This window comes from Spirulina sp. CCNP1310 (assembly GCF_034932185.1).
Lineage (GTDB): Bacteria > Cyanobacteriota > Cyanobacteriia > Cyanobacteriales > Spirulinaceae > Spirulina.
Map to the genome: position 1 here is coordinate 57320 of NZ_JAYGHW010000004.1, position 56061 is coordinate 113380.

Consider the following 56061-nt stretch of genomic DNA (forward strand, 5'->3'; position numbering starts at 1 on the left):
CTAAACAGGGCAATGGCGAGGAGCAGAAGGATGGCGAGGCGGAGGTCGGCGAGGAGGCGGAGACTTTGGCGGAGCATGGTGTGAGGTGGGGAGGATCCCCCCTGCCCCCCTTAAAAAGGGGGGTGATAGGGTTGGGAGTTAAAAAGGGGGGGTGATGTTGAGGGGGTTAGGGGGTTTGGTGGGCTTTGATTTGGGCGATCGCCTCCGACACACTTTCCGGCGTGATCACCACTAACCCTTCATCTTCAACCGCTTTGAGTGCAAATTCAATGGCCTCAACCTCATTGAGGATAATTTGATAATCGCGATCGGGGCAGGCTTGGGTAATGCCTTTGACAATCAGATCCGCCACTACGCCACTATCACGGCCCCGACGGTCTTCATCTTCCTTAACAATTACCCGATCAAACATCCCGGCGGCCAAGGCCCCCAATTCAATCAGATCTTGATCGCGGCGATCGCCCGGCGCACCCACCACACCAATACGCTGCCCCTGCCAATTCTTGACAAAGCCCCCCAAGGCCTCATAGCCAGCCGGGTTGTGGGCATAGTCAATCAGGGCATGGTGGCGATCGAGTTTAAACAAATTCATCCGGCCCGGAGTCTGCTCCACCGAGAGTTCAAACGTCCGCACCCCTTGGCGAATTTGTTCAATCCCCACCCCTTGGGCAAAGGCCGCCAAACAGGCCGCCAACGCATTGGCAATCATAAACGGAGCCATCCCCGCAAGGGTGACAGGGATATGTTTCGCCTCTTCAATACGCAGGGTTAACGTCCCTTCTTTAATGGCCAGATAGCCATCTTCATAAACCGCCGCCAACCGGCCCCGCCGCAGGTGATCCTGCAAGATCGGGTTCTCCGGGTTCATGGAGAAATAGGCAATTTTCGCCTTCGCCCGTTCCGCCATGGCGGACACCAAGGGATCATCAGCATTTAACACCGCGTAACCACTGGCAGCGGCCACCTCGGCCACCACACTTTTCACATGGGCCATCTGCTCAATGGTGTTAATATCCCCCAACCCTAAATGGTCAGCGGCCACATTCAACACCACCCCGACATCGCACTGATCAAAGGCTAAACCGGAGCGCAAAATGCCCCCCCGGGCCGTTTCCAGCACCGCCACCTCAACGGTGGGGTCTTTGAGGATCACCTGAGCACTTTGGGGGCCTGTGGTATCGCCTTTTTCAACCATGTATTCCCCGACATAGATGCCGTCGGTGGTGGTGTAGCCCACGGTTTGGCCGGTTTGGCGGAAAATGTGGGCGGTGAGGCGGGTGGTGGTGGTTTTGCCGTTGGTGCCAGTGATGGCGATGATCGGGATGCGGGGGGAACTGTGTTCGGGGAAGAGCATATCGAGGACAGCCGCGCCGACATTGCGGGGTAAACCTTCACTGGGGGCGGCGTGCATCCGGAACCCAGGGGCGGCGTTAACTTCCACGATCACACCGTTGGTTTCCCGTAGGGGTTTGCTAATGTCTGAGGTGACGACATCAATCCCGGCAATATCGAGGCCGATGGTTTTCACCACCCGTTGGGCAATCCAGATATTTTCGGGGTGGATGACATCGGTGCGATCGATGGCAATGCCGCCGGTACTGAGGTTTGCCGTGGCCCGGAGATAGACCCGCTCGCCTTCGGGGGGGATGCTGTCGAGGTTGTAGCCTTGGCGGGCGAGGACATCGGTGGCGGTTTTATCTAGTTTGATTTTGGTTAAAACGTTGTCGTGGCCTTCACCTCGGCGGGGGTCTTCGTTGGTGCGATCGATCAGTGCGTTGATCGTGTTGTGGCCATTACCGATCACATGGGCGGGGACGCGCTCGGCAACCGCAATTACTTTGCCATTCACCACTAAGATGCGGTGATCGCTGCCTTGGTAGTAGCGCTCAACAATGACGGAGTTGGTTTTGGAGGCTTCGTTGGCCAGGTCGTAGGCTCCTTCTGCCTGTTCCCAGCTATTAATGTCGATGGTGATCCCCCGGCCGTGATTGCCATCAAGGGGTTTTAAGACGATGGGATAGCCGCCCACATCGTCGATCGCATCTTCCAATTCATCCAAATAGCGAATCACCGTGCCACTGGGGACGGGAATTCCGGCATCCCGGAGGATGGTTTTTGTGCCTTCTTTATCGCAGGCTAGTTCAACACCGAGGATACTGGAATAGTCGGAGAGGGTGGCTTGAATCCGTTTGGCTTTGGCCCCGTAGCCCAGTTGGATCATGGAGCGGGCGCTGAGATTCATCCAGGGAATTTTGCGGGCATCGGCTTCAGCGATGATCGTTTCGGTGCTGGGGCCGAGGGAGGCATTGGCCATCAGTTCCCGCAGATCGGCTAAATCCTGCTCAAATTCACTTTCGGGATAAGTGCCGGTTTCCACCAAGCTTTGACAGAGGCGCACCGCTGCCCGGCCGGCGTAGCGGCCTGCCTGCTCATCGACGTATTCAAAGACGACGTTATACACGCCGCGATCAGCGGTTTCGCGGGTGCGGCCAAAGCCGACGCGCATCCCTACGAGTTCCTGAAGTTCGAGGGCAATGTGTTCGATGATGTGGCCCATTAATGTGCCATTTTGCACCCGCTCCAGGAAGCCGCCTCGATAGCCCGGCGAACAGTAATGCTCTACCAAACTGGGGAGGAGGCGACACAATCCATCGTAAAACCCATCAATTTGGTTGGAATAGACCTCATCGAGGTCTTCCAGGTCAAGGCGCATGACGATCAACTTGGGATAGCGGATGCTCCAGTAGTTGGGGCCACGCAGAGTCAGGGTTTTGAGAATTTTCATAGGTGCTTATCTATATTTAGTGAAGACGCACGGGATTCGCCATGGCTTAGTGTCTCTTGTGGAAAAGTTCTGAAACTGTCCATTGGGAACAGTTCTCCCTCACGGTTTAACCTTGAAGGAGTTAGGCGGATTTTTCGTCGCTCATGGGGGTAAGGGGACGGCGTTGGTGGATGTGGTAGCGATCGCCATGGCAAAGGATATGGACCCGCAGGCTATGGAGGCTCAGGGGGTCGGTGACGCTGACATCCAGTTGATTCGTATGGGAGAGGGTTTGGGGGTCAACGACGGTGACGTTACCCTTGCCGATCACCTCCATCCAACCATCATGCTCAAACATGGCACAGGTGTCTTCATCAATGCCAATGCCAAGGCGATCAGGGTGGATGGCGATCGCCGTCATTAGGCGGGCCATGCGGTTGCGGTTGTTAAAGTGTTGATCAACAATCACCTCTGGGATCATCCCCAAGCCCATGGTCATATCCACAAGGGCGCGGTTGGGGGATTCGCCACTACCGCCGCCGCCGATCATGTGGTGGCCCATCACCGCCGCCCCGGCACTGGTTCCCGCCAGGCTCAATTCCTGCTTTTGCACCCGTTCCCGGATGCGTTCCATAAAGGGGGTTTCCGCCAACAGGCCACAGAGGCGCAATTGATCGCCGCCGGTCAAAAAAATGCCGGTGCAGGTTTCGAGATATTCCAAATATTGGGGGTCTTCCCCCTGGGCGCGATCGCGGATATCAATCAGTTGTGCCTGTTTCGCCCCCATATCGGTGAAGATCTGGTGGTAGCGTTCCCCCACCAGCAGGGGTTCCCGTGAAGCCGACGGCACAATGCCAATCACCGCGTTACTCCCGCCGGAGCGGTGAAAAAAGGTATGTAAAATTTCGCGTCCATGTACCTTGTCTTCCGCACCTCCAATCACGAGGATCGCGGTTTTAGTTGGTTTTGGCATTTGAGCTTCTGGCGAGTACGATTCAATTTGTAGCATTCTGTATAGTATCGAATTTAAAGCGGAACGCATAACTATACAGTCTATCGAAGGCCTGCCGGTTAATAAATACCCCTAAGCTCTGATGCGTTTTGATCTCATCACATTATTTCCAGATTTTTTTGCCTCTCCCCTCGGATCGGGTTTGTTGGGGAAGGCGATCGCCCAAGGCATTGCCGAAGTTCACTACACCAATCCCCGCGACTTCACCACGGATAAGCACCACCGGGTTGATGACGAACCCTACGGCGGTGGCGTGGGGATGCTCCTCAAACCCGACCCGATTTTTGCCGCTGTGGAATCCCTGCCCGTCTTACCCCGCCGGGAAATTATCCTCATGTCCCCCCAAGGGCAACCCCTCAATCATGATCTGCTGGTGGAACTGAGTACGACAGCGGATCAACTGGTGTTGATCTGTGGCCACTACGAAGGGGTAGATGAGCGGGTGTGTCATTTACTGACGCGGGAAATTTCCTTAGGGGATTTTGTCCTGACCTGTGGTGAAATCCCTGCTTTAACGATTATCAATGGGGTGACGCGGCTGCTCCCCGGCACCGTCGGTAAAACCGAATCCCTGAAGGCGGAAAGCTTTGCCAACGGACTGCTAGACTATCCCCAATACACTCGCCCCGCCTCCTTTCGGGGCTGGGATGTGCCGGAGGTGTTACGGTCGGGAAACCATGGGGCGATCGCCCAATGGCGATTTGAGCAGCAATGCCAACGCACCCGCGATCGTCGTCCCGACCTTTGGGAAGCCTGGCAACAGCGAACCCAAACCCCTTAACGGCCGTCATCCCCCTTGCCTTTGCTCACAGAAATCGAGGTACTCCCATGCTCAACCTAAAACGCTGGCTCACCACGTTCACCGCCCTCGGCCTTTGTCTCGGCAGTTCAGCCTTAACTGCCCTCCCCAGTGCTGGCCAAACCGTCCAATTTGGCAGCCAACAGTTGGATGAACGCCGCTTTGTGATCCTCGCCGCTCCCTTTGGCATTGAACGGCGCAGTTACCAACTGCTGATCCTCGAACAACTCACCAACCAACGCCCCTGTTGGCAGGAATACAGCGGCACGCCCACCCGTGTTGATCCCCTCCTGCTCAACTTCGACTTCACCAACATCTGTAACCGCATGACCGACAGCAACGGTTACTCCCTGCGCATTGGCGAGGAAGATTTAGGCTGGCGGTTTATTTTCAACATCGTTCCCCAAGGGGATGAACTGGTACTGATGGCCACCTCTCCCCGTGAGCGCAATGTGCAAATCCCCATCGGCCGCACCCGTGGCTTTGCAGAAGGCCACTTAAAAATCCATCTCGATGAGGGCTGGGAACTGACCCGCCGCACCTACCAAAACCGTCCCCTCACCCATGTTTATCTCCGGGGCAATCCCCAAATGGTTGCGGTTCCCGAAGGCGGCCCCATGGGGATTAATCAACCCACCGCCCTCCCGGCTCCGGATCGCGAAATCATCATCACGCCCCTGCCGCCCCGCAGTGAACCCCTACCTCCCGCTCCCCGCACCAATCCCCTGCCGCCGCCCCCCCGCACGAATCCACTCCCCCCACCCGTTCCCCAACCCGCCCCCCCCAACAATCGCCCCCTCCCTCCCCCAGAGCGGCGCATCCCCACGTTTTAAGGTGGTGGTCTGATGAGTAATACACCTTGCCCCACCTGTGGGGAAATCCCCGATTCCCTATCTGGCCATCTCCCCAACTCCGCAGAGCAGCTTAAAATTTGCAAAACCAAGCTCACCCTATTACCGGGAGACGGGCATTACTACCGGGGTGAATCGGGGCAATTGACAGAGTTTAAGTTGATGCAATGCCCCACCTGTAGCACCTATTTTGAGGATGCCCATCACTACTACTCCGACCCTCAAAGTACGATGGGCCTAAGGCGGGATGAGGATGATTGGTTAGCGCTAGAGCGGCTCTCTGAGGAGATGGCCCAAACCCGACTGCGACAATTGGGCTAGTCGCCCCCCAATTATTCCCCGTTCCCTGTTCCCCATTCCCCGTTCCCCCTAAGGGTAGAATAGGGAAGCAATTTTGTTGAGCAATTTCTTTCCTCCATGGTGACTACGGATAATCCCCAAGCTCTGAGCCAAGACTTTGACCTCAAGGCCTATCTACAAAACCAACAGGCGATCGTTGAGGCGGCCCTGGATCAGGCTATTTTGGTCACTGAACCGCCAAAGATTTATGAGGCGATGCGTTATTCGCTGTTAGCAGGGGGGAAGCGGTTGCGGCCGATTCTGTGTTTGGCCACCTGTGAATTGTTGGGGGGAACGGGGGCCATGGCCCTCCCTACCGCCTGCGCGTTGGAGATGATTCACACCATGTCGTTAATCCATGATGATCTCCCGGCCATGGATAACGACGATTATCGGCGGGGCAAACTCACCAACCATAAGGTTTATGGGGAGGATATTGCGATTTTGGCGGGGGATGCGCTGTTAGCCTATGCCTTTGAATTTATTGCCGATCGCACCGAAAACGTACCCCCTGCCCAAGTGCTCCAGGTGATCGCTCGTTTGGGGCGGGCCGTGGGGGCGGCGGGCCTGGTGGGGGGCCAGGTGGTGGATTTGGAATCAGAAGGGAAGACGGATATTACTGTGGAGGAATTGAGTTTTATCCACACCCATAAGACCGGGGCGCTGTTGGAAGTCTGCGTCACCTCTGGGGCGATTTTAGCGGGGGCAGCGGCAGCGGATTTAGACCGTTTGACGCGGTACGCCCAAAATATTGGCTTGGCGTTTCAAATTATTGATGACATCTTAGATATTACGGCCACTCAAGAGGAGTTAGGGAAGACGGCAGGAAAGGATCTCCAAGCGGAAAAGGCGACTTATCCGAAGTTGTTAGGTTTGGAGGGGTCGCGGCAACGGGCGGATCAGTTAGTAGGTGAAGCCATTGCTCAATTAGAACCCTATGGTTCTGCCGCTATGCCTTTGGTGGCGATCGCCCAGTTCATTACCGCACGGAAAAATTAAACGATGCAAGACATGGACAGTATCTTGGGAAATCAAATTTTACTGGTGGCGATTATTGCTTGCCTACTCGCCCAGGGGATTAAGTTGATCACCAGTCTGTTTCAAAAGCGGCGGATTGATGTGCGCCATCTCTTTAGTACGGGGGGAATGCCCAGCGCCCATTCGGCATTAGTGGCGGCCTTGGCAACGGGGGTGGGGCAGGTGAAGGGTTGGAATAGTGCGGAGTTTGCGATCGCCGCTCTCTTTGCGGTGATTGTGATGTACGATGCGGCGGGGGTGCGTCAGGCAGCGGGTAAGCAGGCGCGGATTCTCAATCAAATCATTGATGAGTTGTTTGAGGAGGGGAAGGAGTTCAATGAGGAGCGGCTAAAAGAGTTATTAGGTCACACGCCGTTTCAGGTGTTGATGGGGTTAATTTTGGGAATTGGGGTTTCCTTAGTAGCAGGGATGATTGTCATTTAGTTGGGTTTTCCGGGGGGGATGGCTATGGGCTTTCTTCCAGTTCGCCACTTTCTCGCAGAATTTGAGCTAGTAATGGGGGAGCAATCCGAAAGTTTGCCTCTTGCTGCAAGCGTTTAGTAACCGCTTTGAGCGAAGAAACGCTTCCTTCATGCCAACCTTTCAACACAATTCCTAAAATGCCTGTGATGCTTAACCCTAAAGCTCTAGCTATCTGTCGGGCTTCTTTCTCGTCCAGTAGAATTTTGTTGGCAGAGCATTCAACCGCCAAGGCAATGGCTTCAGCTTCGCCTTGATGTAGATCGCGCTGAAGGAGATTCACCAATGCTGTGTTTTTAACAGTTTGGGGAATTAACCACTCCTCATTGATGGCAGTTTTCAAGGCGTGGGAGCCGGGGAGATCTTCATTAACTTTTAACTCTGTGGCAACTGCTGAAGGAATGTAGATTTGTCCGAACTGTTGAGGCAGTAAAAAAAGATGGTCAATAATTGCCAAGTTAAGAAGGGGTGAGGTGTTACTGATGACGGGCATAATCGAGATCTTCTTGGAGTTCAGTTTGGGTATAGTGCCGAGGGATATCTCGCTCCCCTAGAAGTTGGCTAAATTGATGGTAGTTAAGGTTGGCAAGTTCGCGAGCTTTACCCAAGGAAAGGAGTTCTTGCGTGTAGAGAGAGAGGGCAAGTTCTTTGAGTAATTCGGCTTCGATGCGGTTTTCAGGAAGTCGGATAGATTGAATGATCGATTGAGGAATGGATAATTGCATGTCAAGTTCTCCAGAAAGTTTTTTGCGTTTGGCTTGCTGCCCCAGATAGAAATAAAGCCTATTCTAGCATTTTTGGTTAGGAAGGCTGAGGGGAGCGAGGATGCCAACTGGCCATGACCCAAAAGTTTCTGGATGGGTGGAATAGTGCGAAGTTTGCGATCGCCGCCCTCTTTGCCGTGATTGTCATGTACGATGCGGCGGGGGTGCGTCAGGCAGCGGGTAAGCAGGCGCGGATTCTCAATCAAATCATTGATGAGTTGTTTGAGGAGGGGAAGGAGTTCAATGAGGAGCGGTTAAAGGAGTTGTTGGGACACACGCCCTTTCAGGTGTTGATGGGGTTAATTTTGGGGATTGGGGTTTCATTGGTGGCGGGGATGATTGTGATTTAGGAACAAATTTCCCTCGTTACTTAGCTCTGCCCAGTCATTTTCTCCTGGAGGCTCCACCTCCACAAAGCAGCAGAGCTGAAATTGGCTATAATAACAGCAATCTTCCATTCATTGCGTGGGGAATCTTCCATGACTCTGACTCGAAATTCTCCGGTCACGATCAAACTTTTAAATTCAGACGAGGAAATTTTAAATCTGTGGCCAACAGATTCGGGGTATCGGATTGTGATCAAGAATAGTCAGGGAGCAGTCTATATTGTTGCCGTACACCTTGATGAAAATAAAATCCCTCGCTTCGATGGTGAACTAGAAATTTTCGTGACCTATAAAGATAGCAATCGCAACCCTTCAGAAATTAGCACCGAAATCAAAAGCCCCCAAGGAAAAATCAAGGTAACAGCCTTCTAAGCAATCAATCCATAATGATTAATGAGTCTGAAAAAAAAGGATCGAGCCATTAATGTTCGGATTGATAAACTCACCCCCTCCGAGCAAGATCGGCTGAGTGTAAAATTAAATACTTTTTTATAACTTTGCTTGTTTTACTACTTCATTTATTGCTTCCATATACTTGATAAATATATCAATGTATTGGGCGACATCACTAAACGAGATGTCATTGGCTGAATCATTGTGATGAATCACATTATTTCTTTTGTTAACTACCGTTGCTATCACATCTTTATTATCAACAAAAACCTGACTTTGAAACAAATCAATACCTAAAAGCTTAAAAAGCTTTATTGTTTTATAAGGATTAGCTGAAATTTCTTCGGAAATATCTTTTCTGCTCAAATTGATCTCGGCAAAAGCAAACTTAAGATCTTTGTCTTTTACTTCTTTTGATATTCTCCAATATAAGAAATTATGAGGAGTTTTCGATGAATTTATTCTTCCACAAATCTCTTGAGAAAAATCAAAAGCTATATCCTGTAAGTATGCTTCTAAGTAAGTACAAGCACTTACTAAATAGGCTTTCACAAAAAAATTTATGTTTTCAGAAAACAAAGGATCAATATTATTTTGAAGTACTCGATTATTAGAAGACAGTATGATAATTTTCAGATTATCTAAAAGCATTTTGTACTTTAAATAAAAATCATCATCCTGCATTTGTAACAGCCTCAAGCAACTCATTCCATTTCATTCGACGCTGTAAAACTCTCGACTTATCCTGAAGACCACCACCAAGAGTTCTTTTAAACTCATCACTTTCACATAGATCTCTATAAGCTTTTTTCAATTCTTCTCCATACTTTTGAATAACTTCTTGGGGAAGTTCTCCCACGGTAGTCATAACCAAGTCATAGTGAACTAAACCTTTTTTCTTTTTTTGGGCAACAGGATTAACAAAAGCTTCGTCACCAAATACCTTTTTGCAGTTTTCTAGTGCTCTTTTAAATCGTGAGCGAAAATCATTAACTTTGGCTTCATCGATATTAGCATTATTTTCCATAAAGTTATCGAGAAATTCTTTTAAAGACCCAGTTAAGCCAGTCAATCTCTGGTCTTCTGATATGGCAAAGTACCTCAGGACTTGCTCCTCTGGCTCTAATGAGTCTTTTATTTTTTTAGAGTTTTCTGACAAACCAAAGCGAGCTATTTCTGGATCTTCCGCCAACTCTTTTAAAAGCGAGTCAAGTGTCCCCGGATAAATAGCATGTCGTATTTCCTGATCGGACAGTTTAACCGCCCCTTGATTTAGACGAGAAAAGATTTCTCTAATTAATTTTTTTGGATTATCTTTCCTTAAAACAATGCACCTGATAGTGGTGGTTTCTAGTTCTGATTGTAAGTTTCCTAACTCTGAAAACTTTTTTCCATTTAGTTCCCGGTACGTGGTCATTCCTTCAAGGCAGAACTCATCATTTAGAAACTTATTTATTGTTGTTAAACGCTGAACACCATCAATTACTAGATGCGAGCCATCTTCAGTTTCAGCAAAATAGCAGGATGGGAGAGGAATTCTCATTAAGCACGATTCAATAAACTTTGAAGATCGACCCCATCCGTCCTTATCCCATTTGTACTTTCTTTGAAAGTTCGGGTCTAATTTTAACTTTGTAGGAATCGCATTGATTCTACTAACTAGAGTTTCAAATGGATAGTCTATAGGATACAAATTAAGAATTCTATCTTCAGTTTGATTGCTCATAATTATTTCCCTAACAAAAAACTGGGTAGACTTGATGAGTTCTAACATAGATTACTGGTGTGAAATTGTACCAGCTAAAAGCTACAAATTTTAACAAAATATGACGATTTGTTGAATAATTAACTTCCTTTGATTACTCAGTTTTCTAGATATCTTAATCCCTTTGGCTACCGCTATATTTATTAGACTGTGATAACATGGTAACTCCTTTTGGTGGTGTTTTGTCAAATACTGGCAGTATGAATCTGAGCATTATAGCCAACATTCCGCAGGTTGACAAATAATTAAAGAAGGGTCTTCACGGTTTAGGGTTATAAGAAAAGCTAATGCCACGAGTTTTCGGAGCTTTCGGGAGCCAGGCAACCTAAAAATGTAGCGAATTATACAATTTTAGTCATGAACCCAGAAGAGCCTTAAAAGGGGCATAGTAATAACTCACTTTCCGCAGGTTGACATTTTGTTTTTACTATGCATTGCTAAATGCAATCGCTGTAAGCCCTGTGGGAAGAGACTTCTGGGATTTGCCAATTTTGAAAACTCAATGAGTAGCTTAATGTTCCGTAATAATTTGAGCGGCAACATCCAAAGTCCAAACCTGCCATTTTTCAAGGCTTTCAGCAAGCAAAAAATGAATGCATACTTTAATTTATTTGTCAACTTGCGGAATATCGGTAATAACGCTCAACCGGTGGTCCCAACAGGTGAATGATCAATCGTCGCTCCTCACTGAGATTACTAATCTGCCATTTCTCTCCCAACTTCACCCAGTGTATCCCCTGGAACTTCTGCATAATCCACCGAAACGTCGACTACAGGTGTTATTTCGCAACTATCGGATAAAATGACGCTTTACAGGTTGACAAATAAACTTAAGTGTGGGTTCATTTTTTGATTCCTGAAAGCCTTATTGACCCACCCCCTTACCCACCACGATCGCCTCATAATCTTTTAAATCTAAAAACTGCGCGGTTCGCAACCGACCAATTTCCTTGAACCCTTGGGCAAGATGGAACCGGAGCGATCTGTGATTTTGAATCGGTTGCCAGACAATAAATGCTGACAAAAATACCCCCGGAAATTGGGAATAAATTGATTCATACAACAATCGCGCTACCCCCTGACCCATACAACCCCGATCCACTGCCAAAATTTGAATATAACGGTGATTTTCTTGTTGGACGAGCTGGGCAAATTGGGGGTCAACCCAATTGATATGGGCTAATAATCCCCCATAGATCCGGGGCTGAGTAATCCGTACAAACCCCGCCAGCTTTTCCGCCCCATCCACCGCCACAAAAAATTGTGTATCTTTGGCGATCGCCCCCTCCAGATCCTCAGTCGTTGTCGGCTTCAGCAAAAAACCCCGCTCAAAACTTGCACAAGCCACCCGCGCATTTTGGTTATGAATCGCCAAAATGCCAGGGAGATCATCAGCATTTGCAAAACGAACTTGATAGGACTGCATCACCTTTTCCCAAAACCATCAGCGTTATTCTAACCAAGCCTCAACCCATCCCCAACGGTTAAAATGGAGCCACGCCACACCCAGCCCCACCATGACCCCCATCGATGACTTTGATGCCACCCTTCTCGATATCGCCGCCATCCAAGGGGAACTCCACTACAAACAAGCCCAAGATGCCCTCCGTAACCTGGTTCAACACCTCGACCTCACCCCCCAAGAACAACAGGGTTTAGAAACCGAACTCACCCACCTTAGCCAAACCCTCGATAAACTCGACCATTCCGTCGTGCAGATCGCTGCTTTTGGCATGGTGGGCCGGGGGAAATCCTCCGTCCTCAATGCCCTCCTGGGAGAAAATGCCTTTGAGGTTGGCCCCCTCCATGGCGTGACCCGCACCATCGGTAATGCCAATTGGCAAGTCCAAACCGATGATCTGCAAGTCCAACGCCTTGCCCTGCCTGCGGCCCAAAATGCCCAAATTCAACTGATCGACACCCCCGGCATTGATGAAATCGACGGCAAAACCCGCGAACAACTGGCCCAACAGGTGGCCAAACAAGCGGATCTGATCCTCTTCGTCGTCTCCGGCGATATGACCCAGGTGGAATACAACGCCCTTGCCCAACTGCGGGACGTGGGTAAGCCGATGCTGTTGGTGTTTAACAAAATTGACCAATACCCCGAAGCCGATCGCCTCGCCATTTATCACACCATTTGTAACCAGCGGGTGCGGGAATTGATTTCCCCCGATGAAGTGGTGATGGTGGCGGCGGCTCCTTTGGTGGCGGTGCAGGTGGAGCGGGGGGGGAAAGTCACGCTAGAGCGGCAACGGGGCGCGGCCCAGATCATCCCCCTGAAGCTGAAAATTCTCGATCTCCTCCATCGGGAAGGAAAATCTCTCCTGGCCTTGAATACAATGCTCTACGCCACGGAAATTAATGAGCAGGTGGTACAGCGGAAGCTGGCAATTCGTCGCGAAGGGGCGGAAACTTTGACGCAGCGGGCGGTGATGGCCAAAGCCCTGGCCATTGCCCTTAACCCCGTTACGGTTCTCGACCTGCTCACCGGAGCCACCATTGATGTGGCCCTGATCCTCTCCTTGGGCAAACTTTACGGTTTAACGATGACCCAGGGGGCGGCGATCGCCCTCCTGCGGCAAATTGCTTGGGGGATGGGGGGGATTACCTTAACGGATCTGCTGACGACGTTGGGCTTAAGTGGCGTGAAAACCCTCCTAGGCGTGACGGCTCCCCTGACGGGGGGGGCGAGTTTGTTGCCCTATGTATCCGTGGCGGTGACGCAGGGGGCGGTGGCGGGAGTGATGACAACGGCGATCGCCCGCATCACCCAAACCTATTTGGCTAACGGTGCAACTTGGGGGCCAGAGGGGCCAAAAACCGTGATTCAAAATATTTTAACTTCCTTAGATGAGCAATCAATTTTGCACCGCATTAAAGACGAATTGACGGCGAAACTGACGGCCCAGCCAACAACGACGCACCGCCAGCGGGATCAAAATCAATGCGAAACTCGGTAAATTCCCCCGGCACAGATTCGACAATAATATTGCCCTGATGGACAGAAACAAGGGTTTGATGGGCTAAAGATAAGCCTAAACCCGTCCCTTCTCCCGTCGGTTTTGTTGTGAAAAAAGGATCAAAAATCTTCGGCTGATGTTCCGGTAAAATCCCATCGCCATTATCCCGCACCGTGATCCCAATCCGTCCCTCTCCTTGCCAAGTACTCACTAATAATTGCGGTTGATAATCGGGATCTAGCGCTGCTTTACGCCGCCGCTCCATCGCTTCTAAAGCATTGGTGAAAAGATTAATCATCGCTTTGGTGAAGTCCTTAGCGACTAAGGGCAATGTGGGAGTATTAGCATCGAAACTAATTATTTTATTTAACTTTAAATCCGGCATTTTTACCTGTAAATTATGCTCCACCAACTCCAACGCATTGACAATTAATTGATTTAAATCCGTCATTTCTGCCTGGCCTCCCCCTTCACGGGTATGCTCTAGCATACTATCGACAATTTGCTCAATGCGTTGGCCATTGTCGCGAATGGTTTTGAGATTATCGGTGAATTCATCCACAAGCTCACAAATCACCTCTTGACTTTCCCCCTCTAAGGGTAGATCGCCCAACTCATCCCAAAGTTCCGTCGTTAATTCTTGAGAAATGCGCGTAAAGTTAATCACAAAATTGAGGGGATTGCGGATTTCATGGGCTACGCCAGCGGTGAGGGAACCGAGGGAGGCTAACCGTTCTTGGGCGATGATTTGGGCTTGGGCGGTTTGGAGTTTTTCGAGGGTAGTTTCTAACTGGTGATTTTTTTCATCCAGGGATTGATTAGCTTCACTTAATTCCTCCGTTCGGGCGGCTACTTTTAACTCCAACGTGCGGGCATAGTCTTCAATTTGGCGATAGGATTTCAACAGATAAATCAGCATCGTAATCGCAAACTTGAGGGCCGCCCCATTTACCAAGGCTAACAACACCGGCAACAACGGCAACCACCAACTGAGCAAAAACGCCCCATAACTGCCGAAAATGAGGAGGGCGATCGCCCCGCTAAATTGCACCACCGTTCGGGCGATCGCGGGCCGCGTCAGGCCGTCCACCGTCCGCCAATGGGTAATCGCCACCGTCCCCACCCCCGCCCCTAGGAGGATTAGTAACCATTCCAAAGGATCGGGAATGGTGCGGATCGGTTGCCTTTTTCCCAAAACCGCATCCATTAAAAAACTAATAGCATTGGCATGGGCCACCACCCCCGACATTCGTTGGGGATTTTGGTAGGGGGTGGGGACAAAATCCTGCAAACTGGGGGCAACGGAACCGATTAAGACAATGCGATCGCGGAACAAATCCGGAGCAATTTCACCCTTAACCACCGCCTGCCAAGAAACCCGTTGAAATTCGTATGCTTCCGCAGGTCTTCCCCCTTGATCGGGGCCGCGATAGTTTAAAAAGATACTATAACCTTGGGTATCGGCATTATAATAACCGCCATCAAAAGATTCCACGGGTGCAAAGAGCGTTTCTCCCCATTGAATGCTGTCATTGGGGCCATTTTGAGGCTCTAGACCGGCGGTATTTTTGAGATATTGCCAAGCAATGAGAAAGCTAAAGGAAAGCAAACTTTCATCGGTTTCTTCTAAATAAACCGTTAATAACAACCGCCGCACTAAACCATCAATATCATCGGGAAAATCATTAAAGCCCACCTGTTCCGAGGGTAGATCGGGCGGCGGATCGATGGTGCGCCCTGAACCGAAATCTTCCAGGGTGGCGAGTTTAGGGACAGCTTTACGAATGCCGATTAAATGGGGGGTGGATTTAAAAATAGCCTTGAGTTGATCATAGCCTTCTTTAACCGGCACATCTCGATAGATATCCAAACCAATCACCTGAGGGTTTTGATTTTTAATCACCGTCAGCAATTGGGCCACTTCAGCATCGGAAAAGGGCCAATTGAGGGCGCGGATTTCCGCTTCATCAAAGGTGACGATGACAATGCGATCATCAGGAGGGAGGGGGGGGCGCGATCGCATCAGCCAATCATAGGTGACTAATTCCCCCAATTGCAGCAAGCCCACGCCCCGCAACAACAAAATGATTCCCGCCACACCGCCGGTAATCATCAGGTTTTGCCCCCAAGGGCGGGTGAGGCTACGGCGGAATTTGCGCCCAAGGGTAGCAAGGCTAAAAGGGGAGGACATGGTGAGAACGCTGGGAGGGTTAAATGGATACGTTAGGTGTCACTGGATTGAAAATTTGACCAGGTTTTTCCTTGGAGTACTTGGGCTAAGTCTTGTGCCGTTTGAACACCGAGATGAGCCACATTAAAATATTGCTTGCTGCCCTGCATACCGTTACGACTGTCCTTGATGAACTCAGTTTCAAAAAACTCACCCAGGAGAAAGACTCTTGCCGGATTATCACTTGTCCACCGTCGCCGCACATTTTCAATAGCTGTATTTTTTAGAGTTTGGTCTTTATGATTCTGATCGTTCTTCCATTTCATTATTACTGATGATTCGGATTCTACATCTACGACCGCTAGAATATCTGCAATTCTATCTACACGTTTGTTTCGATACATACCAAAAAAACCACAACGAGCATGGGAATAAGCTCCACCTCTTGCGGGGCATAGATAGACATGAGTAGCCAGGATTTCTTCATAACTTTTTTTACAGTTGACGACATCCAGTAACTCACGCCATGAGGGTAACAGTCCTTCTTCATCGAGGTATGCCCGCAGTTCTGACACCGTATCGACGAGGGTTTTGGGGAGATGTGGGAGTTGCAAAGCTCCGATGAAGTCCTCAAATGTGAGGGCAGCGAAACGAATTTCTCCATGATATTTTTCTTTACACAATGCTTCAACTTGGGCAAATCGTGAGTTATCACCATCTTCAAATGACCCAAGAGCGATCAGCATCTTTAATCCAGGGGAGCTTTGCTCAAGCCCGGCTAAGTGTCTTTCCAATTGTTCATCGTAAAACCAGTCCAAATTCTTGGTTTCTAGAAAAATTGTCAGTGATTTTTGGACAATTAGCCCATCAGGAACGCTTGAATTTTTCTTCTCCTGTTGCCTAAATGTAACACCAACATGATCACCAATATCCTCACCCAAAAGCGTGCTAAATACTTCTGCTAAGTAGCGAGGGTTTTCTTCGTAGAGTAATTTGAGAACAAGCAAGCAATAGTTAGTTGTTCTGTTCTCTCGTTGAGAATATCCGGAAAAGAGACTGATTGGTTTACCCATCACATTACCCGTTATACAGATTTTTACCTGTTATACAGCTTGTAAAAATAAAATGCATTAGAACTAATATATTGAGAGGGCGGACTAAAGTCCGTACTACCAACAATCATCGTTGGGGGAATGTTGCGGTGGATTGCGGGGGGGCGTTGGCTTGGCCGGGGGATGATAGAATTACAGTCTGAATCTTTGTTGATGCTTACTTATCGAGAAACACCGTGGTTCCAGTCCTAGAATCCAGCCTCACCCCCCTCACCAGTACAATCCTAGAAGCCCATCTCGCTCAGTTGACGGAGCGGATTATTGCTGGGGAACAATTAAGCCGCTCCGAGGCGATCGCCCTCACCACCATCACTGGAGAGGCGGATATTCTCACCCTAGCGGCGGCGGCGGATCGGGTGCGCCAAGCCTGTTGTGGGGATACGGTGGATCTCTGTAGCATCGTTAATGTTAAATCCGGGGGCTGTTCGGAAAATTGCGGCTTTTGCGCCCAATCCGCCCACCATCCCGGTGAAGATTCCCCCATTTATGGACTGAAATCCCAGGCGGAAATTATCGCCCAGGCCCAGGCGGCGGCAGCGGCGGGGGCGAAACGGTTTTGTTTAGTGAGCCAAGGGCGCGGCCCCAAATATAGTAAATCTAACGATTTTGCCGAAATCCTCGCCACGGTACAGGAAATCATCAAAACCACGGCGATTAAACCCTGTTGCGCTTTGGGGGAAGTCACGCCGGAACAGGCCCAACAACTGCGAGCAGCAGGCGTAACTCGCTATAACCATAACCTCGAAGCCTCCGAGGCCTTTTTCCCGGAAATTGTCACAACCCATAGTTGGCGCGATCGCGTTGAAACGATCCAAAACCTCAAAGCCGCCGGGATTCAAGCCTGTTCTGGGGGGATTTTGGGCTTGGGGGAAAGTTGGGAGGATCGGGTGGATCTTGCCTTGGCTTTACGGGATTTGGAGGTGGAATCTGTGCCGTTGAATCTGCTCAACCCTCGCAGCGGCACACCTCTGGAAACCCAGAACCCCCTTAATCCCTACGAAGCGGTGAAGGCGATCGCCATCATCCGCCTGATCCTGCCCCAACAGATCCTCCGCTATGCGGGCGGCCGGGAAACCGTGATGGGGGAATTGCAAGCCCTAGGGTTAAAGGCCGGCATTAACGCCATGCTGATCGGCCATTACCTCACCACCCTCGGCCAACCCCCTGAACAAGACCATGCGATGTTAACTGCCCTCGGCCGCAATGGCGGCGAAGCTCCGATTCCCGGTGAGTACCCAACCCCCTCCCAAGCGTAAACGCCCGCCAAGCCCCCCCAAGGGTAAGGTCAAACGGAAAAGGCGGCGCTCCCCCTCGATTTCTCCCCTTCAGCGGTTGTTGTGGGGGTTAATTGGCTTGGGGCTGATGGTGGGGGGGACATTGGTGAAGGCCCACACCCTTTGGCCGGAGGGTTGGCAGGATTGGACGGTGCGATCGCTTCAGGTCAATTGGCAGGTGGGGGCGGTGTTGCTGATTGGGTGTTTAGGGGGAGCGCAGGCCTCGCTGCTCTCGCAAATTAGCTACGTCCTCCTCGGGTTATCGGGATTGGCGATTTTCACCGATGGGGGCGGCCTCTATTACCTCCAAGAACCGGCCTTTGGCTATATCTTGGGGTTTATTCCCGGCGGTTGGCTCTGTGGGCGGCTAGCGTTTCGGTGGCGGCCCGTACAGCTTGAAAGTTTGGCCCTCAGTGCCTTGGCGGGTTTGGGCGTGATCCATCTCTGTGGCATTGTTTATCAAATCGGCTTACAGATGATCCAACTCTTGAGCCAACAAGTCCAACTCCTAGAAATGGGCGCAGCGCTCCTGCAAGGCATTTTCCGTTACTCCGTGATCCTGCTCCTGCCTCAGGGGGCATTGATTTGTGCCGTGAGTGTTTTGGCCTTTCTTTTGCGTCGCATTATGTTCTACTAAACAGTTAAGATAGCCATACCTCGCGTTTTTAATCTTTTTCCTTTACCAATGGCGATCGCATGTGGGATTTGCAAACACCTGCCGTTAAACAAAATCCACCTTCCCTGTCCCAATGGCTGTATCATGCCATTCAAGCCCCCGACTTCCGGCTTCGTATTCGCCTACGGGGCAATAATCTCCATGTGCTCCTCGAAGGCAATACTGCCCCCAGTTTGGATGCCGTTCTGCCCCCTTTACTTCAGGCCTTAGAAACAGAAACCGAGAGCTTTTATCACTTTTTTCGGAATACAGAAGATCCCCTCTATAAGCTGATTCTCTACGGGCGAAAAATGGGCCAAGACCGCCCCGCTTGGATTGAATCGATTATCTTGGCAGATTTGCAGTCTAACCTCCCCTCCACCTCAGGGGGAGCAACGGCCCCAGGGGTAGCGCTGGTTTCCAATGAAAGTTTGGCCCGCAGTGGTGCGCCGGATGCGATCGCCCGCTACCTCAGTGAATCCCTCTCCCATTTAGGCGTGAGCGTGAAAGTGTTGGTGCAAAAATTGCCCCAACTGGAGGAAGAAACAGAGGAAGAAGAATCCCCCCAACGGCGACTCTGGGTGATCTGTAGTTGCGACTATAGCCCCGATGCTTCCCTGATTGCCGAACCCATTGCCCAACAACTGCGGGAACTAGAACTTGAAGGCTTCCGCGAAGCCGTGATCCGCTCCCAAGTGAGCGGCGAAGCTGCCCCGGATTGGGTGCTACAAGTGGATCTCACCCATCCGAAAGAACTCCTGGAGCAATGGTCAAAATGGGGGGATGAACTGGCGATCAATCGCCTGCTCAATCAAGCCGTGGCCCGGGATGGCTTGCAGGTGCGGGCGATCGTCCAAGAAACCACACTGCATATTTTCTGCATCCTCCACCCCAACGATCACCTTTCCACCGACGCACCGCCGGCCAATATTGCCATTAAAGGCATTAGCCAATGCCTGAGCACAATGCGCCCCCAAGGCCTGAAAGCCGCAGCTATCTACGGCATTCAACAGCATAAACTGACGCTCCTCCACAGTGATCTCACGCCGGATCTGACGGATCTCCAAGCGGATCCCGCTTGGGTGAATTGGCTGCCCCTCCCGGCCTCCCATCAGCCGGATCTCGCCCTCTCCCCCCACACCTTAGCCCAACACAAACACCCCACCGCCTTAACGTTTCTCTTGCAACGCCTCCTCAACCCCGATATGGATGGCTTTCTGGCCACTGGGGGGATTCGGGTGAAACTTTGTTTTCGTAACCATGTACTCCATGTGATGACGGAAGCGCTGGTTTGTCCCCGTCAAACCTTGGTGGTGGGGAAGGTGGAGCCTTTTCTCGCTGCATTGCAAATTCAGGATGTTACCAGTGTGCGCATTTATGGGCGACGGGCAGGGCAATCTTCCCCCCTCTGGACGGTGGCGGTTAATTTTGAAGCCCCTGGATTGGGCGAATTGGCTTCGGAACCGGAGCCGGTGGTGACGGTGCTCAATGCCTTAGAACCTTTACCGACGGCTCCTTTGGCGGTGTGTTCTCCCCGTTGGGATCTGTGGCGATGGGTACGCTGTAGTGAGTCGCGCCTCCAACAGGCTTTTTGCCAAACGGGGATTTTCGGGACGCGCCCCGATGCGGCCTGGCAACCGACGACCCCCTCCCGATGGCAGGGGCAGCAGGGTTGGCGGGGGGCGATCGCCTGGACGTTGGTGGGGTTTGTGTTGATGATGCAGATCGACGCTTGGCTAGGGCAACAGTTACAAACCTGGGAAGTTTTAGATGAGGAGGAGGAGGCAGAGGTCTCCCTCTCTTTGGAAACGGATCTCAGCCGGGGTACGGGTAAAAGTGCGGTGAGTGCGGCCATTCTCGCCGCCGCCCGGGCCAAAAACCCCGACTTTAACAATCGCCTCCTCAATGAAAAACTCGCCCTCTATCAGGAGCGGGTGAAGCGTTCGGGGCCGCCGGATATTTTAATTGTGGGCAGTTCGCGGGCAATGCGGGGCATTGATCCCAGTGTTTTAAGTGAATTGCTAGGGAGCCGCTACGGGGCAGAGCGATCGCCCGATATTTTCAACTTTGGCATTAATGGGGCAACAGTGCAGGTGGTGGATGTGCTATTGCGGCAGATCCTCACACCGGAGCAGTTGCCGAAGATTATCCTTTGGGCCGATGGGGCGCGGGCCTTTAATAGCGGTCGCCCGGATAGTACCTTTGAGGCGATCGCCGCCTCCGAAGGCTATCAACAAATTGAGCAGGGGCAATTCCCCCCCCAAGCCCAACAAAGCAATTCAGAACCGGCGGAAATTCGCCCGAATCTTTCCTGGGCTAACCTCCAAAAATCCCTAGGGGCTGGTTATCAGGGTTTAAATCAAGACCTGCAAGATCTGGTGGGATCACGGCTTGTGCTCCATGGAGAGCGCGATCGCCTCCAAGCTTGGCTCCGCGCCCAATTCACCGAACCCGTCAGCCTCATGGAGGGCATCGATCCCGATGATCCCGACAGTCTCCTGATCAACAGCCAAGAACCCATTGATGCCGATGGCTTCCTCGCCCTCGATCTCCGCTTCGACCCCGATACCTATTACCGTCGTCATCCCAGGGTGAGCGGTGCGTATGACAACGACTACTTTAATTTCGACCTCACCGGCCAACAGGACGAAGCCCTTCAGCAATTATTGCGCTATCTCAACCGCCAACGGGTGGATCTGGTGTTTATCAATCTCCCCCTCACCCAAGACTATTTAGACCCGATTCGCGGCGAACATGAAGCGGAATTCGTCAGCTATATGCGGGACATGGCCCGTCGCTCCCGGTTCACGTTCCGCAATTTATCCCAACGGTGGCAAACGGAATATGATTTCTTCTCCGACCCCAGCCATCTCAACCGCTACGGAGCGCAACAGGTTTCCGTCCATCTCGCAGAAAAAGCGCAAATTCGTTGGGATTTAAAACTGGAATAATCAGCAATCCCCGTAGGGGCGAAAAATTTTTCGCCCTCCCCGGTTTTCTTGGATTTTGGATTAATTGGAGTGCGATATGGTTTCATCAGAATTGATCTCAACCTTGAGAGAGTTGAGTCGTTCAGACAAGTTTTAGTTCATGCAACTTCCGCTCTCTGAAATTGCTCAACAGGAAACCGACCTCATTAAACCAGAACAGGCTTATCCCGTGTGGTCGCCCTATGGTGCAAACGAAGCAGCAGATACGATGTTAAAAGTTTTACAATCTACCCCTACTCAAGATCATGCAGAATTCTGAGTAGGGGCGAAAAATTTTTCGCCCCCACGCCTATCCATTCCCGGATTCCATATTAAACTTGAGCAGCGGGGAGGGAGGGCTTCACCACTGGCTGCACCGTTTCCGGTAAATCCTCCAACAACAACTGACGAATTAACCGCGCCGCCACTCGCTCCACCAAACCATTGGCAATGCGGTAGCCCATTTCCTGCATCTCCTGTTTCGCCAGTAAATCCGGCAATAGGGGCAGCACCGCCATCGGGTCAAACCCTTGGGTTTCCTGGAGAATTTCCCAAATATTTTTTAAATGGTCGAAATTATTCGTGCTTTTGCCATTTAGCTCCGGCGGCATTGCCATCGGCTCTAAACCGATTTGTTGCCGTAGCAATGCTGAAAAATTAAACAGCGTCCGTCGCCCGTAAAGATCCACAGATTGAATAATTTCCTCCGCTAGCCGCTCGCGAATAAAGGCCCCCCGTTCAGAAAAGAGAAAATCTAAGGTTTGGGTTAACACCTTTTCAAAATCATAATCCGCAGAACTGCGGGCATTGCGCAGCAAATTTTCTAAGCGATTCCAGCGAAAACTCCCATCTTTAAACAGTAAATCCTTGAGGGAAGCCCGCAGTTGGGGAGCAGGATCCGTGAGTAATCGCTTGGCAATATAGGGATAGGCTTTACTGAGTACCTTAAACTCTGGCTCAATACTAATCGCTAACCCTTCCAATGTTACCAAGGAGCGAATAATTAAAGCATAGTAGGCCGGCACACGAAAGGGAAACTCATACATCATTTCCGACATTTGATCGGTGATGCTTTTAAAATTTAACTCCGCCACACTGGCCCCTAAAGCATTGCCAAACACATTGGCTAAAGCCGGAATAATCGGGGTAACATCGGTATCCGGTGTGAGGAAATCCAGATGAATATAATCTTGGGCGAGGGCTTCAAAATCCCGATTCACCAAATGCACCACTGCTTCAATGAGGCCGTAGCGTTGATAGGGTTGAATCCGGCTCATCATGCCAAAATCCAGATAGGCGAGCTTGCCGTCGGGGGTGGCCAGGAGGTTGCCGGGGTGGGGATCGGCGTGGAAAAAGCCATGTTCGAGGAGTTGCCGCAGGGAGCAGGCTACGCCTACTTCCACTAAATGGGTGGCATTAATCCCCTGAGCTTGGACGGCGGGAAGGTTCGTGAGTTTTGTGCCTTCGATCCATTCCATGGTGAGGACGCGGCGGCCGGTGTAGTCCCAATAGATGCAGGGAATATAAATTTCCGGGAGATAACTATAGAGTTGGGCGAATTCTTCAGCGTTGCGCCCCTCTTGGCTATAGTCCATTTCTTCAAAAATGCGCCCGGCAAATTCATCGGTAATCGCGATTAAATCACTGCGAATCCGCTTAATATTGGCCTGCGCCCACAGGGAAAGACTCCGCATGATGTAGACATCGAGGGTAATGCGGCGAATCAGGTCGGGGCGTTGGACTTTGACGGCGACGGTTTCCCCGGTTTTGAGTTTGCCTTTGTAGACTTGGCCGAGGGAGGCGGCGGCGACGGGGTTGGCGGAGAGTTCCGCATAGATGGCTTCGGGGCGATCGCCTAATTCCTCTTCAATAAACCGAAAGGCGATCGCATTATCAAAGGGGGGCAGTTGATCCTGAAGTTTCGCCAACTCCTCCATATAGTAGGCGGGAACCAGATCAGGGCGGGTGGATAAAGCCTGCCCCACCTTGATATAGGTGGGCCCCAGTTGAGTAATAATTTCCCGGAGATGCACCGCCCGCCGTTGCCGGTTCCGCACCGCCGATCCAGTCAATTTATCCCACCAGAGCCGCCAACCAAACCAGAGAAAGGGAATAATGATGTCCAGCAAACGGCCCAAAACCTGGAAGGGACGACGACGATAAAAGCTCATGATCCCATCGGGATCATAATGGCCAATTTCCCGCTGCATCGGGTCAGCGTCGCTGGGAACGGTGAATTGTTTCTGGAAAGGAGAGAGAGAAGCCTCGGCCATGGGATCTGGGGTGCGGATTAGGAACTTGCAATATATTGTAACAATTCCCTCCCCCTCCCCTCAGGCGAGATCCCCGATCCCCACCCGCTGGTTTTGCAAATAGGCATACCAATCCACCATCCCGACCCCAGTTTTCGCCGATACGGGGAAAATCGTCGCTGTCGGGTTAATGGCTTGCACATTGGCGAGAGCCATAGCCTGATCAAACCCCACAGCTTCGGCAATATCTAACTTCGTGAGCAACACCACATCCGCCGATTTAAACAGCGTCGGATATTTCAAGGGCTTATCCTCCCCTTCCGTTGTCGAGAGCAACACCACCCGCAGCGTTTCCCCCAGATCATAGGCGGCGGGACAGACGAGATTGCCGACGTTTTCAATGATCAGCAGTTGTAGCCCATCGAGATCTAAATGTTGGGCGGCGGTTAACACCATATCGGCCTCTAAATGGCAGAGGGTTCCCGTCGTGATTTGAATACTGGGAATCCCCCCAGCGCGGAACCGTTGGGCATCGTTATCGGTTTCGAGATCCCCAACGACTACGCCACAGGCTAGCCCCACATTTTGGGCAGTGGCCTGTAGCAATGTGGTTTTGCCTGAACCGGGGGAGGAAATCACATTCAACACCAACAGGTTTTTGGCGAGAAAATAGCCGCGATTGCGTTCAGCAAGGCGATCGTTTTTGGCAAGGACGGATTGGGTGAGATTGAGGGTACGGGGTTGGGAATGCTCAGGGTTGTGATCATGGCGGTGACGATGGCCATGGGAATGCTTCGGGTTTTGGCCGTGATCCTGATGATCATGGTGATGGGTGTGATCCGGCGTGAGGATCGTAACACCGTTTTCGCTAACGCAGCCGCAGGTTCCACACATGATTTAAGAGACCTCCAAAGATTTGAGTTGAATTTCGCGCCCGGTGAGGGTTTGACTGACGAGGGTTTGACAGGTGGGGCATTCATAGATCCAATCTGGGGGGGAAAATTGGGTCTGGCATTGAGGGCATTGGCAGGTGACGGGGATCGTTTCGATCGCCAACTCCGCATTTGCGGCGATCGTCCCCTGGATGGCCACATCAAAGGCAAAATGCAAAGCATCGGGGACAACCCCAGAAGCGGCCCCGATCGCCATCGTTAAGCGGTGAATCTGCCGGGCATTTTGAGCCTCAGCATTGCGGAGGGCAATGGCCAGGGTTTCCGCCATTAAGCTGAGTTCGTGCATGGGGTTGCCTGGGGGGTGAGGGTGGTTTCAAGCCAGGCGATCGCCTCCTCCATAGCCTGCTGTGTCATCGCCGAAAAATGCTCCCCAAAGCTAAAATCACCAGCCGGGATCAACAACCAGGAGGCTTCCGGTATCCGGCCATAGAGTTGTTTCGTCAAGCTTAACAACAGCGGCGGCGTAAGGTGATGGCCGAGGGGGGTGAGGTGGTCATCGGCTTGAATCGGTTGAATGATCACGGGATGGTGGAGGGCAGGTTCCGGCACAGCATAGGCATCAATGAACCATACCCGTTCAACGAGGGCCAACGTCAGGGCCAGTTCCGGCGTGAGTTGATGACAGGCTTCAACCTGTAGGTGGGGGATCTGCCAATCCGCCACGGTTTGGGCGATGGCCTGACCCACCCCATCATCACAACGGAGCGTATTTCCATAACCAATCAGCAATCGGGTCATGTGGTGCAACAAACTAAGCTAGTTCTAGCCTAAAAGGGAATTGCATCCTTATCCCAATTCCTTAGAATCTCTTTAACCTTGGGATGGATGGCAACCGCACATTTATGGAATTGCGCCTCAGCAACTTGTGGGAAGAGTATCTTTACTGTTCACGATGGGAATTTTGACAATGACCGTTGCAACCTGGATCTGGCTACTGGTGGGCTTAACCCTCTGCGCCCTAGAATTCATTCTGCCGACGAAACCACAATTGCGTTTTGCGGCTCTCTTTCCCGGTCTGCTGGCCTTGATTATTTTCTTCTTTGTCTGGCGCTATAGCTTTTTTATCGATCAGCCCCAGTTACAAATTTTGTATTGGATGACCCTCTCCATGGTGTCGGTGATTTGGATCCGCCCGATGTTGTTTCCCAGAACAGGCTATCGGGAAATTGTCACCACTGAGGCGGTCAGCTTAACGGCCTTTCAGCCCGGTGAACTGGGGCGGGTGCTCTATGAGGGGGTATCTTGGCCAGCACGTTGTGAGCCAGGGAGTGGGGCCATTGCTCCCCAACAGACCCTCTACGTTCTCGCTCAGGAGGGGAACACGCTGATTGTCACCCCCAAGCTCGATCCCTAAGGAGGGGCGACAATGTTTCGCCCCCAGGTTGGCGGTGAGGACGTTCGGCCGAGCCATCGGAGGAGGAACTTAGGCGGCTAAGGGTGCTTCGCCTTGGAAAAAAGCCACTGGCCCACCATAGGCCCGCTTGAGGATGTTTTCCTCAAAAACCATCGGGCGCGGCCCCGCCGCAATGAGTTCCCGATTGAGGACGATTAAATCTTGAAAATGGGTGATGGATTCCCCTAAATCGTGGTTAACCACTAATACGGTTTTACCGGCGTTGGCCAATTCTTGGAAAATTGTGAAAATAATCGCCTCAGTTTTTTGATCCACGCCGACAAAGGGTTCATCAAAACAGAAAATTGCTGCCTCTTGGGCGAGGGAGCGGGCTAAAAACACCCGTTGCTGTTGACCGCCGGAGAGTTGCCCAAGGGGGCGATCGCCATAGTCCCCCATCCCCACCCGTTCTAGGGCGGCTCGGGCCGCTTGGCGACTCCTGGGGGAAAAGCGTCGCCCCCAACCCGTTTGCCGCACCCGTCCCATTAACACCACATCCCACACGGTGACGGGATAAGTCCAATCGATTTGGCTGCGTTGGGGGACGTAGGCGACTTGCGCCAATTGTTGCTGGAGGGGGCGGCCGTTGTAGTCAATCTGGCCGGTGGTGTGGGGGATGAGGCCGAGCATGGCTTTAATCAGGCTACTTTTACCGGCTCCATTGGGGCCAATAATGCCGGTGACGCGGCTGGGAAAAATCTCTAAGCTAATATCCCGCAGCGCTTCAACGGTGCGGTAACGAACGGCGAGGTGTTGGATGGAGAGGGTGCGATCGCTCATGGCTTGGCGGGTGGGATTCCAACCCTAGCCTAACAAAAAATGAAAACAATATGATAAAGCTTGGTGCGATCGCACCGAGGACATTGATCCAGAATTGAGGCGGAGAACAGAGCAGCGTGGGGGCGTTGGCGTAAACCTGCCGGAGGCACAAAAATTTTTCGCCCCTACATCAAGGAATGGTCAAGGCTCACAAACTCAATAAACAAAATTGAAGGGGTGATCTTGATCTCCCTATACCCTCAGGCCGTGGGTTTGGTTGGAAGCACGATAAAATAAGGGGAATCCCAAGGCTTCTGAAATGTGATCAAAACGATTCCTAAACAGCCTGAAGGCCGCTCCCGCCATCGGTGGTGGTCGAGACACATTCATTATTACTACTATCGACTGTTGCGCCTCCAGGATAGCCCAGAGGCGATCGCCCGTGGGGCCACAGTGGGTGTATTTTGGGGGTTCTTCCCCTTTTTCGGGTTACAAATGGTGCTAGCAGTGATGACAGCCACTCTAGTACGGGGCAATCGCTTGGTAGCGATGGCCACAACTTGGGTGAGTAATCCCTTCACCTATGTACCCATCTATGCCTTTAACTTCCACGTCGGCCAAATCCTGCTCCGCTTCCAAGATATCGACCTTACTGATGTGGATTGGACATCTTCAGACCTGTTTTATTTAGGGGGCAAGTTTGCCCTAACGTTGGGGCTGGGCTGTTTTGTGGTGGGGAGTATTGTAGCGATGCTCACCTACAGCTTGACGGTTCCGGCACTGTATCGGTTGCGCCGGCTCCGTCATCATCGTCGTTGTCGTTCCCGCCGTTAAGCGGGGGTCAGTTGCAGGATCAAGCTGCGGCGGTCAAAGGTTTGGACGGTGGCGGCTTTGCCTAAATCCGCCACGACCCGTTCTAGGAGTTGCGCGGCGCGATCGCGGTGTTGGTGTTCCCGACCCCGGAGGCGGACTTGAAACTTAACGGGATTGCCCTGCTCTAACCATTTAATCGCCCGGTCAATGCGCACGGTATAGTCAGAATCCCCCACATTGGGGCGCAGTTTCACCTCTTTGAGGGTGGGCTTTGAGGATTGGCGCTGGCGTTTTTTCTGTTGGTATTGATGTTTGCCATAGTCCAAAAGCTTGGCGACGGGAGCTTCTTTACTATCGGAAACGACGACGAGATCAAGACCCACTTGCTTGGCGAGGAGAAGGGCCTCACTGGTTTCCGTTAGGCCCCGGTTATTGTTTTCATGGTCGATCAGCAGCACATGGGTGGATCTGATCTGATGGTTCATGGGTTGTTTTATAGCGATAGTCCTAAGTCTCCAAATGAAAAAATAAGGGGAATTTATCCCTAGCGTAACGCAGTCTTTCCCCATCGATCTCTATCCAGCGTCAGATCATGCCTAAATATTCATATTTTTTTAAAGTTTAGGGCGATCGCCCTCCCCTTAGCAGTGGGGAGCCTTGGGAAGTTCTGTAACAATTGCTACCTTTTTTGTAACAAATGGGTTTTTGAGATGGGGCGAAGTGATATCTTGAGAACATGGCTGAAGAGATAAAACCATTCCCAAAGCATCGAAGGAGTTTATTATGTTAAACCAATCCCGCAAAGAAATCCTCCAAAACACCGCCGCCAACCACCGCGACAATCTCCGCAAGAGCTTACAGCGTCGCCTCGAAGCTGCCCGTTCTTCCGGGAATGACGATTTGGTGCGCAAACTAGAAGCGGAAGCCGAGTATTTAGGGATGAACTAGAAGAGATCCCCCCCTGCCCCCCCTTGAAAAAGGGGGGGTTTTGCATTTAACCCCCTTATTAAGGGGGTCGGCGTAGCCGGGGGGATCGTGAGCCTCAGTGCGAAGAGAGATCCCCCCTGCCCCCCTTGAAAAAGGGGGGGTTTGGTTTTCAGTGATCCGCAAGGAGCCAGAAGCCGGTGAAGGTGATGGCGGAATCGTCGGGTTGGATTAATAGGAAATGGAGGCCGTGGCTGGTTTGGCGTTGCTGCTCGTAGTGGGCGGCTCCTTGGGCCATTTCCCCATCGGCAAAGGTGACGAAGACAAAGCGATCGCTCAATCCTGCCTCTAAAATCAATCCCCCTGATTCCCCGACTTCCGTGGGGATGTAGTGGAGGGCGAAGGGTTGGACTTGATCGAGCCATTGGGCGAGGGAGCGCGATCGCCTCCCCCCATAAACCACAACTCCAGGGATGGGGGTGGTGATGCTCAATCCTTGGGCGAGGGGATCGCGGGCAATGTGTCGGTAGGGAATGGGGCGATCGCGCCACAGTTCCCAATCTCCGGCGGGGAAGGAGGCAAACCGCCATTGTTCGCCCCAGAGTTGTTCGGGGATGGCTTGGGGGGGTGGGGAGGGGATTTGGAGGAGGCTGGGGCCAAAGCGTTGGGCGAGGTGGGCTTTGATGGCGGGGGTGTGGCGGGTGGGGATGACGTTCAGGTTGAGGGGTTGGGCCGCGGTGGTGAGGAGGCCGAGGGCTTCGGGGCGAAAGAGGGCGAGGGTTCCGGTGATGTCTGCCTGTTGGAGTTGGGCGGTGAGCCAAGGGGCATTTAAGGCGCTCTGTTCAATGGTTGCGTCAATTGCGATCGTGCCGGTGGCGTTACAGAGGCAAAAATACCAACGGTTTTGTTCTGTGGGGTGGCGGTAGAGGTCTCCTTGCCAATTATCAAGCATTGTTCAATCCTCAAGGGGCAGTTTTGAGCATAACTGAAAACTGCTAGAAACTGGGTTGCCGCTATTCCCTCGTTTCCCCTGACAACAACTAGAAACCGGGTTGCGCTCTTCCCTCGTTTCTGCCTGGACTCGCACAAAAACCCGGTTTCTTATCTTGTAGAGAAGAAAGGTTCTGTCCCTTGGCTATCATAAAAGGATGGCTGGTTGGGGATAAAAGCGATGTCGTTACAGCGGTTGGCGGTGTTTGGTGGGTTGACGGTGGCGGGTTTGTTGTGCGGCGGTGCGCCGGGGATTGTGCCGATTTTGGCGGCGGCGGGGAGTAGCGTCACGGGCGGGGTTGCCGCAAATGAGTTGGGGGGTTTGCTTGATCGCCTCCGTCGGAGTGGGGATGATCTGAGCAATCACGATTTAACGAAGGCGGTGGGGAGGGCGATTGGTCGTAGCATTTTGGGGTTTGCTCAAGATCACCTTGAGGAGATTGAGAACAAGGCACTCCAAAAATTAGGGAAGGATTTACCGGAAATTTGGCCGTCATTTGTCAAGCCGCTTGTTACAGAGCAGACGTTACTGAAAGAAATTCAAGAGGCACAACTGACGGCATGGCTTACCGATCCTGAGGCCCAGCGGGGTCTTTTAGCTGTCTCAGAATGGGAAACAGCGATTACTCAATATTTTTGTCCATCGGTTGATATTGAACTCAAGCGGGACACAGTGAGGGATTTGGCTGCCCATTTACAAAATACTTTTGCGTTTGCGTTGCGGGAGGTGTTGAAGGCGGATTTTGAAACGGGGGGGAAGGCGTTCGCAGGGATGACGCTTTCGATGTTGGGGGAAATTTTAAAGACGGTGCAGGGGTTACAGTCGGCGGGAAATGGTAGCATTTCGCAGGATTTGGTGGATCAGATTCAGGCGCGATATGAGGCCCTGCACCAAAATCAGACGGTTTTTTTACAAGCAATTGCGGCACAAATTGGCCGCGATCTAGCCGATTTAAAGGCGGGTCAAACCCTGATCATTGACAAAATTGATGCGTCAACGGAACGAATTTTAGAGGCGATCGCCCAACAACCTCAACCCGCACCGCGCCCCCCAATCATCCAAAACGAACCGCGCCCCAAGGCTACCCATTGGCAGGGACGGGACGCAGAACAAGCGCAGCTTAACGCTTGGCTAGATGATGAAAATACGAAACTCTCCGGGTTGATTGCGATGGCGGGGATGGGTAAATCAACGCTGGCGGTGAAGGTGTTTGAGGATCGCGCCGATTTTGTGGGGAAAGGGTGGTTTGATTTGGGGTTTGCGCCTCGGTTTGATGGGGTGGCGCGATCGCTGTTGGACAAGTGGGGGGAGATTCCCCGTGATGTGTTGGAGCGGATGTCATCGGAGCAATTAACGGATGAATTGATCGCGCTGTTGCAAAATGAGCGGTTTTTATTGGTGTTGGATAATTTGGAATCGGTGCTGGATCAACCGGAATACGTCACGTTTTTGCAGCGGTGGGCGAATGGGGGGCGACGTAGTGAGGTGTTGATTACGTCTCAGCAGGAGCCGGAGATTGATCAAGTCTGTCCGGCTTGGTGTGTGTTGTCGGGGTTGGAGTCGGAGGAGGGGGCGAAGTTGTTGGCGGCGTTGCGGATTACGGAGCAGGAGCCGGGCAAATTAGAGGAGTTTTCGGAGTTGGTGGATGGGCATCCGTTGACGTTGACGCTCACGGCGGGGTTATTGAATAGTCAGGGGTCGCGGCAGCGGCAGAAGTCGATTGAGGAGTTGCAAAGTCCGGAGTTTGGCGATCTGTTGTCGCGGTTGGCGGGGCAGCATCGGAATCAACGGGTGCAGTTAACGGCGGTGTTGGCGGCCAATTTTGAGCGGTTATCGCCACGGGAGCGGGAGGTGTTGACGCGGTTGGCGGTGTTGCGGGGGTCGTTTGGGGAGGATGTGGTGACGGCGGCGGAGTCGGGTTTGTTTTGGGGGTTGGTAAATCGGGGGTTATTGATGGATCAGGGGGGTGAGGGGGTGACGGTGTTGCCGTTTGTGCGATCGTATTTGTTGAGCCAAGTTGATGATCTTGCGCCGTTACATCGTTGGGCGGTTGACTATTACGACGCTCGGAAAAAGCCCTATCCTTGGGATGTGTTTGAGGCAGATCGAGAACGAGAATTGGCAGATGTGCAGGCGTATTTAGAACTCTTTCATCATCATTTTGAGCTTGGGGAATATGAGCAAGCCTTTGATTTGATTTATGACGGTAAAAGCCAACGAGAATCGGTCGATGATTTTCTTGATTTGCGAGGTTTTCAACAGGAACGGATCGCGCTTTATGAACCATTGATTGAGGTGTGGTGCGATCACATCCACTTGCGTTATACATTATCTCTCGATTATTTAGGTCATGCCTATGATTCTTTAGGAAATTACACACAATCTATAAAATATCAAGAATTCTCTTTGGAAATTAAACGCCAAACCGGGAACAAATTAGGTGAGGCTAATTCCCTGAGTGATTTGGGTAATTCATATGATTCATTAGGCAATTATGAAAAAGCAATTGACTACCACAAAAAGTCTTTGTTAATTGCTCGCGAACTCAATGATGAGCGAGGAGAATCTGCCGCTTTAGGAAATACAGGAAATGCTTACTATACTTTGGGTAAACTACACAAAGCAATTGATCTTCATGAACAGCACTTAAAGCTTGCTCAAAAAATTAAAGATAGGCAAGGAGAAGCAGATGCTCTGAATAACTTGGGAAATAATTATTATCAATTAGGAGAATTAGAAAAAGCTCTTGACTATTGGATACAATCTTTATCTATAGATCGTCAACTTAAAAATAAACAAGGAGAATCTATTTCTATAGGTAATATAGGCAATATATATAGTAGTTTTGGTGATCAAACAAAAGCTATTGAACACCATAAAATATCTCTCGAAATCGCTGAAACAATTAAGTATTATCAGGGGCAAGTCACTGCTTTGGGTTGTTTGGGAGATGATTATTACTTATTAGAAGAATTCCAGAAATCCATTGATTACTATAAAAAGCAATTGTCTATTTCTAAAAAAATAAAATACAAGAAAGGGGAAATGCTTGCTTTGGAAAATCTAGGTTATGCCTACAATTCCTTGAGAGATTTCAATCAAGCTATTTACTACCACGAAAAATCTCTAGCCATTACACAGCAGATCAAAAATAGCTCACGAGAAATGAAATTACTTTTAAAGCTTTTCCCTCTTTATCTAAAAAGCTGGAAATTCAAAAAAATCTTTGCTGTCATTTTGGATATCACAAAAAACGACAAAAATCTTTCTTTAAATTCCCTACCCTATCCCCAATGGCTCAAACGCCTGATCACATTTGTCCAAACAGAAAAAGAAAAAGGCACAGCCCAATTCATTCTCCTCTGTATTCTAGGTGCATTGGCCTTTCCCCTTGCCTTCATCTGGATCGTGCTGCTGACCCTGTGGCGCATCCTCCGCCGTCCTGTTTAACCCCTAAAACTCACATTTTTAATTCCAAACCCCATGCAAAACACCCTCAACATTGATGAAACCCTACTCGCTGAAGCCCTCGCCCTCAGCGACAACCAAACCACCGAAGACATCATTAAAACCGCCCTCCAAGAATACATCCAACGCCGCCGACAACTGCAAATCATCGAACTTTTCGATACCATTGACTACGACCCAGACTATGACTACAAACAGCAGCGCAAGATATCATGAATGTTATTGTTGATACCTGTATTTGGTCATTAGCTCTGCGTCGTCAGTCTAGTGAGACCAACATAATTATTAAGCGTCAAATAGAAACACTAATTCGCAATAACCAAGTCGTCATGCTTGGCGTAATTCGTCAGGAAATTCTCTCTGGTATTCGCCAGGATAACCCATTCCTCAAACTCCGCGATTATTTACGCGCTTTTTCAGATTTTCCTGTGACAATAAAGGATCATGAAAATGCCGCAAAATTGTTCAATATTTGCCGTAAAAATGGCATTCAAGGCTCAAATACGGATTTCCTGATTTGTGCTGTTGCTCAAGCTAATAACTTTCAGATTTTCACAGTTGATCGTGACTTTGAGCAATTCAGTAATCATATTGGCATCATCAAATATGACCTCACCGAACCATAGTTAAAAATGCTAAAAACTTATCCCCTATTCACCCAAGTTAGTCTCACCCAAGACCTCCCCGAACATAACCTCAAACAAGGACAAATCGGCACAATCGTGGAACATTACCCCATGAGCGATGAAGAAGACGGCTACAGCATCGAAGGCTTCAATGTGCCTCAAGTCACCATCGAAGTCTCCGCCTCACAAATTATCCCCCACAACCCGCAAGCGCGAGAACTGGTCATCCTCACCAAACTCCGTCAACTCTCCCCCACCCAACAACAAAACCTCGAAGACTATCTCGACTTTCTTCTCCAACGGGAAAAAACAACCCTACCCTAACCCAAATAAAATAAACCATACCATCACAATTTAATGGTCAATGGAAGATTAACTAAAATTCCCCACCCATTCACACTCAAAACCCCATGCAAAACACCCTCAACATTGATGAAACCCTACTCGCTGAAGCCCTCGCCCTCAGCGACCACCAAACCACCGAAGACATCATCAAAACCGCCCTCCAAGAATACATCCAACGCCGCCAAAAACTACAAATCATCAAACTTTTCGACACCATTGACTACGACCCAGACTATGACTACAAACAGCAGCGTTATACTGTCTCCCAAACGCTGCAACCTTAGCATTATCCTTTCAATCTCAATAGAATAAAATCAACACTCTGAGCCTAGAAAAAATGTCCATTCAATACATCACCAACGAAAACGGCCAACGGGTTGGCGTGATGCTCGACCTCGCCACCTACGAACAACTCACCCATCCCCTCACCAACGACCCAGAATGCCTGCTCAACATCAGCCCCGCCGAACTCCAAGCCTTCGCCAATATCGAACTCGCCCTCAACAGTCAACAGACCCTCAACACCCTTCTGAGCAAAAATAATCAAAGCAGCCTCACCCCAACAGAAACCCAAATCCTTGATGAATTACTCGAACAAATCGATGCTCTAGCGCTGCTTAAAGCCCGTGCTAAATATACCCTTCAGCGCCGCCAAGAACTTGAAATAATGCCATGACTTATATTTCCCTGGCTTTGCGCGATCGCGTGCGTCAGCATTTTCGTGAACTATGCGCCTACTGTCACACCGCACAAACTCTCGCTGTGACTACGTTCGAGATTGAACATATTATTCCTCAATCCGTGGGGGGCAAAACCGAATTTGATAACCTATGTTTAGCCTGTCCCACCTGCAATCGCCATAAAGCCGCCCGTCAAACTGCCCTTGATCCGGAGACACAAACAGAGCGATCGCTGTTCCACCCTCATCAACAAATCTGGAATGAACACTTTGTCTGGCAAGAGGGAGGGAGTCAATTACAAGGTTTGACCCCTAACAGTAGAGCCACAATTCATCTCCTCAAAATGAACCGTCCACAATTAATCAAAATTCGTCAACTTTGGATTAAACTCAACGAACATCCCCCCGAAGGAGATTTACTTCAACTGTAGGTTAAGCTGATATGGGTTTAAATTTCTGGGCTGATCCCCTTACCACAAGGGTTTCAGAGGTCAAAACGTGCAGTTTAGATAGTGATCAGCTTAAAACGAACAACTCTCTACCAAAAAAATCACAATTACCGGCCCTTCAGCACCCAATGGCGCACCCCAATCCCCAGCATCATCCCCAGGATTAACACCGACCAAAACGCTAACCCCGACACCGTTTCTAACCCACTGATTAAATTCATGCCAAAAATGGAAGCTAAGGCAGTGATGGGGAGAAATAGCGCCGCGATGATGTTGAGGCGATCGCTCGCCCCCAACGCCGCCAAACTTAACTCCGTCTGCTCCTCAGCCCGCCGGGCGATACTATAATTCATCGCGTTACTCGTACTTTCATACAACAGGGCCAAACTGCGATTAATTTCATCAGCCCAATCCCGCAAATCGATTAAATCCGGATCATCGGGAATCCCTTCCCGCGCCGCCTGCAATGTGCTGTAGAGATTTTCACTGGCACGACGCAGGGGAGCCATGGTTTCCAAAAGTTGGAAAAAATCGGCAGCAGTTTGGGCCTGGGCATAGGCATCGCTTAGGGTGTTTTCCGCATCACTGTAAGCTTGCAAATGCTTAATCAAGGGCTTTAAACCATATTGACCGCCACTACTTTGCCATTGGCCAGAGGGCGATCGCCAAAAAAATACCGCCCGCCGCTCCGAATCCTGAGCTTGGGGGGCAGCATGGAGCACCAAAAGCAAATGCCCTTCGGCCACCATCGCCCGTTGTTTCCCGGCACTGCGTTGGCCCAAGCGGTTTTTGATTGTTGTGGGCAAGGCCCAAGAACTGGGAAGTTTACTCATCGTGATTTAACATAAAGTTTTAAATCCAGCTTGATTAAAATGCCGATCAAAAGTCAAGGCCATGTTAATGTTTCTTTCCTGCATCACGATAAATGAGATACAATCTACCAGACCCCAGGTTTGATCGCGTCTATTTTTATACAAATCAAATCCTCGATCAAAAAGTCCTGGAGTTAAACGGATAATTTTCACATTTTCTGATTCAAAAAAATCTTCAATAATCTGAATTGCTTCCGATTTATAGCGGCGAGATAAAGCATTAGAGATTTCAAGAATGACTGCATCAGTAATGACCAGAAGTTGACTATCATACTCATCAGCAATCGATAAAGCTTGTTGATGATATTGATCTCGAACATTTACCAATGCAATAATGAATGATGTATCAACAAATATTTCAATCGGCATCAATCCCTTTTTCTCCATCTAGATATAAATTGACATTGGTCGCAAAATCAACAGGCCCTTCAATTTTTACTTTTTTTAATTTTGTAAATAAACTGTCGTTTTTGATGGAAGAAGATTGTGAAAAGTTTCTGATCATTTCATAAAGTTCTGTTAGCTTGTCCTCTTCTATATTGGCAATTTCTTGATAAATCAATTGTTTGATATTCATGATTTTTTAAGTAAAAATTAGAACTACGTTGAATTTGTACAATTGCACTGAAGCAGAAACTCACTGTCGGCTTGCAAGCTGCCCCATCAAAAACATTGGCCAAGGGACGCTCTCCAACTCCCCCCCATTTTAGGCCAACCGCTAGAAAATCCACCCCAGTCCGCTATCACTCAACAGAGCGAAGAACACGGGGGAGCATTAGACTAGATACGGCCCTCTTTTGTAAAATGCCATGAGCGAACCGAAAAGCTACAAAGACACCGTTAACTTGCCCCAGACCGATTTTAATATGCGGGCCAATGCCGTCGCCCGTGAGCCGGAACTGCAAGCCTTTTGGCGGGAAACCCAGATTTATGAACAGCTAGCGGCGGAAAATCCGGGCGATCGCTTCGTCCTCCACGATGGCCCCCCCTACGCCAACGGCACGCTCCACATGGGCCACGCCTTAAACAAAATTCTCAAAGATATTATTAATAAATATAAACTCCTCCAGGGCTACAAAGTCCGCTACGTCCCCGGTTGGGACTGCCACGGCCTGCCTATTGAATTAAAAGTTATTCAGACCCTCAGCCGAGAAGAACGCCAAAGCCTTAGCCCTTTGGAATTGCGCCAAAAAGCGAAAGAGTTTGCCTTGGGCATCATCGATAACCAGCGGGAAGGCTTTAAACGCTTTGGCATTTGGGGGGATTGGGAGAATCCCTATTTAACGCTCAATCCCGAATACGAAGCGGCGCAAATTGGCGTATTTGGGCAAATGGCCCTCAATGGTTACATCTATCGCGGTTTGAAAGCCGTCCATTGGAGTCCTAGCTCTAAAACCGCTTTGGCAGAAGCGGAACTCGAATATCCCGATAATCACGTTTCCCAGAGCATTTACACCGCTTTCCCCATCACCAGCCTCGCATCCACGGCCAACCTTGGGGAATTCCTGCCGGATTTAGGCGTGGCGATCTGGACGACGACCCCCTGGACAATTCCCGGCAACCTGGCCGTTGCCGTCAATGGCCAGCTTACCTATGCTGTTGTCGAGGCGGCTGAACCGCTTTGTGGTTGCCGTTATCTGATTGTGGCCTTAGATTTAGTGGCAACCCTAGCGGCTAAATTTAAAACGGAACTGACTGTTAAAACCACCGTGCTAGGGGCAGCGTTGGAGCATTGCACCTATCGCCATCCCCTCTTTGACCGGGAAAGCCCCGTCGTGATTGGCGGCGATTACATTACCACGGAATCCGGGACGGGCTTAGTCCACACTGCCCCCGGCCATGGTCAGGAGGACTTTATCACGGGGCAAAAATACGGCTTGCCGATTCTTTCCCCCGTCGATGGGGATGGCAACTTTACTGCTGAGGCGGGGCCGTTTGTGGGGTTGAATGTGTTGAAAGATGCCAATGGCGCAATTATTGCCGCCTTGACCGAAGCCCAGGCCCTGATCCTCGAAGAAGCCTATAACCATAAATATCCCTACGATTGGCGCACGAAAAAACCAACAATTTTCCGCGCAACGGAGCAGTGGTTTGCCTCCGTTGCCGGGTTCCGGGAGCAGGCGTTAGAGGCGATCGCCGCCGTCCAATGGATTCCCCCCCAAGGACAAAACCGGATCACCCCCATGGTGAGCGATCGCGCCGATTGGTGTATTTCTCGCCAACGCAGTTGGGGGCTACCGATCCCGGTGTTCTACGATGAAACCACGAATGAACCGCTGTTAAATGCGGAAACCATCGCCCACATTCAGGGGATCATTGCCGAGCGGGGTTCCGATGCTTGGTGGGAGTTATCGGTGGAGGAATTGCTGCCCCCCAGCTACCGCAACAATGGCAAGACCTACCGCAAGGGCATGGATACGATGGATGTGTGGTTTGATTCCGGTTCCTCTTGGGCGGCGGTGGCCCAGCAACGGCCGGAATTAAAATATCCCGTTGATCTCTATTTAGAAGGCTCCGATCAACATCGCGGTTGGTTCCAATCCAGCCTCCTCACCAGCGTCGCCACCCATGGCCATGCCCCCTATAAAACTGTTCTTACCCATGGCTTTGCCCTCGATGAAAAGGGCCATAAAATGAGTAAATCCCTGGGGAATATTGTCGATCCGCTGGTGATTATCAATGGCGGCAAGAATCAGAAACAGGAGCCGCCCTATGGGGCGGATGTGTTGCGCCTTTGGGTTTCTTCGGTGGATTATTCCTCCGATGTCCCCATTGGCAAAACGATCCTCAAGCAACTCTCAGACGTTTATCGCAAAATCCGCAACACCGCCCGCTTTTTATTGGGCAACCTCCACGATTTTAACCCTGCCACCGATGCTGTTCCCTACGACGAATTGCCGGAACTGGATCGCTATATGCTCCATTGTATTGATGGCGTGTTTAGTGAGGTAACAGCGGCCTTTGAGAGTTACCAATTCTTTAAATTCTTCCAAACGGTGCAAAATTTCTGCGTCGTCGATTTATCGAATTTCTACCTCGATATTGCTAAAGATCGCCTCTATATTTCCGCCCCCACGGCGGCCCGGCGGCGCAGTTGCCAAACGGTGCTGGCCATTGCCTTGGAAAATTTAGCGAAGGCGATCGCCCCCGTCCTTTCCCACATGGCGGAAGATATTTGGCAATTCCTCCCCTATCCTACCCCCCATGATTCCGTGTTTAAAGCCGGTTGGGTCAAAACCGATCGCCAATGGCAACAGCCAGAATTGGCCCGCAAGTGGGAGCAGTTGCGAGAATTGCGCGATGGCGTGAATCAGGTGATGGAGCAGGCCCGCAGTGGGAAGGCGATCGGCGCTTCCCTAGAGGCAAAGCTATTGCTCCATGTTGCCGATGTTACCCTAGCAGAGCAGTTGGCGGCCTTTAACCCCCGTGAATCCCTGGTGGGCAATGGCGTGGATGAGTTGCGCTATTTGTTCCTCGCCTCTCAGGTGGAATTATTGCCCAATGCCGAGGCGATTACGGCTCTGGATTACCACAGCGTTAACGAAACGGTGGCGGTGGGCATTGTCACCGCCACGGGCCAGAAGTGCGATCGCTGCTGGAATTATTCGGAAACCGTCGGGCAGTTAGCCGATGATCCGACATTGTGCGATCGCTGCGGGGCGGCCCTAGCGGGGCATTTCTAGCTGTCGCTTTGATCACCGTTGCCCTTGGGTCAAACTGCTAAAATCGGTTATGCTCCTGGGCAATTGGTGATCATTGCCTGCTCATCTGGAATCCGCTTAATCATGGGAGGGCGAAAGATTTTTCGCCCCTACACAGATCAACGGGGGCGAAAAATTTGTGCCTCCGGCAGGCTTACGCCAACGCCCCTACCTATACCCATTCCCGATCACTATGACTGTATCCCCTTCCCTTCCTCCCCCAGCCATTCGCCCCACCCCCATTAACTGGATTCGCGAAAATCTGCTGACCCCCTGGTATAACGGCGTGATTACCGTCGTCGTGGGGGGCGGTTTTTTGTGGGCGGCCTATGGATTCCTGACTTGGGTATTCACCCAAGCCCAATGGCAGGTAATTGAGGCGAACCTCCACCTCTTCGCCACGGGTCGCTATCCCAATGAGGAATATTGGCGGCTCTGGGTGGCGTTGGGGGTAATCATGACCCTAGCGGGGATTTCCTGGGGAGTGGTAGCCCGCAATGTGACGCTGTTTAGCCGCAATGTGTTGATCGGGTTGGCGATCGCCGCCCTCCTCTGTTTCTTAATCCCCACACCGATTGTACCCTGGCGATTGCTGATTGTTGGGATGTTATTAATCCTCACCGCAGCAGCTTGGATAGGGCAAAAAATCGGCCAAAAAGTACCGCAAATGGGGCAATACACTTCCCTAGCCTGGATTGGTTCATTCCTGATGTATTTCTGGTTAATCGGCGGCAATTTGGGCTTAACTCCGGTGAAAACCAATGAGTGGGGCGGGCTAATGCTGACGGTGTTCATGGCGGTGATTAGTATTGCCCTCTGTTTTCCCATTGGTGTGATTGTCGCTTTGGGGCGGCAAAGTGATTTGCCGGTGGTGCGATTTTTTTCGGTGATTTATATCGAGGTGATCCGGGGCATCCCCTTAATTGCCATCTTGTTTATGGGCCAGGTGATGATTCCCCTCTTTTTACCCGAAGGCATGCGGCCGGATCGGATTTTGCGGGCGATTATTGGCTTAACACTATTTAGTTCTGCCTATTTGGCGGAGAATGTCCGGGGCGGTTTACAGTCGATTCCACGCGGTCAGGAAGAAGCGGCCAAAGCGTTGGGATTAAATCCGCCGTTAACGGTTTCACTGATTATTTTACCCCAGGCCATTAAGGCAGTTATTCCCACAATTGTTGGACAATTTATTAGTTTATTTCAGGATACAACACTGCTGGCAATTGTTGGTTTAGAGGAATTATTGGGCATGAGCCGCTCGATTTTAGCCAACCCCAATTTTATCGGTCGCTTTGCAGAGGTTTATTTAGCCGTAGGGGTGATGTATTGGGCGGTGTGTTATGCGATGTCCTTAGGGAGTCGCTATGTCGAGAAAAAGCTCAATACGGGTCATTAATCTTAGCTTGCTACGGAGTTTTTACCAATCAAATCAAGCACAGTCTAGCGCCGTTAGTGAGGTGAGGGGGCGGACTAAAGTCTGCGCTATGAACAGTCACTGCGCTTAATGATTAAGGGAAAGGCGACATGATGATTCGCAAAGTCGAAATCCGAGGCTTCAAGTCCATTCACTCCACCACTCTGGAACTCGGCAGAGTCAATTGCTTGATTGGTGCCAATGGAGCGGGCAAAAGCAACCTACTGGAAGCCTTGGGGGTCTTGGGAGCCGCCGCCAATGGAGTCGTCGATGATGAAAGCTTACTGCGTCGGGGTGTGCGGGCAGGTTTACCCCGGCTGTATAAAAGTTCCTTTATCACAGATCGCACTCCCGCTCACATTGCCATTGGGGTAACAGGCTCAAACAACGAAGCCTATCGTGTTTCTTTACTGAACCCTCTTGACTCACCCGAACTCGCTTGGTCTTATAAAACTGAAGTCCTCAGCGATGGCCATGAAGAGATCCTTTCGGATGGTATTCGCAACAAGAAAAACCTTAATCCCAAAGCCGGGTTGGCTGCTTTGCAGTTGGTGGATCTAGACCCCAATAATGCCGCTGCTCAACTCATGAAGTGCCTCCAGGAATTTGCCATTTATTGCCCGAATACCCCTGTCTTGCGGGGCATTGTCCCCGACCAACAATCACGCATCCCCCTCGGTCTCAGCGGTGGACAACTTGCCGAAGGGTTTGCTGCCCTGGGCCAGTACTTAGAGGCCAAAGGGGAAACAGGTGAGGATATTTTGGATCAAGTGCTGGAGTTGATCGACTGGGTGAGTGAGATTGAAACCACCAGTTATGGAACTAACCTGCTATCGCCCAAAGTGCCTCGGACGAAGCTCCTGCTTAAATTCCGCGATCGCTTCATGAACAAAAGCCGCAATGAACTCACTGCCTACGATGCTAGCGAAGGCGCATTGTACGTCATCTTTACGGCGGTGCTTTGCCTTCTACCCCAAGCTCCCCGCTTATTGGCGGTTGATAATCTGGATCAAGCCCTGAATCCTCGGCTATTGGTACGGTTGATTTCTCGTCTTTGTGGCTGGCTTGAGGATAGTGGGGGCGATCGCCAACTCCTGTTAACGGTTCATAATCCCGCTGCCCTTGATGGTCTAGACTTACTGAATTCTGAGGTGCGTTTGTTTATGGTGGAGCGCAATAGCAACGGTCAAACCTGTATTCGCCGCCTCACACTCACCCCCGAACTCACTAAACTCAACCAGCAATATCCCCTCTCACGTCTCTGGATTATGGGGCATCTCGGAGCGGTTCCCAATGTCTAATCCGTTAAAAATTGCCCTAGTCGCCGAAGGGCCAACGGATTTAGTCGTGATTGAAGCCGCCATGAAAGCCGTTTTGCCCCATCCATTCATCCTGACGCTCCTGCAACCTGAAGCGACTCAGCCGCAAATGGGAAACGGTTGGGGCGGTGTGTTGAAATGGTGTCACGGGGCGCAACAGAGGCATCATGGCTCCCTAGATACTGACCCCACAATGATGGGTTTTGATTTGCTGATTATTCATATAGATGTGGATGTCTCGACTTTGAAATATGAAAACTGTGGAGCAGCGGTGACGGAACTAGCGCAGCAGAACAACTGGGGAACTCTCCCCTGCTCACAGCCCTGTCCTCCCGTAGCCGATACGGTGGATGCGCTCATGGGCGTGATGCAAAGCTGGTTAGGAGCGGCTACTCCGGGAGATCAGACGATTTTTTGCTTGCCTGCTCAGTCATCCGGTACTTGGCTAGCCGCAGCGATACTCTCTCCGAAGCATTCCCTCCTGACTGGAGGCGAGTGTGATGTCAATCTAGAGGATGGACTGAAACGACTACCCAAGGAACAACGCATCAAGAAGAAGCGAGATTACCAACTTCATGCGCCTCGGATTACGGAGCAATGGGATCAGGTCAAAGCATTGTGCAGCCAAGCTGCTCAGTTTGAGCAAACTGTATTGACTGCGCTTAATTCCCTATCATTAGGATTGAGTGAATCATCAGGAGGTGGTGATGACAGCTAAAGATCAAACTTTGCATTATTTAGGAACTGCTCCCAATGGCTGGGCCGTCAATGAAACGGTGGCGGATATCACGCGATCGCCCCTCCCTCCCCAGATCATCACCTTACCCACCGCATCGAAAACCCTGCGGTTGGATCTCGCCAAAACCGCCCTGTTGGTGATTGATATGCAAAATGATTTTTGCCATCCCGATGGCTGGCTGGCTCACATTGGCGTGGATATTACGCCGGCCCGCGCCCCCATTAGCCCCCTGCAAACATTATTGCCGAAATTGCGATCGCACCACGTTCCCATCCTCTGGGTCAACTGGGGCAACCGTCCCGACCTGCTCAATGTGGGGGCAGCAACGCGCCATGTTTACAATCCCACGGGGGTCGGTGTGGGGTTAGGGGATCCCTTGCCGATGAATCAGGCGCGGGTCTTGGAATCGGGAAGTTGGGCGGCGGCGGTGGTGGATGAGTTAACCATTGAGCCGGGGGATATTTGCGTTGATAAATACCGGATGAGCGGGTTTTGGGATACGCCGTTACAGAGTATTTTGCAAAATTTGGGGCGCACAACGTTGTTATTTGCCGGGGTGAATCTGGATCAATGCGTATTAGTGACGCTTCAGGATGCCAGTTTTCTTAACTATGATTGCATTCTTTTAGCCGACTGTGCCGCCACGACTTCCCCGGATTTTTGCCGGGAAAGTACACTCTACAATGTAAATCAATGCTTTGGTTTTGTGGCAGATTCTCCTGCGTTATTGGCGGCCATGGGCGATCGCCCCTAAACCCAGGGTCAAGGCTGAGGACGGTTGAGGGTGGGCAGGAGTTTCGGGGGGCCGAGGTCTTGAATTTGATAGCCTTGGGGATAACTGCGTTGGGGTTCCTCACTGTAGAAATGGGGATGGCGGCGTGGGGGAAGGTAGCGGATCCATTGGCTGCGCGATCGCAGGGCGATCGTCACCAGTTGGCGCTGCCAAGGTTGAGGTGGGGGAAACCCAAAGGCCTGCAACATCCTATCATCCATAATCGCATACACCAAGGGGCGAATCATCGGTCTTAAGGGTGGGGGAAACCAACTGAGAAACAAGTTAACGGTGGAGTTGCCTACTCTTTGGTTGGCGGGATTGTAGCGATAATATTGTTGTTCGTAATCCAGATTGTATTGCTCAAAATCGCCATAGCTGGGAGGAATATCGCGAATTTCCATCTGTTCGCCAACGGAGCGCCAAAAGTAATAGATTGCTTCTTTTTCAAGGGGAGTTAAGGGTCGCCAACCAAAGCGGTCTAACCATCGCACTGGTTCATAAATAAAGGTTGAGAGAACGTAGAGAAAATCAGCATTACTGATGGGAAAATGGCGATGGATGTGGTTCATTCGCCCAATAATGGCTTGGCCTTGGGGAGTATCGTAGCCCCATTGCAAAATTAAGGAAATCATGATCCCGGTGTCGTCGTAGCGTTTTTGGCCGTGGTGGTGAAATTCAGCGGTGTGATCGAGGAGGGTGGCAATGGTGGGGATGCAAAATGTGCGAAATAGGGCAATTTCAAGGGCGCGGGTCATATCCCAAGGAAATTCATAGCTGCTGAGTTGGCGGCAAATTTCGCAGTGATCGACCAGGGGGTCGAGGTGTTGTAGGGCGTGGCAACGGTCGAGTTTTTGGCTCATGTTGGGCGATCGCTGACAATCTTGGCTGGATGAACTCCTGAATTATCGCCGAAGGACGGTAACATTGGGTAAATCAGGGAGTTTCTTTTAAGATAAGGCATCATGGCTATAATTACGAATAAACAGTTCACTGCCTTTCGCTGCTATTTCTTGTTTGTAATTATTCATCCCATATTGTAATTGCCAAGTTTGAATATGGCTGTTGGTAAATAATTCGCGAATTGTGGGGGAGTCGTCATAGGTAATCAGCCAAGGATGGGGGCAGGTTTGGATTGTTTGGGCAAATCGCTGATGATCAAATCGGGTATGGTAGTCTCCTTTTTTGCCGTAGAGTTTTGATTTTGTGGCGCTATAGTAGGGAGGATCGAGGAAAATAAATGTGTTTTCCCCCGGTTCTATAATCACTTCATGAAAATCTAGATTGGTGATTTTAATGCTGGGTAGGATTAAGCCTAATTTTGCGAGGCGATCGATGGATGAATCAGTAAAGCGTTTTTGAAATGCTCCCTCAGAGTAGCCTCCGGCTTCAATGGTTCCGGAAAAGGTAATGCGATTGAGCACAAAAAAACGCACGGCTCTGTCAAGTTCTGAGAGTGTTGCAACATTACAGGTGGTGAGTTCTTTAAATAAATCACGGCCATTATTAGCGGTGAGTTTAATTTTTTTGACTTGATTGACTAATTGATCAAGATGGGATTGGGCAATTTTCCAGAATAAAAATACATCGGGATTGAGGTCATTAATCCAAAATTGAGCCTGGGGATATTTTTGGCGAAAGTAAATAAAAACGGAACCGCCCCCCACAAAAGGCTCACGAAATTCGCTGAAACCATCAATCATCTGTGCTTCAATCTGTCCCAAAGCACGGGATTTTCCACCAGGATAACGCAACGGACTTTTAATCATTTCTATTTATCCTAAAGATTTAAGTAGTTGAAGTAACTTGGATTTTTCGATAACATACACTTTCTGGAATCGAGAAGATGAAATCAGAACCTTTGCATTAGAGAATGCCAAAATTGGTGTAACAAACCCTAGTCTTTTTTGTTCTTTAACCTGTACAGCTTGTCTTTTGACTTGATTCAGAAAGTGCTTTTCAAACGGAAAGCTTTGATGACCTAATCGACGATATAGCTGTGTTCCATCGGTTATAACTTCACCTCGATGAGACTTAACATCAATGACATAAGCTTTACCTTGGGGAGAAATACAAATAATGTCAACATCTGCTCGGCTCTTACCTAATTGTGTTCCATATTCAATCTGCCAACCCTCTCGTTCCAATGGGGATATTGCTTGAGCAGTATCCTCTTCACCATGAGCACCTTGATCAGCATGATTAGCGCGTTTCCACAGGAAAACACCATTGGCAATTGAAGCGAAGGCAAGAATAATAAAGGGCGCATAAAAAATAATCGGTAAATTGAGCGAAGGTTGTGGCTGAGAAGAACTGAGAGACGAAATCTGTTTCAAAAAGTCGTTGATAATTTTAACCAAAAAGAGGGGAAAGAAAAGAACTACCCCTCCTGAAGCAAAACAAATCATTGCTTTTGTGCGTCTTTTTGTCGCCAGTTGGCGGATATTTTGTCCAGCGCGACGATTTGATTTGATCATTGAACAACTCTATTTACTACTGAAAATTTAATTTTCTAGCCATGGAACTTTTTCATAATCTCCTGAGTTTTTAGATTTTAAGCGATTAGAGTATTCACCTTGATAGCCAAACCAGTGTAATAAACAAAGTTCTAGATACCACAGACTTAAACGAGTTGCTTCAATTTTAGCTTTGTCATTATATAAAGTTATTTGTTGCTTTTTCTTTTTTTGGGGAGGATGAGCAAGCCGATTCCTAATACTAACAATACATCCTGGAAGATCTTTAAGATTATTAACTTGAGTTTTATCTTTTTCTAAAATTTCATGAATTTCATCAAAAAACAAGAAACCGCTTGATTGATAGTCATCAGGTAGATCTAGCGGAAGACTGCACCATGATAGCAAAATACGCAATTTAGATGCTGCGGTGTTTGTTTTTTTTGAGAACTGATCATTACTAATTATTCCATGATTAATAGCGATCCATGAGAACAGTTCAAGTGCAGATTGAGTCATCAATAGACTTTGTGGTGATAGCACTTGGTTACTCTCAACATACCAATAAACTAATATCGAAATAGACTCTTGATAGTCATCATTCCAGATATCCATGAATCGACTAAATAACTGCTCAACTTCTTTCGGCTTTTGAGTGGGAAACCAAGAACTACATTGTTGAAATATTTTTAAACGGTAACATTGCCAAGATTGCCAAATTACTTCATCTTCTTCATTTAGTCCATAAAATAGACCAACTCCGATCCACCTTCCAGCAACAAAAGATAAAAAATAATGCAGTCCTTGAATAATATTATCAATATCATTAAAATCAAATAAAGCATTGTCTTTATGAACTACTCGACAGGCATGAGTGATGGCATATCCACCATCTTCATTAAGGGCTTTAAAAATTTTATTTCCTGATTGAGAATCTTCAAGGGAGTCAATGATAATTATCCAATTTTTGAATTCCAGCTTGAGTCTTCCTCTAGTAGCAAAACGCCCTCTTTGAATTGGATCGCCATTGAAACTGACAAAATTAACAAGATGAAAATCCAATTTTTGAAACTTGAAACTGCGATTCGAGTTAGAATTATCAAACATTCCAACTACTTGCCATGAAGGGATTGTAACCTTCTGTAAAACAGCATCAACATTTTGATAATTGGATTGATAATCGGAATTCAAATTCATTTTTACTTTTTGTCCTGCTCGTAGTCCAAAAAATCCATCAATTGTTGGTGGCAAATGATCACATTCCATGCTGAATAAAATTCTCGCAGATGGAAACCATTTAATATAAACTTCTCCATCTCCTTCAAATATTGTGTTCTCATGAACAAGCTGAATTCGTCCTTCGTAAAGAGATATTTTTTGATTTGGAGTTTGAGTTTGATGGTGAGGTTGTAATCCTTGACTGTAAATCATCTTTTTTAAATCAATAAAATTATTCAAAAACATATGGCTGTTAATTCATCAGCCATCAGCAAAACTCTATCGCTCGATACGTTCAAGTTCTTCTCGCACTACATTGGGTAAAGTTTCCTCCAACGGTTGACAAATTGATTGAATATGCTGACGCAACGCCTCATTAATCAACGTTTGACAATTTCCCCCACCTGCACGATCAACCTGTTCACGAAACCACGCCAAAACCTCATCATCAAGCCGGATCGTGATCCGTGTTTTGCTTGATGGTACTGGGTCAATTGCACCGCGCTGACCTTGACTGAAATCATATTCGGCTTCCATTGTTATTTCTCACCCAACCTATCCAACTCTATCATAAAAAACCTTGAGGGAGGCAAAAGCTCTCCGGGGAGGCGTTACTTGGCAGAGCCAAGTAACGAGAGTAGGGGCGAAAATTTTTCGCCCCTACCGGGAATTATTCTGCGCCTTCGATGGGGGCGAAACCTTGGCGTTGGATGTTTTCCGTCACCACACGGGGTTCAAGGAATTGTAATAAATAATCCGGGCCGCCCGCCTTCGAGCCAACCCCCGATAACTTAAAGCCCCCAAAAGGTTGCCGCGCCACGATCGCCCCCGTAATATTGCGATTGATATAGAGATTCCCCACCTCAAACGCCTTACGGGCCGCCTCAATATGGGAGGGGGTGCGCGAATAGACCCCCCCCGTTAAGGCGAAATTCGTATTATTGGCCACCGTCAACGCTTCCGCAAAATTGTTAACCGGAATCACCGCTAAAACGGGGCCAAAAATTTCCTCCTGGGCAATCACCGCATCAGGGGAAACCCCCGCGAAAATTGTCGGCGGCACAAAATAACCCGGCTCCGGTTTGGGGCCTTGAAATTCCAAAGTAGCCCCCTCTTTGCCCGTTTCAATATATTCCAAAATCCGCGATTGCGCCTTGGCATCCACCACCGGCCCCACCGTCGTACTGGGGTCTTCCGCCGGCCCGACATTGAGGGATTTTGTCGCTTCAATTAAGCGCTCTAAAAACGACTCATACACCGGAGCTAAAACGATCGCCCGCGAACAAGCAGAACATTTTTGCCCCGTATAACCAAAGGCCGAGGAAACCACCCCCGCCACCGCTTGATCGAGGTCGGCACTTTCATCGACGATAATCGCATTTTTGCCCCCCATTTCCGCAATCACCCGCTTCAGGTGCTTTTGACCGGGGCGCAACTTCGCCGCCTCTGCATAGATGTGGGAACCCACCTCCTGGGAGCCGGTGAAGGCGATGAGATGAATATCGGGATGCTCAACCATGTGGTTGCCCACCGTTGAACCGGGGCCAGGGACATATTGGAAAACCCCCGCCGGAACCCCCGCCTCGATCAGGACTTCGGTGATTTTAGCGGCGATCACGGAAGAGGGGGCGGCGGGTTTAAGCAGCGTGCAATTGCCCGCGACGAGGGCCGCCACAGCCATGCCAGTGGCGATCGCCATCGGGAAATTCCAGGGGGAAATCACCAAAGCAATCCCCCGGGGCTGATAGTGGTAACGGTTTGTTTCCCCCGCTAAATCGTAGGCAAACCCCTGATCGAGTCGCTCCATTTCATCGGCATAGTAGCGACAAAAATCGATCGCCTCCGAGACTTCCGCATCCGCTTGGGGCAGGATTTTCCCCACTTCAAAACAGATCCAAGCCGAAAGCTCAGGGCGACGACGCTCCATAATTTCCCCGGCTTTACGCAACACAGCGGCCCGCTCCTTGGGGGGCGTATCCCGCCATTGGGGGAAGGCGGCTTTCGCGGCGGCGATCGCCTCATCTGCCTGTTTTACGGAAATTTGCCCCACTTTCCCCACCAATTGGGCGGGGTTGGAGGGGTTGACAGAATCGAGATGGCTCTCGGTTTGCACGTATGCGCCGTTGATATAGGGCTGAATCCGTTGCCCCAATTGCTCCCGCACTTGAGCTAACGCAGATTGGGCGGCGGTGCGGAGTTCGGCGTTGGCGTAGTCGGTGTTGGGGGCGTTGGGGTAGGCGGATTTGGCGATCAGGGGGCGATCGCCCTCCACTTTAGGCGGCGCAATCAGGTCATCAATGGGATAATCTTCGGCATTGAGGCGTAAAAATGAAGTGTTCGCGGTGTTTTCCAAGAGACGACGAATCAGGTAGGACATCCCCGGCAACAGGTCACCATAGGGGGCATAAACCCGCACCCGATAACCCCGTTTCACCATCGCTTTTGCCAGTTGATCCCCCATGCCATAAAGCACCTGTAATTCAATGCGACGGCGGGGAATTTCCAGTGTTTCAGCAATAGCCATGGCCCGCGCTTGGGTGCGGACATTGTGGGAACCAATGGCGGCGTAAAGATATTGATGGTTTTCCAGCAAAATCTGCATTAAGCTCTCATAGTTGCGGTCGGTTTCGGCTTTTTGGTTATAGACCGGCTGGGGCCAATCGTTTTGAATAGCGATAATCGTTTCCTGATCCCAGTAGGCTCCTTTGACGAGGCGGATCGTGATTGGATTACCTCGGGTTTTCGCCCATTCCACCAACCCTTTTAAATCCCGTTCCGAATCCCGCAAGTAGCCTTGAATCGTCATGCCAATATCAGTACGATTGCGAAATTCTTCCTCTAGAAGCAGGTCTTTTAAAATCGCTAACGTCATATCTTTGTAGCGATATTGCTCCATATCAAAATGGATCGCCGCCCCCACTTCTTGAGCCTTGCGGAGCAGGGTACGGATGCGATCACATACCTTTTCCCGACTTCCCGCCGGATCAAGGGGATCAAATTGGGAATAGAAGGCCGTCAGCTTGACGGAAACCTGCACCTTGGGCAAAGCTTCCCCGTCGGCTTCGTCAATTTGGGGGATCGTGGGCCATTTTTGGGCAGCTTGGCTCAGTTCCGTGATTAATTCTAGATACTGATTGAGATAGGATTCTGCTTCAATTTCCGTGATCACCGCTTCACCGAGTAAATCGAGGGTAAAGGCTTGCTTTTCCTTGCGCAGTTTCTCGATAGTTTTGATCGTTTTCGGGATCGTTTCGCCAGCAATATATTTATAGGCCAAGGTTTTCACCGTTTGCTCTACCGTTGTTGCCGCCAGTTGAGCAGCGGGGGAATCGGCATCGGCAAAGGTGATCAATTTTTTGAGCATATCGGGAAGTTCAACGTCTTCCTGGCTCATATATTCTTGAAAATGTCGAGCAATTTCGGCTTTACTTTTCAAGGCGGGCAAGCAATCAATGAAGCTAAACAATTGGTAACGCAGGGCGGGGTTCGCCATTGTCCAATCGAGCATTTTGTCATCGAGGCGCATTTGATCGCGCATTTGGTCAAATAATGACCGTTTTTCGCGGGTGGCGGCGATCAGTTCGCGGGCGATTTCGAGGGTTTTCGGTTCGTACTGAGTTTGAGGAATATTGACAACCACGATTCATGAACTCCTGTGGGGGTGCATGATCTATTGTCTACCGCGAGGGGGGTTTTGGGGGTGAAGGGGGGTGGAAAATCTTGAGGGGCAGGATCAGGTGGAGAAGAAGCTGATCCCTGAGAGGTTGGGGATGCAGGAATATTGGCTCTTTAACCCCCATAGGAAATGGATTACCGAGCCGTTGCGGGGCTACGGCTGGAGTGCAGAACATCCTCTAGGGGCGAAAATTTTTCGCCCCTGCGCCCATCAAGCCGATAACTAGATTCCCTAGAAACATTGAAAATCGTCCGGAAATAGCGCGAGGACGGAAAACCCAACCCTTGAGGGGGGAAGACCCGCTATCGATGGAATTGAGCCTCAGGGATGGACTTTTAGGGGGATCAATTTGTCCTGATCATTCCTAAGAAACTCCGTATCAGGAAATAGAAACCTGATACGGATATTTGCTATGTACAAGTCCATTGTAGCCGTACTTTTGACGGCGATCACCCTGCCAATGGCGGGATTTTCCAGCTTGGCTAATTTGCCTGCTCAACAAGGGAGTCAAGTGCCGCCGGTGGTTGAACCGGAAACCTGTAGCGATGCCTGTAGCGATCGCGGTAGTGGGCGGCGCGATCGCCCCCATAGCCAATCTAGCTTAAAAGAGCGGGGCAGCGGTCGCATTGATCCCGATGTGAAAGATGCCAAGTAAACGCCGATTCTACCATCGCCATTAAACCAATCATCAGGGACACAACGGTGTGTCCCTTTTTGCTGTGGAAAAGCAAGGGCGCAGGATTTTTCGCCCGGACAAACATTGATATAGCAATTTCTAGAGCCATGGGCTACAGAGATCCCCCTCAATCCCCCTTAAAAAGAGGGAAGTCGCGTTCTCATGAGTCAAAAAAACGCGATAACGTCGAGGAGAAAAGTTTTTTGCCCCAACCACTCTTTAAACCGGCAACGTTAATTCACCTTGGGCAATGGGAATCACCCGGCCGCCCACATTAATATCAAAGCTTCCCGCTTGTTTGTTACCCCTGAGACATAATAACGAGGGGCGTTTAATCGCATAGCCCTGTTCAACCCGGATCTCAATGTGGGGTTTGCCAAAATACTGATGTTCTACAAGGTAGGCGGCGAGGCAACCATTGGCGCTGCCGGTGGCGGGATCTTCCACCACACCGATAGCCTCGGCAAAGACCCGGACAGTGAGATCATTTGCCGCTGCGGTGGTTTCGGGGCAAAAAATTAGGATGGCTTTGGCTTCAAGTTGTTCGATTAGTTGGAAATAGCGCGATCGCTCCCATTGAATCCCCTGCAATGCCACCAAGTTCCGCACCGGCACAATCAAAAAGGGAACGCCGGTAGAAACTTCTTGAATCGGAAACCGGGGATCAAATGCCCCAAGCCCCAAACCCAAAACCGGCGCTAAATCCTCAGGGGTGAGGGTTGTCCCAAAGTGGGGTGGGTTGTGGCGCATCCACAGTAAGGGATCATCCCCCGTGGCAAAGGTAACGGGGATGGGGCCGACTTGGAGATTGAGCAGGAGGCGATCGCTTTTTACCTCTTGGAGATGCTCCCGGATCACCGCCGCCGTCCCAAGGGTGGGATGGCCCGCAAAGGGGAGTTCCTGCTCTGGCGTAAAAATCCGCACCGGATAGCCCCCATTGATGGGCGTGGTGGCGGTGATAAATGTCGTTTCGGAATAGTTCATTTCCTGGGCAATGGCTTGGAGCATCCCATCGGGGAGCGATCGCCCCGCTGTGATCACCACCGCCAAAGGGTTGCCTGTGAAAGGGCCCACGGCAAACACATCAACAATATAAAAAGGAATCATCACAGCCCAGGGAAAAACAACGCTATTCCCATCATGGCCTGGTGTGATCCCCAAAGGCAAGACCCAAAAGCTTGGCATGGTGCGGGGTCTAACCCCTAGTCACGATAAATATACTTAAAACTTATTGCCCTGATTAGGAATTTAAATCTAAAAAATGCAATTCCCCACCAGTCGTAGGTTTGAGGGACTGTGCTGGCGGTGATTGGCCTCGAACGCCGGAAGAAGTCTCATATACTGAGAGGCAATATTCACGATTCTTAACAATTCTTTTTTCTTTAAAAACTTGTTCACCATAAGATACCACCGATGTTTAAACGAACTTGGTTAACAGCATCCTTGAGTCTTTTCCTGGTTTGGTTGCCCAGTTTGTTCACCACTGCCCTCAGTCAGAATTTCGCGACATCTTTCTGGCGGACTAGCCCCCAACGAAGCCGTAGTGTTAAATCCGAGCCGGTCTCCCTCGCGATGCATGGCTTCCTGGCCAATGTTTTTCAAGAAAAAGAGGCAACCCTAGATCATCGGGTGATCACCCCTCAATTGGATGATCAACACACCACCTGCCCCGCTCCCAGTCAAAAAAGTTGGTCTGAACGCCCAGATCCTCCTGCCCTCCCGAAGGACTCTCTTCTTCAGAACAATGGCGGCATCCGGAAACAGGTGGCCACTGTGCTCACAGGGTTGATGGAATGGCAGCCCCAAGAGCCGGTGGCGGTGACGGTGGCCTCAGTGGAACCAGAACGCCCCTCAGTACAAGGGTTGTGGCAAGCTTGGCGGCATCCGGTGACGTTGCTGCGGGATTGGCAGACACCGCCAGCGAGTCAATCGGTACAAATCTGGGTCAATCATCAGGTGATTGCCACCGTGAAAGACCTCCAATTTGCCCAAGACTTTGCCCAACAAATTGAATATTTCCTCGCTCAACCCGGCTGGGATGCGGAGCAACTGGTTCCCGCCCGGGTGGGGAATAAGCTTGCCGTCCGGATTGGCGATCGCCTCGTGATCATCCTCGATGAAACCATCCTCCCCGCTGACGAATATCACCCGGAATTATTAGTGATTGACTGGACGAATAACCTCCGCCAAGCCCTCGGCCATGAACCCTTAGAGTTAGTGGTGGCCCAGCAACAGATGTATGGCATTACCGAAACCCCTGAAGATTTTGAAGGATTAGCCTCCTGGTATGGCCCCACATTCCACGGTCGCTTAACCGCCAACGGCGAAACCTACGATCAAGAAGCCTTTACCGCCGCCCATCCCTCCCTCCCCTTTAACACCTATCTCAAAGTGATTAACCTTGAAAGTGATGAAGCGGTGATTGTGCGCATTAACGACCGTGGCCCCTACATCCAACCCCGCACTTTAGATCTCTCCCGTGGCGTGGCCCGCTGTATTGAGAGTAAAGAATCCGGTGTGGTTCCCTATCGCGCCGTCGTCATGACCTCATCCTAATCGGGGCGAAAAATCTTTCGCCCCATTCCCTATTCCCCATTCCCCTAAAATAGACAAAATGTGATGAGGCCAAAAACAATGCAAGTGTGGGTGGCAATTGTCGTTTTACTCTTTATCGGTGCTCAGTTTGTTGATTGGTTGATGACATTGACGTTGCCTTGGCCCCTCTATGGGGTGGCGGGGGTGCTATTGGCGATCGCCTCTAACCGCCGTTTCTCCCCCTCGCTCCCTCCCGTGGAACCGGAGGAGGCACGAACTCCGCCCCCCCCGCAACCCTCCATTTCCTTTCGGATCAACCCCTAAATTCCCAAATCCTTCCGCATCTGCTGCAATTCATCTTCTAATTCCCACTCCCGGAACTGGCTATCCACCACATCAAAACTATCGGGGGTGCGGCGATAACGTTCCGCATTTTGCCAGCCGGAAGGGGGAGGTGTGGGGGTTTGGGTGGCTTTGGCGGCGGCGATTTTTTGCGCCAACTCTTGACGCTTACTCAAAGTTTTTTGTAACAACGCCTCACTTTGTTGGCGGTTTTCCTGGGTACTTTGCAATTGCCCCCACCGTTGGTTTCCTTGTCGAAGCAGAGCCGCCTCCCGCTCCCGGGCAGGGGTGACTAAATCCTGGCGGCCCGCCGCATCTGCCTTGGCAATGCGCTGATGCCAAAGGCGGATATCTTCGGCGATCGCCAAAATATCCCCTTGTAACTGCTCCTCCTGCTGTTGCAATTTCAAAATCAAGCGGCGGGTTTCCGCCTCCTGCTCCCGCAGTTGATCCTCCAAAACCTGGAGAGCCAATTGAGGATTTTGTTGCAGAAAAACATCCAGTTGGGCTTCTAGAAAGGCACTGACATCATCAAAAACGCTCATAGTGGGGGGTTAAAAAGGTTGACCAATATAGACGGAGCGGACTTCACCATTGCGGCGTACCGTGGCTTGTCGCCCTTCGGTATCCACCAACACCCAACCACTATCACCAATGGGTTCACCGGGGCTAACCCGCTGGTTAATCTCCCCAATCGTCAACAGGGCGGTGGAGCGCGTGCCATCCTCCAAAATTCCCACCAATCTATGATCTCCTGGGGGCAAAGGAGCTACGGGCGCGGCGGCGGGTTCCTGATCAAGGGGGGGAACCGTGGGTAACATCTCTCGCCAGGCGAGGGAGGGGAGTTGGGGGGGTGGGGGGATGCTGGCTTGGGTGCTGGGAGCGGGGGCTGGGGAGGGTTGGACGGCGGCAGGGCTAGGACTGGGTTGGGGAGGGGTGGCCGTTGGGGGAGAAGGTTGAGGGGATGGTTTCGGGG

General features: G+C 50.4%; 59 protein-coding genes and 1 pseudogene (2 of these 60 only partly in view). 31 read left to right on the forward strand and 29 right to left on the reverse strand.

All coding sequences use genetic code 11. The features are described from left to right. From VB712_RS02055 to VB712_RS02065, 3 genes are all read right to left on the reverse strand, one after another. Positions 1-77: the 5' portion of a cytochrome c biogenesis protein gene (locus VB712_RS02055; protein WP_323251617.1), read on the reverse strand. Its footprint begins 1249 nt before the window's first position; 77 of the gene's 1326 nt are visible here — the first part of the coding sequence; it begins with the start codon at positions 75-77; its stop codon lies beyond the left edge, outside the window. A gap of 89 nt (positions 78-166) precedes the next feature. Then, the gene (gene cphA, locus VB712_RS02060; protein ID WP_323251619.1) at positions 167-2785 is read right to left on the reverse strand and encodes a cyanophycin synthetase; all 2619 of its coding nucleotides are present in this window, start codon (positions 2783-2785) and stop codon (positions 167-169) included. A 121-nt stretch (positions 2786-2906) separates the two neighbouring features. After that, positions 2907-3773: a cyanophycinase gene (locus VB712_RS02065; protein WP_416236223.1), complete on the reverse strand. Its 867-nt coding sequence runs from the start codon at positions 3771-3773 to the stop codon at positions 2907-2909. 85 nt (positions 3774-3858) lie between these two features. Here VB712_RS02065 and trmD point away from each other — a divergent pair, with 85 nt between their 5' ends. The 5 genes from trmD (at position 3859) to VB712_RS02090 (ending at position 7226) form a co-directional block, all read left to right on the forward strand. Next, positions 3859-4557, forward strand: a complete 699-nt coding sequence (trmD, locus tag VB712_RS02070) for a tRNA (guanosine(37)-N1)-methyltransferase TrmD (protein ID WP_323251624.1) — start codon at positions 3859-3861, stop codon at positions 4555-4557. A gap of 47 nt (positions 4558-4604) precedes the next feature. Continuing rightward, entirely contained in the window at positions 4605-5408 is an 804-nt protein-coding gene (locus VB712_RS02075; protein WP_323251626.1) for a DUF3747 domain-containing protein, read from the forward strand. Between the two features lie 12 nt (positions 5409-5420). Then, entirely contained in the window at positions 5421-5747 is a 327-nt protein-coding gene (locus tag VB712_RS02080) for a hypothetical protein (RefSeq protein ID WP_323251628.1), read from the forward strand. Between the two features lie 96 nt (positions 5748-5843). Further along, on the forward strand, positions 5844-6764 hold the full coding sequence (gene crtE, locus VB712_RS02085) for a geranylgeranyl diphosphate synthase CrtE (protein ID WP_323251629.1): 921 nt from the start codon (positions 5844-5846) through the stop codon (positions 6762-6764). A 3-nt stretch (positions 6765-6767) separates the two neighbouring features. Continuing rightward, positions 6768-7226, forward strand: a complete 459-nt coding sequence (locus VB712_RS02090) for a divergent PAP2 family protein (RefSeq protein ID WP_323251631.1) — start codon at positions 6768-6770, stop codon at positions 7224-7226. Between the two features lie 22 nt (positions 7227-7248). On the opposite strand, the gene VB712_RS02095 is transcribed toward VB712_RS02090, so the two are convergent. Together VB712_RS02095 and VB712_RS02100 are read right to left on the reverse strand one after the other, a co-directional pair. Next, positions 7249-7719, reverse strand: coding sequence for a DUF3368 domain-containing protein (locus VB712_RS02095; RefSeq protein WP_323251633.1), 471 nt, complete (start codon positions 7717-7719; stop codon positions 7249-7251). Positions 7720-7738: 19 nt separating this feature from the next. Then, a complete protein-coding gene (locus VB712_RS02100) occupies positions 7739-7987 on the reverse strand; it encodes a UPF0175 family protein (protein WP_323251635.1) in 249 nt (82 codons plus the stop codon). 113 nt (positions 7988-8100) lie between these two features. Between VB712_RS02100 and VB712_RS02105 the strand changes: the two genes are divergently transcribed. Next, positions 8101-8376, forward strand: coding sequence for a divergent PAP2 family protein (locus tag VB712_RS02105; protein ID WP_323251637.1), 276 nt, complete (start codon positions 8101-8103; stop codon positions 8374-8376). A gap of 129 nt (positions 8377-8505) precedes the next feature. Further along, positions 8506-8784, forward strand: coding sequence for a hypothetical protein (locus VB712_RS02110; RefSeq protein WP_323251640.1), 279 nt, complete (start codon positions 8506-8508; stop codon positions 8782-8784). A 117-nt stretch (positions 8785-8901) separates the two neighbouring features. Here the strand turns inward: VB712_RS02110 and VB712_RS02115 are convergent, their stop codons facing one another. From VB712_RS02115 to VB712_RS02125, 3 genes are all read right to left on the reverse strand, one after another. Beyond that, a complete protein-coding gene (locus tag VB712_RS02115; RefSeq protein ID WP_323251642.1) occupies positions 8902-9489 on the reverse strand; it encodes a HEPN domain-containing protein in 588 nt (195 codons plus the stop codon). After that, complete coding sequence (locus VB712_RS02120) at positions 9479-10579, reverse strand: DUF262 domain-containing protein (protein ID WP_323251644.1); 1101 nt, start codon at positions 10577-10579, stop codon at positions 9479-9481. Before VB712_RS02120 ends, VB712_RS02115 begins: the two co-directional genes overlap by 11 nt. Before the next feature lie 856 nt (positions 10580-11435). Then, positions 11436-11996 carry a GNAT family N-acetyltransferase gene (locus tag VB712_RS02125; RefSeq protein ID WP_323251646.1) on the reverse strand — a complete coding sequence of 187 codons (561 nt, stop codon included), beginning with the start codon at positions 11994-11996 and terminating at the stop codon, positions 11436-11438. A gap of 91 nt (positions 11997-12087) precedes the next feature. On the opposite strand from VB712_RS02125, the gene VB712_RS02130 reads away from it, so the two are divergent. Continuing rightward, positions 12088-13533, forward strand: a complete 1446-nt coding sequence (locus VB712_RS02130; protein ID WP_323251648.1) for a GTP-binding protein — start codon at positions 12088-12090, stop codon at positions 13531-13533. Here VB712_RS02130 and VB712_RS02135 read toward each other — a convergent pair. Beyond that, complete coding sequence (locus tag VB712_RS02135) at positions 13448-15724, reverse strand: CHASE2 domain-containing protein (RefSeq protein ID WP_323251650.1); 2277 nt, start codon at positions 15722-15724, stop codon at positions 13448-13450. The two genes, VB712_RS02130 and VB712_RS02135, sit on opposite strands and share 86 nt — an antisense overlap. A 32-nt stretch (positions 15725-15756) precedes the next feature. Next, positions 15757-16776, reverse strand: a complete 1020-nt coding sequence (locus VB712_RS02140; protein WP_323251652.1) for a hypothetical protein — start codon at positions 16774-16776, stop codon at positions 15757-15759. Between the two features lie 182 nt (positions 16777-16958). Between VB712_RS02140 and bioB the strand changes: the two genes are divergently transcribed. The 4 genes and pseudogenes from bioB to VB712_RS02160 all read left to right on the forward strand — a co-directional run bounded on the left by bioB (position 16959) and on the right by VB712_RS02160 (position 21993). Further along, positions 16959-18071, forward strand: coding sequence for a biotin synthase BioB (gene bioB, locus VB712_RS02145; protein ID WP_416236226.1), 1113 nt, complete (start codon positions 16959-16961; stop codon positions 18069-18071). A 76-nt stretch (positions 18072-18147) separates the two neighbouring features. Continuing rightward, on the forward strand, positions 18148-18726 hold the full coding sequence (locus VB712_RS02150; RefSeq protein WP_323251656.1) for a biotin transporter BioY: 579 nt from the start codon (positions 18148-18150) through the stop codon (positions 18724-18726). Between the two features lie 59 nt (positions 18727-18785). Then, positions 18786-21695 carry a hypothetical protein gene (locus VB712_RS02155; RefSeq protein WP_323251658.1) on the forward strand — a complete coding sequence of 970 codons (2910 nt, stop codon included), beginning with the start codon at positions 18786-18788 and terminating at the stop codon, positions 21693-21695. Between the two features lie 76 nt (positions 21696-21771). Beyond that, positions 21772-21993: pseudogene (locus tag VB712_RS02160) on the forward strand (hypothetical protein). A 52-nt stretch (positions 21994-22045) separates the two neighbouring features. On the opposite strand, the gene VB712_RS02165 reads toward VB712_RS02160, so the two are convergent. The 4 genes from VB712_RS02165 to VB712_RS02180 are packed head-to-tail and all read right to left on the reverse strand — an operon-like array spanning position 22046 to position 25656. Further along, positions 22046-23986 (reverse strand): AarF/ABC1/UbiB kinase family protein, encoded by a 1941-nt coding sequence (locus VB712_RS02165; RefSeq protein WP_323251661.1) that lies wholly within the window; start codon positions 23984-23986, stop codon positions 22046-22048. Positions 23987-24046: 60 nt separating this feature from the next. Continuing rightward, positions 24047-24859: a hydrogenase nickel incorporation protein HypB gene (hypB, locus tag VB712_RS02170; RefSeq protein WP_323251664.1), complete on the reverse strand. Its 813-nt coding sequence runs from the start codon at positions 24857-24859 to the stop codon at positions 24047-24049. Positions 24860-24862: 3 nt separating this feature from the next. Next, positions 24863-25204: a hydrogenase maturation nickel metallochaperone HypA gene (gene hypA, locus VB712_RS02175; protein WP_323251665.1), complete on the reverse strand. Its 342-nt coding sequence runs from the start codon at positions 25202-25204 to the stop codon at positions 24863-24865. Beyond that, complete coding sequence (locus tag VB712_RS02180; protein ID WP_323251667.1) at positions 25186-25656, reverse strand: hydrogenase maturation protease; 471 nt, start codon at positions 25654-25656, stop codon at positions 25186-25188. Before VB712_RS02180 ends, hypA begins: the two co-directional genes overlap by 19 nt. A 169-nt stretch (positions 25657-25825) precedes the next feature. Here VB712_RS02180 and VB712_RS02185 point away from each other — a divergent pair, with 169 nt between their 5' ends. Beyond that, on the forward strand, positions 25826-26272 hold the full coding sequence (locus VB712_RS02185; RefSeq protein WP_323251668.1) for an NfeD family protein: 447 nt from the start codon (positions 25826-25828) through the stop codon (positions 26270-26272). Between the two features lie 69 nt (positions 26273-26341). Here VB712_RS02185 and VB712_RS02190 read toward each other — a convergent pair whose 3' ends face one another. Continuing rightward, the gene (locus VB712_RS02190; protein WP_323251670.1) at positions 26342-27091 is read right to left on the reverse strand and encodes a metal ABC transporter ATP-binding protein; all 750 of its coding nucleotides are present in this window, start codon (positions 27089-27091) and stop codon (positions 26342-26344) included. A gap of 300 nt (positions 27092-27391) precedes the next feature. Here VB712_RS02190 and VB712_RS02195 point away from each other — a divergent pair, with 300 nt between their 5' ends. After that, positions 27392-27904, forward strand: coding sequence for a DUF2062 domain-containing protein (locus VB712_RS02195; protein WP_323251672.1), 513 nt, complete (start codon positions 27392-27394; stop codon positions 27902-27904). On the opposite strand, the gene infC is transcribed toward VB712_RS02195, so the two are convergent. Then, positions 27901-28368, reverse strand: coding sequence for a translation initiation factor IF-3 (infC, locus tag VB712_RS02200; protein ID WP_323251674.1), 468 nt, complete (start codon positions 28366-28368; stop codon positions 27901-27903). The two genes, VB712_RS02195 and infC, sit on opposite strands and share 4 nt — an antisense overlap. Positions 28369-28666: 298 nt before the next feature. Here infC and VB712_RS02205 point away from each other — a divergent pair, with 298 nt between their 5' ends. Continuing rightward, positions 28667-28831: a hypothetical protein gene (locus tag VB712_RS02205; protein ID WP_323251676.1), complete on the forward strand. Its 165-nt coding sequence runs from the start codon at positions 28667-28669 to the stop codon at positions 28829-28831. 148 nt (positions 28832-28979) lie between these two features. On the opposite strand, the gene VB712_RS02210 is transcribed toward VB712_RS02205, so the two are convergent. Further along, the gene (locus VB712_RS02210) at positions 28980-29759 is read right to left on the reverse strand and encodes a Tab2 family RNA-binding protein (RefSeq protein ID WP_323251678.1); all 780 of its coding nucleotides are present in this window, start codon (positions 29757-29759) and stop codon (positions 28980-28982) included. Between the two features lie 219 nt (positions 29760-29978). Between VB712_RS02210 and VB712_RS02215 the strand changes: the two genes are divergently transcribed. The 7 genes from VB712_RS02215 to VB712_RS02245 all read left to right on the forward strand — a co-directional run bounded on the left by VB712_RS02215 (position 29979) and on the right by VB712_RS02245 (position 35347). Beyond that, on the forward strand, positions 29979-33248 hold the full coding sequence (locus tag VB712_RS02215; protein WP_323251680.1) for a tetratricopeptide repeat protein: 3270 nt from the start codon (positions 29979-29981) through the stop codon (positions 33246-33248). Positions 33249-33281: 33 nt separating this feature from the next. Continuing rightward, a complete protein-coding gene (locus VB712_RS02220; protein ID WP_323251682.1) occupies positions 33282-33482 on the forward strand; it encodes a type II toxin-antitoxin system VapB family antitoxin in 201 nt (66 codons plus the stop codon). Continuing rightward, on the forward strand, positions 33479-33892 hold the full coding sequence (locus tag VB712_RS02225) for a PIN domain-containing protein (protein WP_323251684.1): 414 nt from the start codon (positions 33479-33481) through the stop codon (positions 33890-33892). Before VB712_RS02220 ends, VB712_RS02225 begins: the two co-directional genes overlap by 4 nt. A 6-nt stretch (positions 33893-33898) precedes the next feature. Beyond that, entirely contained in the window at positions 33899-34216 is a 318-nt protein-coding gene (locus VB712_RS02230) for a DUF4926 domain-containing protein (protein WP_323251686.1), read from the forward strand. 86 nt (positions 34217-34302) lie between these two features. Continuing rightward, a complete protein-coding gene (locus VB712_RS02235; protein ID WP_272116552.1) occupies positions 34303-34521 on the forward strand; it encodes a type II toxin-antitoxin system VapB family antitoxin in 219 nt (72 codons plus the stop codon). Between the two features lie 53 nt (positions 34522-34574). Then, the gene (locus tag VB712_RS02240; RefSeq protein ID WP_323251689.1) at positions 34575-34913 is read left to right on the forward strand and encodes a hypothetical protein; all 339 of its coding nucleotides are present in this window, start codon (positions 34575-34577) and stop codon (positions 34911-34913) included. Further along, on the forward strand, positions 34910-35347 hold the full coding sequence (locus tag VB712_RS02245) for an HNH endonuclease (RefSeq protein ID WP_323251691.1): 438 nt from the start codon (positions 34910-34912) through the stop codon (positions 35345-35347). The genes VB712_RS02240 and VB712_RS02245 overlap by 4 nt, the downstream gene beginning before the upstream one ends. A gap of 125 nt (positions 35348-35472) precedes the next feature. Here VB712_RS02245 and VB712_RS02250 read toward each other — a convergent pair whose 3' ends face one another. Genes VB712_RS02250 through VB712_RS02260 form a run of 3 tightly spaced genes read right to left on the reverse strand, consistent with a single transcriptional unit; the run spans position 35473 to position 36814 of the window. Then, on the reverse strand, positions 35473-36198 hold the full coding sequence (locus VB712_RS02250; RefSeq protein WP_323251693.1) for a CorA family divalent cation transporter: 726 nt from the start codon (positions 36196-36198) through the stop codon (positions 35473-35475). 6 nt (positions 36199-36204) lie between these two features. Beyond that, on the reverse strand, positions 36205-36606 hold the full coding sequence (locus VB712_RS02255; protein ID WP_323251695.1) for a type II toxin-antitoxin system VapC family toxin: 402 nt from the start codon (positions 36604-36606) through the stop codon (positions 36205-36207). Next, complete coding sequence (locus tag VB712_RS02260; protein ID WP_323251697.1) at positions 36596-36814, reverse strand: hypothetical protein; 219 nt, start codon at positions 36812-36814, stop codon at positions 36596-36598. The genes VB712_RS02255 and VB712_RS02260 overlap by 11 nt, the downstream gene beginning before the upstream one ends. A 232-nt stretch (positions 36815-37046) precedes the next feature. On the opposite strand from VB712_RS02260, the gene ileS reads away from it, so the two are divergent. The 5 genes from ileS to VB712_RS02285 all read left to right on the forward strand — a co-directional run bounded on the left by ileS (position 37047) and on the right by VB712_RS02285 (position 44164). Then, positions 37047-39920 carry an isoleucine--tRNA ligase gene (ileS, locus tag VB712_RS02265; protein WP_323251700.1) on the forward strand — a complete coding sequence of 958 codons (2874 nt, stop codon included), beginning with the start codon at positions 37047-37049 and terminating at the stop codon, positions 39918-39920. 211 nt (positions 39921-40131) lie between these two features. Continuing rightward, the gene (locus tag VB712_RS02270) at positions 40132-41334 is read left to right on the forward strand and encodes an amino acid ABC transporter permease (RefSeq protein WP_323251702.1); all 1203 of its coding nucleotides are present in this window, start codon (positions 40132-40134) and stop codon (positions 41332-41334) included. Between the two features lie 131 nt (positions 41335-41465). Beyond that, positions 41466-42653, forward strand: coding sequence for an AAA family ATPase (locus VB712_RS02275; RefSeq protein WP_323251704.1), 1188 nt, complete (start codon positions 41466-41468; stop codon positions 42651-42653). Beyond that, positions 42646-43389: a hypothetical protein gene (locus tag VB712_RS02280; protein WP_323251706.1), complete on the forward strand. Its 744-nt coding sequence runs from the start codon at positions 42646-42648 to the stop codon at positions 43387-43389. Before VB712_RS02275 ends, VB712_RS02280 begins: the two co-directional genes overlap by 8 nt. Then, a complete protein-coding gene (locus tag VB712_RS02285; RefSeq protein WP_323251708.1) occupies positions 43379-44164 on the forward strand; it encodes a cysteine hydrolase family protein in 786 nt (261 codons plus the stop codon). Before VB712_RS02280 ends, VB712_RS02285 begins: the two co-directional genes overlap by 11 nt. An 8-nt stretch (positions 44165-44172) precedes the next feature. On the opposite strand, the gene VB712_RS02290 is transcribed toward VB712_RS02285, so the two are convergent. The 6 genes from VB712_RS02290 to pruA form a co-directional block, all read right to left on the reverse strand. Further along, entirely contained in the window at positions 44173-45045 is an 873-nt protein-coding gene (locus VB712_RS02290) for an oxygenase MpaB family protein (protein WP_323251709.1), read from the reverse strand. 87 nt (positions 45046-45132) lie between these two features. Then, positions 45133-45951 carry a DNA adenine methylase gene (locus VB712_RS02295; protein ID WP_323251711.1) on the reverse strand — a complete coding sequence of 273 codons (819 nt, stop codon included), beginning with the start codon at positions 45949-45951 and terminating at the stop codon, positions 45133-45135. 6 nt (positions 45952-45957) lie between these two features. Continuing rightward, positions 45958-46659 carry a nuclease-related domain-containing protein gene (locus VB712_RS02300; RefSeq protein WP_323251713.1) on the reverse strand — a complete coding sequence of 234 codons (702 nt, stop codon included), beginning with the start codon at positions 46657-46659 and terminating at the stop codon, positions 45958-45960. Positions 46660-46686: 27 nt separating this feature from the next. Continuing rightward, positions 46687-48096, reverse strand: a complete 1410-nt coding sequence (locus VB712_RS02305; RefSeq protein ID WP_323251715.1) for a hypothetical protein — start codon at positions 48094-48096, stop codon at positions 46687-46689. Between the two features lie 39 nt (positions 48097-48135). Next, positions 48136-48393 carry a BrnA antitoxin family protein gene (locus tag VB712_RS02310; RefSeq protein WP_323251717.1) on the reverse strand — a complete coding sequence of 86 codons (258 nt, stop codon included), beginning with the start codon at positions 48391-48393 and terminating at the stop codon, positions 48136-48138. 133 nt (positions 48394-48526) lie between these two features. After that, complete coding sequence (gene pruA / locus VB712_RS02315) at positions 48527-51496, reverse strand: L-glutamate gamma-semialdehyde dehydrogenase (RefSeq protein WP_323251719.1); 2970 nt, start codon at positions 51494-51496, stop codon at positions 48527-48529. A gap of 70 nt (positions 51497-51566) precedes the next feature. On the opposite strand from pruA, the gene VB712_RS02320 reads away from it, so the two are divergent. Together VB712_RS02320 and VB712_RS02325 are read left to right on the forward strand one after the other, a co-directional pair. Then, entirely contained in the window at positions 51567-51758 is a 192-nt protein-coding gene (locus VB712_RS02320) for a hypothetical protein (RefSeq protein ID WP_323251721.1), read from the forward strand. 186 nt (positions 51759-51944) lie between these two features. After that, complete coding sequence (locus tag VB712_RS02325; protein ID WP_323251723.1) at positions 51945-52187, forward strand: hypothetical protein; 243 nt, start codon at positions 51945-51947, stop codon at positions 52185-52187. A gap of 240 nt (positions 52188-52427) precedes the next feature. Here the strand turns inward: VB712_RS02325 and VB712_RS02330 are convergent, their stop codons facing one another. Continuing rightward, positions 52428-53393, reverse strand: a complete 966-nt coding sequence (locus VB712_RS02330; protein WP_323251725.1) for a PhzF family phenazine biosynthesis protein — start codon at positions 53391-53393, stop codon at positions 52428-52430. A 228-nt stretch (positions 53394-53621) separates the two neighbouring features. Here VB712_RS02330 and VB712_RS02335 point away from each other — a divergent pair, with 228 nt between their 5' ends. Beyond that, positions 53622-54764 (forward strand): septal ring lytic transglycosylase RlpA family protein, encoded by a 1143-nt coding sequence (locus VB712_RS02335; RefSeq protein WP_323251727.1) that lies wholly within the window; start codon positions 53622-53624, stop codon positions 54762-54764. 78 nt (positions 54765-54842) lie between these two features. Next, the gene (locus VB712_RS02340; RefSeq protein ID WP_323251729.1) at positions 54843-55067 is read left to right on the forward strand and encodes a hypothetical protein; all 225 of its coding nucleotides are present in this window, start codon (positions 54843-54845) and stop codon (positions 55065-55067) included. On the opposite strand, the gene VB712_RS02345 is transcribed toward VB712_RS02340, so the two are convergent. Together VB712_RS02345 and VB712_RS02350 are read right to left on the reverse strand one after the other, a co-directional pair. Next, the gene (locus VB712_RS02345; RefSeq protein WP_323251732.1) at positions 55064-55630 is read right to left on the reverse strand and encodes a TIGR04376 family protein; all 567 of its coding nucleotides are present in this window, start codon (positions 55628-55630) and stop codon (positions 55064-55066) included. The two genes, VB712_RS02340 and VB712_RS02345, sit on opposite strands and share 4 nt — an antisense overlap. A 9-nt stretch (positions 55631-55639) precedes the next feature. Then, positions 55640-56061, reverse strand: the 3' portion of a protein-coding gene (locus VB712_RS02350) for a hypothetical protein (RefSeq protein ID WP_323251734.1). It continues 715 nt past the right edge of the window; 422 of the gene's 1137 nt are visible here — the last part of the coding sequence; the start codon falls outside the window, past its right edge — the gene reads right to left on this strand; it ends in the stop codon at positions 55640-55642.

What these genes read in the sequence shown, in the direction of transcription:
- cphA (WP_323251619.1), bottom strand. Translation starts at nt 2,785, where the DNA reads ATGAAAATTCTCAAAACCCTGACTCTGCGTGGCCCCAACTACTGGAGC.
- VB712_RS02065 (WP_416236223.1), bottom strand. Translation starts at nt 3,773, where the DNA reads ATGCTACAAATTGAATCGTACTCGCCAGAAGCTCAAATGCCAAAACCA.
- trmD (WP_323251624.1), top strand. Translation starts at nt 3,859, where the DNA reads ATGCGTTTTGATCTCATCACATTATTTCCAGATTTTTTTGCCTCTCCC.
- VB712_RS02075 (WP_323251626.1), top strand. Translation starts at nt 4,605, where the DNA reads ATGCTCAACCTAAAACGCTGGCTCACCACGTTCACCGCCCTCGGCCTT.
- VB712_RS02080 (WP_323251628.1), top strand. Translation starts at nt 5,421, where the DNA reads ATGAGTAATACACCTTGCCCCACCTGTGGGGAAATCCCCGATTCCCTA.
- crtE (WP_323251629.1), top strand. Translation starts at nt 5,844, where the DNA reads ATGGTGACTACGGATAATCCCCAAGCTCTGAGCCAAGACTTTGACCTC.
- VB712_RS02090 (WP_323251631.1), top strand. Translation starts at nt 6,768, where the DNA reads ATGCAAGACATGGACAGTATCTTGGGAAATCAAATTTTACTGGTGGCG.
- VB712_RS02100 (WP_323251635.1), bottom strand. Translation starts at nt 7,987, where the DNA reads ATGCAATTATCCATTCCTCAATCGATCATTCAATCTATCCGACTTCCT.
- VB712_RS02105 (WP_323251637.1), top strand. Translation starts at nt 8,101, where the DNA reads ATGACCCAAAAGTTTCTGGATGGGTGGAATAGTGCGAAGTTTGCGATC.
- VB712_RS02110 (WP_323251640.1), top strand. Translation starts at nt 8,506, where the DNA reads ATGACTCTGACTCGAAATTCTCCGGTCACGATCAAACTTTTAAATTCA.
- VB712_RS02115 (WP_323251642.1), bottom strand. Translation starts at nt 9,489, where the DNA reads ATGCAGGATGATGATTTTTATTTAAAGTACAAAATGCTTTTAGATAAT.
- VB712_RS02120 (WP_323251644.1), bottom strand. Translation starts at nt 10,579, where the DNA reads ATGTTAGAACTCATCAAGTCTACCCAGTTTTTTGTTAGGGAAATAATT.
- VB712_RS02125 (WP_323251646.1), bottom strand. Translation starts at nt 11,996, where the DNA reads ATGCAGTCCTATCAAGTTCGTTTTGCAAATGCTGATGATCTCCCTGGC.
- VB712_RS02130 (WP_323251648.1), top strand. Translation starts at nt 12,088, where the DNA reads ATGACCCCCATCGATGACTTTGATGCCACCCTTCTCGATATCGCCGCC.
- VB712_RS02135 (WP_323251650.1), bottom strand. Translation starts at nt 15,724, where the DNA reads ATGTCCTCCCCTTTTAGCCTTGCTACCCTTGGGCGCAAATTCCGCCGT.
- VB712_RS02140 (WP_323251652.1), bottom strand. Translation starts at nt 16,776, where the DNA reads ATGGGTAAACCAATCAGTCTCTTTTCCGGATATTCTCAACGAGAGAAC.
- VB712_RS02155 (WP_323251658.1), top strand. Translation starts at nt 18,786, where the DNA reads ATGTGGGATTTGCAAACACCTGCCGTTAAACAAAATCCACCTTCCCTG.
- VB712_RS02165 (WP_323251661.1), bottom strand. Translation starts at nt 23,986, where the DNA reads ATGGCCGAGGCTTCTCTCTCTCCTTTCCAGAAACAATTCACCGTTCCC.
- hypB (WP_323251664.1), bottom strand. Translation starts at nt 24,859, where the DNA reads ATGTGTGGAACCTGCGGCTGCGTTAGCGAAAACGGTGTTACGATCCTC.
- hypA (WP_323251665.1), bottom strand. Translation starts at nt 25,204, where the DNA reads ATGCACGAACTCAGCTTAATGGCGGAAACCCTGGCCATTGCCCTCCGC.
- VB712_RS02180 (WP_323251667.1), bottom strand. Translation starts at nt 25,656, where the DNA reads ATGACCCGATTGCTGATTGGTTATGGAAATACGCTCCGTTGTGATGAT.
- VB712_RS02185 (WP_323251668.1), top strand. Translation starts at nt 25,826, where the DNA reads ATGACCGTTGCAACCTGGATCTGGCTACTGGTGGGCTTAACCCTCTGC.
- VB712_RS02190 (WP_323251670.1), bottom strand. Translation starts at nt 27,091, where the DNA reads ATGAGCGATCGCACCCTCTCCATCCAACACCTCGCCGTTCGTTACCGC.
- infC (WP_323251674.1), bottom strand. Translation starts at nt 28,368, where the DNA reads ATGAACCATCAGATCAGATCCACCCATGTGCTGCTGATCGACCATGAA.
- VB712_RS02205 (WP_323251676.1), top strand. Translation starts at nt 28,667, where the DNA reads ATGTTAAACCAATCCCGCAAAGAAATCCTCCAAAACACCGCCGCCAAC.
- VB712_RS02210 (WP_323251678.1), bottom strand. Translation starts at nt 29,759, where the DNA reads ATGCTTGATAATTGGCAAGGAGACCTCTACCGCCACCCCACAGAACAA.
- VB712_RS02215 (WP_323251680.1), top strand. Translation starts at nt 29,979, where the DNA reads ATGTCGTTACAGCGGTTGGCGGTGTTTGGTGGGTTGACGGTGGCGGGT.
- VB712_RS02220 (WP_323251682.1), top strand. Translation starts at nt 33,282, where the DNA reads ATGCAAAACACCCTCAACATTGATGAAACCCTACTCGCTGAAGCCCTC.
- VB712_RS02225 (WP_323251684.1), top strand. Translation starts at nt 33,479, where the DNA reads ATGAATGTTATTGTTGATACCTGTATTTGGTCATTAGCTCTGCGTCGT.
- VB712_RS02230 (WP_323251686.1), top strand. Translation starts at nt 33,899, where the DNA reads ATGCTAAAAACTTATCCCCTATTCACCCAAGTTAGTCTCACCCAAGAC.
- VB712_RS02235 (WP_272116552.1), top strand. Translation starts at nt 34,303, where the DNA reads ATGCAAAACACCCTCAACATTGATGAAACCCTACTCGCTGAAGCCCTC.
- VB712_RS02240 (WP_323251689.1), top strand. Translation starts at nt 34,575, where the DNA reads ATGTCCATTCAATACATCACCAACGAAAACGGCCAACGGGTTGGCGTG.
- VB712_RS02245 (WP_323251691.1), top strand. Translation starts at nt 34,910, where the DNA reads ATGACTTATATTTCCCTGGCTTTGCGCGATCGCGTGCGTCAGCATTTT.
- VB712_RS02250 (WP_323251693.1), bottom strand. Translation starts at nt 36,198, where the DNA reads ATGAGTAAACTTCCCAGTTCTTGGGCCTTGCCCACAACAATCAAAAAC.
- VB712_RS02255 (WP_323251695.1), bottom strand. Translation starts at nt 36,606, where the DNA reads ATGCCGATTGAAATATTTGTTGATACATCATTCATTATTGCATTGGTA.
- VB712_RS02260 (WP_323251697.1), bottom strand. Translation starts at nt 36,814, where the DNA reads ATGAATATCAAACAATTGATTTATCAAGAAATTGCCAATATAGAAGAG.
- ileS (WP_323251700.1), top strand. Translation starts at nt 37,047, where the DNA reads ATGAGCGAACCGAAAAGCTACAAAGACACCGTTAACTTGCCCCAGACC.
- VB712_RS02270 (WP_323251702.1), top strand. Translation starts at nt 40,132, where the DNA reads ATGACTGTATCCCCTTCCCTTCCTCCCCCAGCCATTCGCCCCACCCCC.
- VB712_RS02275 (WP_323251704.1), top strand. Translation starts at nt 41,466, where the DNA reads ATGATTCGCAAAGTCGAAATCCGAGGCTTCAAGTCCATTCACTCCACC.
- VB712_RS02280 (WP_323251706.1), top strand. Translation starts at nt 42,646, where the DNA reads ATGTCTAATCCGTTAAAAATTGCCCTAGTCGCCGAAGGGCCAACGGAT.
- VB712_RS02285 (WP_323251708.1), top strand. Translation starts at nt 43,379, where the DNA reads ATGACAGCTAAAGATCAAACTTTGCATTATTTAGGAACTGCTCCCAAT.
- VB712_RS02290 (WP_323251709.1), bottom strand. Translation starts at nt 45,045, where the DNA reads ATGAGCCAAAAACTCGACCGTTGCCACGCCCTACAACACCTCGACCCC.
- VB712_RS02295 (WP_323251711.1), bottom strand. Translation starts at nt 45,951, where the DNA reads ATGATTAAAAGTCCGTTGCGTTATCCTGGTGGAAAATCCCGTGCTTTG.
- VB712_RS02300 (WP_323251713.1), bottom strand. Translation starts at nt 46,659, where the DNA reads ATGATCAAATCAAATCGTCGCGCTGGACAAAATATCCGCCAACTGGCG.
- VB712_RS02310 (WP_323251717.1), bottom strand. Translation starts at nt 48,393, where the DNA reads ATGGAAGCCGAATATGATTTCAGTCAAGGTCAGCGCGGTGCAATTGAC.
- VB712_RS02325 (WP_323251723.1), top strand. Translation starts at nt 51,945, where the DNA reads ATGTACAAGTCCATTGTAGCCGTACTTTTGACGGCGATCACCCTGCCA.
- VB712_RS02330 (WP_323251725.1), bottom strand. Translation starts at nt 53,393, where the DNA reads ATGCCAAGCTTTTGGGTCTTGCCTTTGGGGATCACACCAGGCCATGAT.
- VB712_RS02335 (WP_323251727.1), top strand. Translation starts at nt 53,622, where the DNA reads ATGTTTAAACGAACTTGGTTAACAGCATCCTTGAGTCTTTTCCTGGTT.
- VB712_RS02340 (WP_323251729.1), top strand. Translation starts at nt 54,843, where the DNA reads ATGCAAGTGTGGGTGGCAATTGTCGTTTTACTCTTTATCGGTGCTCAG.
- VB712_RS02345 (WP_323251732.1), bottom strand. Translation starts at nt 55,630, where the DNA reads ATGAGCGTTTTTGATGATGTCAGTGCCTTTCTAGAAGCCCAACTGGAT.